Source organism: Nocardia mangyaensis, from assembly GCF_001886715.1.
Lineage (GTDB): Bacteria > Actinomycetota > Actinomycetes > Mycobacteriales > Mycobacteriaceae > Nocardia > Nocardia mangyaensis.
In genome coordinates this window covers 3,847,603-3,905,273 of the sequence record NZ_CP018082.1, presented here as the reverse complement: position 1 = coordinate 3,905,273, position 57,671 = coordinate 3,847,603, and the positions used below count along the sequence as shown (strand labels likewise).

Sequence of the window (57,671 nt, the reverse complement as noted above, 5' to 3'; positions counted from 1 at the left end):
CCCCGCCGCGAAGCGGTCTCGATGCTCGGGGGGATGGGTCAGCTGCGTTGACCCACGCCGTACCGACGGTCCGGCGCGGTGGCCCCGGTCGCTCGATCTGCCTTCCGGCACACCCTGAGGGGAGCATGCCGGAAGGACTCGATCAGTGGTGGAAAGTGACGATGTAGACAGCGGCGGCAGGCTGGAAGGGGTTGTCACAACTCGGCTCGACGCCGGTGCCCGCCACAGAGACGGTGGCGTCGGCGAAGCGAGTGCTGTCGGAGGTCACAGTGCCGGTGGCGACATGCTTCCGGTCGTCGGGGGAGATGTGGCCGGTGGTCTCGGTGACAGTCCGGGTGCCGTCGTCCCACCGCGTGGTGATCGTCGTCGTGCTGTCGCCACAGCTGGAACCGTCGATCGTCAAGTCCGAACGACCAGAGATCAGGGGGATTCCTGCGGCGTCGGTGCAGGTGATCGTGTCCTGTGCGGTGGCGCCACCACCGATGAGGTTCGGCACCTCGGTGGTCTGGGCGACGCAGATGGCCTCGACGGAGTCGTCGGGAATCGGTTGTGCCCAGGCCGTCGGCGCCCAGCCGGCGCTGACCGCGAGCGCGATCGCCGCGGCGGCAGCGAGTCGTGCCGCACCACGGCGGTAATTGGCGGTAACGGGGGTGATGATCACATCGTTCCTCTCGTCGTCTACTGGGATGGAACCGAACGTTGAACACTCAGGTGGGCCGAGAACGATTCCGGGCTGTACACCTCGGTCAGGTGCAGCTGGGGTGTGCCGTCTGTACAGATCAGATAGCACTTGCCGGCAGCGGGACCGGACCCGCCATCGGGCCATCGGTGATGTCCGGTGGACAGCACCCGCCGCCGATGCGAGATATCCGCCTCGGCCATCGCCGTCCCGAGTGGCCGGGTCCGATCGAAGCACAGCGGGTACAGCGGATTGCCGCCCGCGGCGACGACCACCGCATGGTTCCACGACACCGGCCGCCCACCGGGCGCGAGCAGGACCGATCTGCGCACCAGCACCCGGTGGCCGTCCGAAAGCCCGAGCACGCCACACAATTCAGGAGAGAGCGCGGTGGCTCGCTGCTCGAACTGTTGGCGCACATCGATGGTCACCGGCGTCCGCAGCACTGCTTCCAGCAGGACCGTGGTCGAGCCGTCACACGCCAGTAGCGCCCGGGTGGTGGGGTCGGCGAAATTCGACACCGGGATCGGCACCGAGCTGAGCGGCGACACCATGCGTCTCCTGGTCAGTAGGGGCTGCCGGGGATTCCGGCATCCCTGGGGCCGTAGGGAATTCGGTCCAGCCACGCACCGGCTCTCACCGAATGGCGGGCCGCGGCCGCCGCGATCCGCTGCCGCGCGCGGGTGGACATGTCCGTGGCGAGCAGCTGGTCCAGCGCCTGAGCCGTGGCCTCCCGATTTCGTAGTGCCGCCGCGCGCCGGACGGCGTCGTACCGGCCGACCGCGTCGTCCCGAGGGGCGGTGCCGGTGATGACACCGGCCACGGCTTCGGCGGCGGCGGCCGCGTCGGCGATGCCGGAGTTGAGCCCGCGAGCGCCGAAGGGCGCGAACAGATGCGCGGCCTCCCCGGCGAGCAGCACCCGTCGACCGGCGTCGATGAACGTGTCGGCGACCGACTGATGGAATCGGTAGTGCGACACCCAGGTGACCTCGACCGCTGCGCCGCCCGGCACGAGCGGGGCAACCCAGGACGCGGGGTCGGCGGTCAGTCCCGCGATGTCATCGGTACCGCGGCATTGCAGGTCCACGCGTAGTCCGCCCCGGAAAGGCGCGGTCAGCACGTGGCGGTTCCCGGCCGCGGGATGCCGGTAGTGGAACACGCGTTCGCCCGGCGGGCCGAGGGGATCGTCGGCGAGGTCGACAACGATGAACGAAGCGTCGCTGCGTGTTCCGGCCAGGCGGGCGCCGATGGCAGTGCGCACCGTGGACCGGGCACCATCGGCGCCGATCAGGAAGCTCGCCCGATGCCCACTGCCGACTTCGACATGCCCCGGGCGTACCGAGACGGTCTCGACCGGGGTACGCCAGGCCAGCCGGACCCCGGCGGCCAGACAGGAGCGCCGCAGCTCCGCCTCGATGTCGCGCTGCGAGAGGCTGCTGAATGGCGGCGTCATCCCGCTGCGCGGGCGCGGATAGCTTCGGCGATACACCGTCCGACCCGCCCAGAGAGTGTGCTTTCCGCCCCAGGTGAGACCGCGGTTCGCAAGACGTTGTGCCAGCTCGGGGTCGGCCCCGCCCAGTGTGCGCAGGGTGACGCCGTGCACGAAGATCGCCCGGCTCCCGGCCCGCACCGCGGTCTCGGATTCGGACTCGAGCACCGTCACCACCAAACCCCTCGCGGCACAGAGCAGAGCCGCCGCCAACCCCACCGGACCACCGCCCGCGACGAGCACATCACTGTGTTTCACGCCGGCGCTCCGGCTGCTGGCGGCGTCGGCAGGTCCCGCCGCAACAGCTTCCCGGTGGCGCTGAGCGGCAATTCGGGTAGCACGACGATCTGGCGCGGCATCTTGTAGGTGGCCAGGTGCGGTCGGCAGAATTCGACGATCCGCGCGACAGTGAGTCGCGCCCCGGCACGCGGCACGATCCAGGCGCAGGTGATCTCTCCACGCACGGGGTCGGGCAGCCCCGCGACAGCGACATCCTCGACATCCGGGTGCCGCGCGAGCACGCGCTCGACCTCGGCCGGGTAGATACTGAACCCGCCACTGAGCACGACATCCTTGGCGCGGCCCAGGATGCGCACGAGCCCGTCGGCGCCGATGCTGCCCAGGTCACCGGTCCGCAGCCATGCACCGTCCGCGATCGGGCGCGCGGCGTTGAGATGCCCCGGCGTCACCAGCGGTCCGGCCACGCACAACTCGCCTGTGCGCGCGTCGCCGAACGGCGCACCGGTATCCACCTGCACTCGTACACCGGACACGGCGGTGCCCACCGTCCCGTGTCGGCCCGGCAGATCCGGTGCCGCCAAGGCCGCGAACCCGGCCAGTTCGGTCATTCCCCAGCCCTCGACGAACGCGGTGCCCGTCGAACGCTCCCACTGGGTGGCCAGATCCGCCCCGGCGCTCTGCCCTGCCGACACCACACACCGCAGCCGGGGCAACGACACGTTCGGCTGGTCGAGCAGCCGCCGGTACATCGTCGGCACCCCGGCCAGCACCGTCGCACCGCATCGTCGAGCGGTCGCGACGAGGTGTGTTTCGTCGAACCGGGGCAGCACCACTGCTGTCGCGCCGGACCACACGGTGGCATTGAGCACGTTCGTCGCGTAGGAGTGGGCGAGCGGCAGCGCCGTGAGCACGACATCCCCGGAGTTCAAGGACAACCGATCCGCGATGTTTCGCCCACCCAGGGTGACTGCCCGCCGGGTCTGGAGGACGCCTTTCGGCCGTCCGGTGGTGCCGGAGGTGTAGGCGATCGTCATCACCTCGTCCGGGAGATTCGGTCCGGGCGACATCCGGGCGCCCGTCGCCACACCGTCCGGCCAGAACAGCCGATCCGGAAACCGATCGGCCAGTCCGGCGGCCATGGCCGCGGGGACCAGGGCCAGGCGAGCACCGGAGTCCTCGAGCACCTGCGCGATCTCGTTGATCGCCGATCCCGCGTTCAACGGCACGCTCACCGCCCCGATCCGGGCGAGTGCGAGGTAGGCCGCCACCCATCGCACCTCATTGGGCAGGCACAGCACCACCGGTGTGGTGCCGACGACCCCCGCGGCGGTGAGTTCTGCGACCGTGTTGTCCGTCAGCTGCTCGACGATCGTGCTGTCACGGTGGCCCGAGTCCGTCACCAACGCGAACAACCCCCTGGTGCCCCGTTCCTCGACAGTCGGGGTCATCACAGCACGTAGGCCAGGAAGGGGGCGCGTTCCGGGGTGGCCATGGCATCCCACAACCGCACCGTGCCGGAGTCGCCGCGAATCTCCCCGGCCCGGAAAAGACCGGCCGCCGACGTCCCACCCAGCACGATCGCGCCCATGGCCGACACCTCGAGTTCCAGGTCCGGCTCGGTCGTCGTGCGGTGGCACACGCCGACGCCCTTGTCGACCTCGAGGTGATAGGTGCCCGCGGCCCAGCCTCGCGCATCGTGCACGCCCACGGTCACGGTGCCGTCACCAGCCCAGGATCGGGCCGTCAGCATCGCCGGAATGTCCAACAGCCGCAACCACATTCCATCGCGACGGCGGCTGTGCAACCAGCGGGCATCGGTGACCCACCAGCGCAGCGGATCGTCCACGGGCAGCCGTGGTACCCGGATCTCGGCCACCATGTCGATCGAGAACAGGAAACGCCACAGCGCACCCGCCGCCTCCGGGTCCACCGCGAGGAAGTCCACCACGTGCACGACGCCGTCCGGGGCCTTCTCGGTGGACCAGCCCGGCGCGATGCGATACGAGACGAACCCGCGTCCGTCGAGTACGGCACACTGCCGCACCCCACCTCCGGGGTCGTCAAGCGTGCACAGCGCGTCCAGCGCCGACGAGGCGGGATCGGTGACGAACCGGTCCCAGAACCCGTCCGGCGGGATCAGTTCGCCCGGCGCCGTGTGCGACCGGCGGGTGAAGACATCACGGGCGGCATCGCGGGCATCGATGCCGCCGACCCGGCGAAGCCGGATTCCCGCTCCCGGTACCTCATCTCGAAGCCCGGCTCGGCGGACATCGATGCGGACCGCGTCATACCAGGCGGCCGGCCCGTGCCCGAACCGGCGATAGATCGGCCATTCCGACGGCCAGTCGGCGCAGGCCACCTTGCCCTCGTCGACGGCTCGCTCGTAGATCCGGTCCAGCAGCCGGCTCATCAGACCGCGTCGGGTCTGCGTCGGATGACAGAACCCGCCCGTTCCGATGACAGCCGGAACCCGGGCGCCGCCGGGCAGCACGAGCTGGGTGTCGAGTGAAATATTGGTCGCCACAATGCCGTCGGCATCCGCGATGGCCAGCCCGCGCTCCGCCGGGTAGGTCCGGCGGTAGAACTCGAGCACCGCCGGGTCCGTGCCGAGCGGTTCGGCGAGCGCGGTCAGCCAGCAATTCAGCCACTCGGCGTAACGGTCTTCGGGGATCGGCTCGAGCTGCTCGAATCCTGTCGGCAGCGCGTGCGTCACCAGCTGACCTCCATCGCTCGGGCGGACAGCACATGGTTCGGCAGTGGCGGATAGCCACAGAAGTCACTGGCGGTCGTGCTCGCGCAGTACGCGCCCGTCGAGCCGATCAGCACCCGGTCACCCGGTGCAAGAGCCACCGGCAGGCGATAGGGGGTCAGCACCCGGAGTTCGTCGAGCGGATCACAGGTCGGCCCGCACAATCGCACCGGACGCCTCGGCGCGTCCACAGCATGATCGAGGGCGTGGACGGGATACTCCACGTCGCTGAGCAGGCACTCGACCAACCCCGCATTCCAGATCCCGGCATCGAGCACGACAGCGACCTCGCCACCACGGTCGAGCACCGACTTCACTCGCGCCACCGTGATTCCGGCCTCGGCGACCAGACTGCGTCCCGGCTCGACCACCACATCCAGCTCGCCCGGGCCGAAGTTGTCATCGATCGCGGTGAGAATCGTCGCGGTACACGTTTCCATCGTCGGGACAGCGCGACGATAGCGCGCAGGCACTCCGCCGCCGACATTCAGCACGCGCACAGTGGTCACCCCGGTCCGGTGGATCGCCGACCACACCGATGCGGCCTGTTCGATCGCCGTTCGCCACCGCGTCGGATCGGTCTGCTGGGTACCCACATGCCAGGTCAGCCCCGCCACATCCAGCCCGATCGCCTCCGCCATCTGTGCCAGTGCCACGGCTTCGGTGGCGGGGCAGCCGAAGCGAGCGCTCGTCGGCAGCTCCGACCCGGCCCGTGCGCTGGTCAGTCGCAGGATCACCGACGCACCGGATGCCGAGTGACTCAACCGGGCGAGCTCGGCCGCCGAGTCGGCGCAGAACACCCGCACGCCGAGCTCGAATGCCTCGCCGATCTCACGTTCGGTCCGGAACACGTTGCTGTGCGAGAGGAGCTCCGGGGGACACCCCGCCGCCAGCGCCGTCCGTATTTCGCTGGTGGACGCGACATCCAGACCCGCTCCCCGCCGCACGAGCGCCTCGAGCAGCTGTGGTTCCGGTCGTGCCTTGACGGCGAACTGCACCCGACCCCGGCCTGCCAGTGCGGCCAGGTACCGGTCGTAGGCACGCACGGCCACATCGACATCGAAAGCCGCATAAGGTGTTTCACGTTCTACCCGGGCGAAGCGACACAATCGGTCACTCGGCATCCAGGGATCCCCTTCCGGTGAGCACAGCATCGGCAGGACAAACACGCTTCAGAAACCCCGACGCAGACTACACCGGGCTCCGGCGCCGTTCGGGGAGGTCAGTAGACGCGGCGAAGTCACCGCTGCGAGAGCCGATTTCCGCCGCGACTGATGCTGCGCGATTTGTCCTGTGATGCCGCCTCACGGGAGAAGGCGGTGTGGTCACTCGTTGTTCAGGTGCCGGTGACAGGTGCAGGCGGGGCTGCCTCGACCTCGTCGGCGTCCGCTGGATCGCCTTCCTCCGGTGGTGGTTCGGTGGCCGCGTCGATCTGTTCGCCGATGTAGCGGATGACCACCGCGACCATCGCGACCACCGGCACCGCAAGGAACGCGCCGGTGATGCCGTAGAGCGACGCACCACCGGTGACCGCGAGCAGGACGACGACGGCATGGAGTTCCATGCTGCGGCTCTGCAGGACCGGTTGCAGCACATTGCCTTCCAGCTGCTGCACCGCGATGACGACGCCGAGCACGATCAGCGCCGTGGTGAACCCGTTGCCGACCAGCGCGACGAGGACGGCGAGCGCACCGGCGACAAAAGCTCCGACGATCGGGACGAATCCGCCGATGAAGGTGATCACCGCCAGCACCAGCGCCAGCGGGACATCGAGGATGAACAGCGACGCGCCGATCAAGACGGCGTTGAACATGCTGACGATCGCCTGCGTGCGGATGAAGCCGCCCAGGGTGGCCCAGACCCGTTCCAGGACGGCTTCCACGTGGCGGCCGCTGCGGCTACCGAACACGGAGTGCATCCAGGGCAGCAGCCGGCGGCCGTCCTTGAGGTAGAAGAAGACCAGGACCAAGACCATGAAGATGGTGACCAGGACCGAGGTCGCCGCACTGACACCGGTGAAAACACCATCGGCGATCTGGGCGCTGCTGGACTGCAGGCGCCCTACGATCGCCTCGACCGCGGAATCGAGTTGCTCGTCGCGGATGCGCAACGGCGGTCCCTGGACCCAGTCGCGGACCTGGTTGATCCCGGCGGTGGCCTTGTCGGCGAGTTGCGGTGCCTGATCGGCCACCGAGGGCACGATCAACGCGACGACCCCGGTCAGCAGCGCGAGAAACCCGAGCAGCGTGACCGACGCGGCCAGTGCGGGCGGGAACCCGCGCTCGGTCAGCCAGCGGGCCGGTGGCCACAGGATGGTGGCCACCACTATCGCCAGGGCGACGGGCAGCAGCACCACCCACAGTGCCGCCGCGACATAGCCGAGTACCCACGCTCCCGCCGCGATCGCCACGAGGCACAGTGACCATTTGGCCAGCCACATCAGCCCGTGGCCGATCACCTCCCCGCGATCACGCCTCGGCTTCTCGTTCGGTTGCGCCCCACTGGGTTTCTTCGTCGACCCGCTCACGCTGCCAGTCTGGCACGGTCGGCGGGAGCTCGCTGCTGCGGTGCTGGGTCAGGCCGCGGGATATGCCACGGCGATGTCGAGGACCCAGGTGATGGCGAAGCGGTCGGTGAGCTGGCCGTAGAGCGGTGCCCATTGCGCGGGCCCGAGGGGCTGGTTCACCTCGGCGCCAACGACCAGCGTGTCCCAGTAGCTCTGGAGTTCGGCGGGGTCGGTGCCGCGGACCGAGACGAAGAACGGGTCACGCCCCCGATCCCACGGCAGATGGGGGTAGGTGTCGTAGGCCATGATGCGGAAGCCGCTCTCGGCGACGACCTGGCCGTAGGCGACATGGTCGGCGGTGGCGGGGTCGGTGTTGCCCATGTCGGCGTAGCTGGCGATGGTCAGTTCGCCGCCGAACACGGTTCGGTAGAACTCCAGTGCCCGGCGGGCATCGCCGCGGAGGTTCAGGTGCGGTGTGACGCTGACGGTCATGTCCATGACTCCTTGTTCTCTGTCGACCCGGTGACGTCCGAGCCGCGCGTTCAGCTTCACCGCAGTACCGGTCACCTGGCGTCCGCTTCTCGGCGCAGACCAGGCCGTTGCCCTGGCGCTCGCCTTGCGGGTCGCGGCGGTCTCGGGTGCGGCCGACGCCGAAGCGTCCCTGCGGGCGCTGGCGACGGTTCGGCAGGTGTTGCCGTCGCGATTGCGTCACCGAATCGACGGTGCGACGTTCACGACGCTGCCTGCCGATGCCGCAGTGGCGGCCGACTCCGGCGTCCTGATGGATGTCAATGCCGCGGTCAGGGCGCGTGAGGTCCTGCGATTCGACTACGTCTCGGTCGGACGTGATCCAGACGAGACTCCGTCGCAGCGCCGGGTCGAACCCCATCATGTCGTGTTCGGCAACGGACGCTGGTACCTCGCTGCCTGGGACCTCGACGTCGACGATTGGCGGATATACCGCCTCGACAGGCTGACACCACGCACCCCGACCGGACCCCGCTTCACCCCGCGCACGGTGCCCGGTGGGGACGTGAGCGATTTCCTCGCCGCGCGTTTCAAGGGCTCGGATCGGGGGAGCACGTGGCCCTGCACGGGCGAGGTCGTGGTGGTACTGCCTGCGCGAGAAGTGATCCCGTTCGTGCCTGAGGGAATCGTCGAGGAACTCGAGGATATCCGGTGCCGGATCGTCGTCGGTTCCTGGTCATGGGTGGCCTTGGCAGCATCGATCGGCCGCTTCGACGCGACCATCACCGATGTGCGGCCCCGCGAGCTCGCGGACGCTTGTGCCCTCCTCGCCCGCCGCTTCGCCGACATCGGCCGAATCGACAGCCTCTAGCGAACTGCCGGGCTGAATCCCGCTGAGCTGAACCGTCGACCGTCACGGTTGCGACACGAATACCGCTGGTGCGGGAGCGTGTCGTGCGCCGCTTCGCCCAATGTAAAAGATTCTTGACATATCCCGCCCGCTCGCCCTATGGTGATGATGTAAAGAATTATTGACATTTGGAGACGTCATGACTTTCACCGAGCGGTACACGTGGGCGGGCCTCGCCATCAGCATCGTGGTCTTCGTCGCGTACTGGACCGTCGTCATCGTGCGCGCCGTCACGGACGGTCTTCCGCTCGTTGACGTCGGCTGGCAAGGCCCGATGCTGTGGTCTCTGATCCTCGGCGGTGGCCTGTACGCGGTGGTGATGCTGGTGCTGTGGCTGCGTGTTCGCGGCGAGGCGCACACCGATGCGCGGGACCGCGAGATCGAGCGCTACGCCGAGACCACGGGCGCCGGGATCCTCGGGCTTGCCGTGCTGGCGACGCTCGTCATGTTGGCGCTCGACGCGCCGGTGTTCTGGACGGCGACGGTGCTCTTCGTTGGCGCGTTCCTCGGCTCGCTCGCGAGCATGGGCGTCGCCCTCGCCGCCTACCGCGAGGGGCTGTGATGGGCGGCCCCAAACCCACCCGGGTCTCCAACCGCATCCGGGACCTGCGCACGGAGCGCAAACTCACGCAGGCCGAGCTCGCGGCCACCCTCGACGTCACCCGCCAGACCATCATCGCCATCGAACACGGCCGCTACTCGCCCTCGCTCGAGATGGCCTTCCAGATCGCGCAGGTGCTCCGCGCCCCGCTCGAGGAGGTCTTCACCTACAAGGCGGACGAGACGAGCTGACATCACGCGGGCCTGGCACCACACCTCGACACCCACCACACCCAAGGCCCGTGCCCACAGCACCGGACCTCCGGTTTCCACGCTCTCCAGGAGATTTCATGCGCGCACTTCTCCAGCCCGTCTACGGCGAGGCCGACACTCTCACGGTGGGCGACGTGCCCATCCCCACTCCGGGAAAGGGTCAGGTACTGGTCCAGGTTGCCGCAGCGTCGGTCAATGCGGCCGACGTGTTCTTGATGCGCGGCGTGCCCCGCTCCGTGCGGCCGGGAAACGGACTACGGCGCCCGGCCCGGCGGCGGCTCGGCTTGGACCTGGCGGGCGTTGTTGCCGACGTCGGTCCTGGAGTGGCCCGCTGGCAGGTGGGTGACGCGGTCTTCGGACAAGGCATCGCCACGTTCGCCGAGTTCGCCCTTGCCCAGGAGGGCCACCTCGCGGCGCTTCCCCAGGGCGTCGGCCCCGAGCATGCCGCCACCCTTCCGATCGCCGGAACCACCGCCATGCGCGCGGTCGAGGTGGCGAAGGTGAGGCCAGGCCAACGGATTGTCGTCACCGGCGTCGCCGGCGGCGTCGGCCAGTTCGCGGCACAACTGGCGGCACTGCGCGGCGCCGAAGTCATCGGCGTGTGTTCGGGTCGCAACGTGGAACGCGTGCGGGCGCTGGGAATCGAGAACGTCCTCGACTACGAAACCCAGGACCCCCTGGACACCGCCACGCCCTACGACGCTGTCATCGACAACGTCGGCGCCGTGCGCATCCGAGACTGGCGCCGGGTAGTGGCGCGCGGCGGCGCCATTCTGCCGAACAGCGGGGTGCGGGGGCCCGACGGCGGTGCCCTCATGCGTGTCGTCAAGGCCCAGTGGCATGGGCTCGTCGCGCCGCAGCGCGTGCGCATCCTGTACACGACCTTCACCACGGAGCGGCTCACGGAGTTGGGGAAACTGCTCGCCACCGAACGTGTCCGGCCCCTCGTGGACACGGTGTTCACCCTGGGCGAAGCGCCGGAAGCGCTTGCGAGAGTGGGAACTCACCACGCCCGAGGCAAGGTGATCGTCACCGCCCCCTGAGGCGCCGCGCCGCAGGGTCCGGTATGGCCCCATGACGAGGATCCGCCGCGGCAGATGCGGCGAGCGGATCACCACGATCACTGGTCTGCCGGCGGTGATTTCGCTGACTGCGCTCGCCATCCTGCCGGTCAGATCACCGCGGTCGACTGTCCGAATTCGATACCCGTCGTCGACAGATCGTCGCGCAGGGTGGCGAGGTCGAGTAGTTCGTGGATCCAGGTCGGGGTGGTGATCTGTCGGCGGGCGAGTTCTCGGACCGTGGCGGCGGCGACCGTGGCCGTGGCCAGGGACTGGCCGCGGCCGGTTGCCCAGTGGTCCGAACCGTTGGCGGATCTGGCGAGGACCACCCAGCGGTCGCTGCCGGGCATGTGCCGTGGCGCCACCGCACGCAGCGCGGGTATCCAAGTGAGGGCGGCCAGTCCGGCGGTGGCCAAGCGGGAGTCCAGTCGCAGGTAGGACCGGACCGGAACGCCGAGTTCGTCGGTCAGGCGGTGTTGGTCGGCGAAGTCGGCGCGTACCGCGGGAAATGGCTTGTACCTGGCCTTTTCGGGAATTGTGAAGCGTGCGGGTCCGGTGAAGTTGCGGATGTCGGTGCCATCGGGGTCGGGGAAGCGCTGTCCCAGCAGCTGATAGGTCCAGGCTGTGGCGGCAGGGCCGTGGTGTTCGCCGGAACCGAGACCGATCATGATGTCGATCGGGCCCGGGTCGCTCGCGAACGCGTCGACGGCGAGCAGGGTGGTCAGGCCGGGCGCCAAGCCGACTCCCAGCAGGACCGGGCCTCGGACGCGCGCCAAGGCCCGCACGTAGTCGGAAGTCGCCGAGATCTCGACGAAGGCGATGCCGCGCCGGGCGCATTCCTCGGCGACCCGGAGGTCTTCGACGCCGGCGCAATTCACCACCGTCGTCACCCCGGACAACGCGGCTGCGAAGCCGTCCGTCGTGGTGACATCGACAACTCGGTCCGCGCGAGCCGGGTCGCGTCCGGCGGCGAGCGCCGAGATGCCTTGCGCCCGCAGTAGTTGGACGAGGTGCACGCCGACAGCCCCGTAGCCGCCCAGTATCAGGACATTCATCGGGTTTCCTCCGGTGTCGATGTTTCGAGCGGTCGCGGCGCGAGCAAGTGCAGGGTGAGAGCGTCGGTGGCCCAGGATTCCCACTCGGCGCCGGTCCAGCCGCGTTCGTGGACCAGGAGATGGAATGTCTCGGGAGCGAGGGTGGCGAGGGCGATGTCCGCGGCGCGGGCTGCGGTGATGCCTGCTCGCAGTGGAGTTTTGGTGGTGAGGGCCTCGGCCAGGCGGAGCTGGACGATGTGGCGCTGGGTGATGTTGGTCTGCCAGAGCTCGGCGAGTTCGGGGTCGGTCGCCGCGGCCGATCGGATCACCTCGAGAAGCGGGCCGACGCGGGCGTATATCGTCGCGGCCGCGGCGACTTGCCGTCGGATCTGTTCGACGGGATCAGGGGCGGTGGCGGCCGCGGTGAACCAGGGGCGGTCCATGGTGGCGATCGGCTCGGTGTCACCGGCGATCTCGACATCCAGGAGTTCGGACAGGATCGCGCGTTTGGTGGCGAAGGTGAAGTACAGCGTCTGCACCGCCATGCCCGCCTCGTCGGCGATGGCTCGCATCGTGGTCGGTGTGTAACCGCGGGTGGTGAACAGTTTCCGTGCCGCGGCCAGCATTTTCGCGCGGTTGGCCGTCGTCCGGGCCGCCCGCACGCCGGTGTTCTTGGCTGTCATGCCGTTGATCCTACTTGACTAGAGTAAGACTCTAGTTGGAACCGGCAGTGTGGCTCACCCGTGAAGTGACAGCCACGGTCACCGCCCGACCCCGCGGTTCCGACCGAAGTGGTAGGTCGACCAGATCCGGCGGTCGTTGTTGTCATCGACGTGAAGAGCCCGTTCTTGTCAGACTCCCTTTCGCGCTCTACAGTTTCGGCACTGATATTCGGATCATGGAAACCGAATATCTGCACTGGAGGGCCTGATGACGACACCGACCGTACACACCCCCGATTCGCTGGTCACCGAGTTCTGTGCGCGGTGGCGCCAAGGTACTGCCGACGAACTGACCGAGTACTTCACCGACGACGCGACCTATCACAACATCCCGATGCAGGCGGTCACCGGACGGGAAGCGATCCGGGACTTCCTGCGCGGTTTCCTCGGCACCTTCGGCGGCATCGACTTCCAGGTCCGGCACCAGGTGAGCGCCGGGAATCTGGTGATGAACGAACGCGTCGACAGCTTCACCATCAATGAGCAGCGGATCGACCTTCCGGTGACGGGCGTCTTCGAGATCGTGGACGGCCGGATCCACGCCTGGCGTGACTACTTCGACATGGCCACGGTGACCGCAGCGCTACAGGGTTGACGCCTATTCGACCGTGACGCTCTTGGCGAGGTTGCGTGGCTTGTCGATGTCGCGGCCGAGGGCGAGAGCGGTGTGATAGGCGAGCAACTGGAGCGGGATCGTCAGCAGCATGGCGTCGAGTTCCGTGGCAACCCTGGGGATTCGGATCACGTCGTCGGCCACGTTCGCCGGGAGGTCGGCGTTGGTGACGGCGATGACCGGGCCGCCGCGGGCCTTGATCTGTTCGATGGTGTTGATGTTCTTGGCCAGGAGTTCGTCGTCGGGGACGATCACCACGCTCGGCATCTCCGGGTCGATCAGGGCGAGGGGGCCGTGTTTGAGCTCGGAGGCCTGGTAGGCCTCGGCGTGGATGTAGCTGACCTCCTTGAGCTTCTGGGCCCCTTCGCGCGCGACCGGCCAGGCCCGGACCCGGCCGATGAAGAACATGCTGCGCGCCTCGGCGTAGCGCTGGGCGATCTCGGCGATGGCCGGTTCGTCGGTGAGAACCTTGTCGATGGCATCGGGCAGGGCGCGCAGGCCCTCGACGACGCGCTGGCCGTCGGCCGCGGAGAGGTCACGGACTCGGCCGAGCAGCAGGGCGAGCATGGTGAACGAGACCGACATGTTGGTCAGCGCCTTGGTCGAGGCGACCGAGATCTCCGGCCCGGCGTGCAGGAACACCCCGGCGCCGCACTGGCGGGCGATGGCGCTGCCCACCACATTGACGGCGCCGATGACGCGTCCGCCCTTGCGCTGCAGTTCCTGCACCGCGGCCAGGGTGTCCAGCGTCTCGCCGGACTGGCTGATGGCCACATAGAGCGCGTCCGGGTCCACCACCGGATTGCGGTAGCGGAACTCCGACGCGGGCTCGGCCGTGGCGGGGATGCGCGCGAGTTCCTCGACCACCTGCGCACCCAGCTGGCCCGCGTAGTAGGCCGAGCCGCAACCGAGGAACACGACCTTGCTGATCCCGCGCAGCTCCCGGGCGTCCATGTTCAATCCGCCGAGATGGGCGGTCGCGAAGCGATCGTCCAGGCGCCCACGCAGTGCTCGGCGCACCGCCTCGCCCTGTTCGGCGATCTCCTTGCGCATGAAGTCGGGGTGGCCGCCGAGGGCGTAGTCCTCGGCCGCCATGTCGATGGTGGTCGGGACCTTGTCGGTCTGCTCGGAGTCGGTGCCCAGTGTGCTGGTGCGGAACTCGTTCGCCCGCAGGGTGGCGATCTCGCCGTCGTCGAGGAACACCACGCGCTGGGTGTGGTGGACCAGGGCTGCGACATCGGAGGCCACGAACATCTCGCCGTCACCCACGCCGAGCACGATGGGGCTGCCGTTGCGCGCCACGACCAGCTCGGTGGGACGACGCGCGTCGAGCACCAGCAGGCCGTAGGTGCCCTGGATCCGGTGCAGCGCGGTGCGCACAGCGGTTTCCAGCGACTCGGCCTCGTCGAGCTCGCGGGCGATCAGGTGGGCGATGGCCTCGGTGTCGGTGTCGGAGACCAGCTCGACACCGCCTGCGGTCAGCTCGGCGCGCAACTGTTCGGCGTTCTCGACGATCCCGTTGTGCACCACGGCGATCCGGCCGGTCGCGTCGACGTGGGGGTGCGCGTTGGCGTCGCTGGGTTCGCCATGGGTGGCCCAGCGGGTGTGCGCGATGCCGACCGTCCCGCGCAGCGTGGCGGTGTCGGCCTTGTCCCGCAAGTCCTGCACCCGCCCCTGGGTCTTCGTGACCCGGAGCTTGCCGCGATGGGGCAGCGCGAGACCGGCCGAGTCGTAGCCGCGGTATTCGAGCCGGTGTAGTCCTTCGAGCAGGACCGGGACCGCCTGCCGGTGACCGATGTATCCGACGATTCCACACATGGCGCGAGGACTCCTTACCCGTAGACGATGCGACGCAGTTGCCGTTCGGTGAACCGGGGAGCCGCGACCGGCCGCTGGGCGAGTTCTTCGGCCAGTACCCGCCAGATCTCGGCATTGCGCACCTGCCGGGCCTGCAGCTCGGTGTGGCGACGCCGCACGAACTGCTCGGCCGTCTCGTCGAAGTAGCCGGCGATATCGGCGATCACCCGCGCGGCCAGCCGCTCCGGAAGGCCCGTGGACACCGCCACGTAGCGGACCAGATCAGCCGATGCCCCGTCTTTCACCCGGATGATCCTGCCTGGCGAATCCGATTTCACCAAGTTCCCTGCCCGAATTCGGGCAGAATAGACGATCTGCGTGGGCAGGTGGCCGCACAAGTGGCCGGAATTCGCCGCGATCGGCGGCGACTCGGGGCCGATGGCAGCCCGATCGGGGACGGTTGCGAGCAGCCGGCCGAGAGTCGGCCAGGTGATCACCTCGATCGGTTGCTGCATTCAGGTAGCGTCGATGCGGCGCGGCGCCGACTCCAGAGCGTCGGGTCAGTCCGCCGGCCCGAGTTCCTGTGCGAGATTGCGCAGGGTTCGGTGGATGTTCTTGCGCTGGAACTCCACGAACGTGTCGCCACCGGTGGCGATCCGGTCGAAGACCTGCACCGCCGCGTTCGGCCACCGTGCGCGATCGTCGTGCCAGGTCTCGGTGACCCTGGTCCCGCCGTCGACGGGCTCGAAGCGGTACTCCCAGGTGGCGATCCCGCCGCGCAGCCACGGCCGCCGGACGCCGATCGCCTCGACCCGGAAGGCGAATCGCTGTCCCGGATCCGCGGCGATCACCACGCAGCGGGTCACCCAGCGCGCGGCGCCGCGCTTGTTGAATCCGTCGAATTCCATGCCCACGTAGGTGGACTCGCGCGGCCGGGCGACCTCGGCGCCGCGGTTCTCCGGACTCCACCGGCCCATCAGGGTGGGATCGCTGACCTGCTGATAGACCGACAGTGGGTCGGCAGCGACAACGATGCTGTCGGTGACTGTCATGGTGCGACTCATAGGGTTGAACCTAACAGCGTTCGGAGGCCGGGCCCAGCGGTGTGCCGGAGGAAGTCGCAGTCGGCCAGTCGTTCGGCGGCGCCGAGGGCGAGCGTGAGGTCGACGGATTCGGTGATCCGGTACGGGCGGCTGGCCAGCACGGATCCGAGGACGCGTCGCAGGCGCGAAACCTCCGCCCGGACCGCGACCGCGTGGTCGGGATCGCCGTAGAGCGCATTGCTCAGCTGCAGCACCGTCATGCCGCGTCGGCCGGACAGGTGCAGCAGCACCAGGATCTCGGCATGGCGCGCCGATAGTGCGGTGCGCCACTCGGATTCGCCACCGAGTGCCCGCAGGATCGGCGGACCGGCAAGGTCGAGTTCCCACCGTGTGACGTGCGTGCGGGTGTCGGGCCGCAGGAGCCACCCTTCGCCGAGTCGCTCCGCGACACAGACGCCGAGGCCGGGGAGGGTGACCGCGCGACCGGCGTGCGGAACCGCGACCCGGCGGGTGGCGGTGACGCCCACCGTGTGCGCGACCCAGCCGTTCTCGTCGACCACGACGGCCGGGCCGGTCTGCGTCGCGAGCGCGGGTCCGGCCGCCGAGCGTAGGCGTTCGAGGCGCTGCTCGTGATGGCGCCACAGTTGTGCTTCGGCGAGCCGGACGCCGGTGGCCACCAGCGCGGTGACCGCGGGGTGCAGGGTCAGGGCGGGACCGCTGAGGTCGACGATCCCCAGCAGGTCACCGGTGCGCGGGTCGTGGATCGGTGCCGCGGTGCAGTACCACGGATGCTGGAACTGCTCGAAGTGCTCGCCGGAGAACAACTGCACCGGTGCGGCCTCGGTCAGTGCGGTGCCGATGGCGTTCGTGCCGACCGCGTCCTCGGTCCAGTGCGCGCCCTCGCGGAAGCCGAGCGAATCCGCCTTGTGGCGGACCTTCGCCGAACCGTACCGCCAGAGCACCACACCCTCGGCGTCGGCGACCACCAGCATGAGCTGGGAGGAGGTGTCGGCCAGGGAGACGACCGCCTGGGTCAGGTCCTCGATCACCGCGGCGAGCATCGATTCGCGGCGGCGGCGTTCGACTACGTCGACGGCGAGCATCGAGCGGGCTCTCGGCTGGTCGGGTACCAGGCCGGCCGCCAGCACCCGTGACCACGATCGGGCGACCAGCGGGCGTGGTCGCAGCGGCGAGTGCCCACCGGCGATCACGGCGCCGTGCATCCGAATCAACTCGCGTGCGTAACCCGAGAGGTCGGTGCCGGGTTCGACCGCGTTGAAGTCGGCCACGGTACGCCCTTCATCCGTTTCGTCCACAGTGCTCGGCGCGTTGCAACGCGCTGCAACGATTGTGCCACCGGCCACCATGACGTGTGCTCTTGGTCACAGATTGTGGAGGAGGATTCGATGACCCAGACACTGGATCCCGTCGTCGACGGATCGGATGCGGTCGGACCGCAACAGCGCGTGGACACCTGGCTGACGGCCTTCGAGGCGGCGCTGGTCGCGCGTGATGTCGAGGCCGCGGCCGGGCTGTTCGCCACCGACAGCTTCTGGCGCGACCTGATCGCGTTCACCTGGAACATCAAGACCGTCGAAGGTCGTAGCGGTGTCGCCGACATGCTGCGGGCCCAGCTCGCCGACACCGACCCGTCCGGCTTCCACACCACCGAACCACCGACCGAGGACGACGGCGTGATCAGCGCGTGGATCGGCTTCGAGACCGGTGCGGGCCGCGGCGTCGGCCACCTGCGGCTCACCGACGAAGGTGCCTGGACATTGCTGACGAGCATGCAGGAGCTCACAGGCCACGAGGAGAGCCTGGGCACGCGGCGGCCGAAGGGCGTGCGCCACGGCGCCGATCGTGCCCGGGTGACCTGGTCCGAACGGCGCCGGCTCGAGCAGAACGAGCTCGGCTACACCCGCCAGCCGTATGTGCTCGTCGTCGGCGGGGGACAGGGCGGAATCGCCCTCGGTGCGCGGATGCGCCAGCTCGGGGTGCCCGCACTGGTCGTCGACAAGCACGACCGGCCCGGTGACCAGTGGCGCAAGCGGTACAAGTCGCTGTGCCTGCACGACCCGGTCTGGTACGACCACCTGCCGTATCTGCCGTTTCCGGACAACTGGCCGGTGTTCGCACCCAAGGACAAGATCGGCGACTGGCTCGAGATGTACACCAAGGTCATGGAGGTGCCGTACTGGTCCTCGACCACGTGTACCTCGGCGCGCTACGACGAGACGGCCCAGGCCTGGACGGTCGAGGTCGAACGCGACGGTGCGCCGGTGGAGTTACGCCCCACGCACCTGGTGCTCGCGACCGGGATGTCGGGCAAGCCGAATGTCCCGGCTTTTCCTGGCATGGAACGTTTTCGGGGCGATCAGCACCACTCGAGCCTGCACCCGGGGCCGGACCGGTACGCGGGGCAGCGGGCGGTGGTGATCGGGGCGAACAACTCCGCGCACGACATCTGTGCGGCTCTGTGGGAGGTGGGCGCCCGGGTCACCATGGTGCAGCGGTCATCGACGCATATCGTGAAATCGGATTCGCTGATGGAGATCGGGCTCGGCGACCTGTATTCCGAGCGCGCCGTCGCTGCCGGAATCACCACGCACAAGGCTGATCTCACCTTCGCCTCGCTGCCGTACCGGATCATGCACCAGTTCCAGATCCCGGTCTACGACGCCATCCGGGAACGCGACGCCGACTTCTACGCCCGGCTCGAACGGGCCGGTTTCGATCTCGACTGGGGTGACAACGGATCCGGCCTGTTCATGAAGTACCTGCGCCGTGGCTCGGGCTACTACATCGATGTGGGCGCTGCCGAACTCGTCGCCAACGGCGACATCGCCCTGGCACACGGGCAGGTGCGCGAACTCACCGAGAACAGCGTGATTCTCGCCGACGGCACCGAGCTGCCCGCCGACCTCGTCGTCTACGCGACCGGATACGGCTCGATGAACGGCTGGGCCGCCGACCTCATCGGGCAGGAGGTCGCCGACACCGTGGGCAAGTGCTGGGGTTTCGGCTCCGGCACCACCAAGGACCCCGGCCCGTGGGAGGGCGAGCTGCGCAATATGTGGAAGCCGACCCAGCAGCCGGGCCTGTGGTTCCACGGCGGCAACCTGCACCAATCCCGGCACTATTCGCTGTATCTGGCATTGCAGCTGAAAGCCCGCTACGAGGGGATCCCGACCCCGGTCTATGGGAGGCAGGAGGTCCACCACCTGAGCTGACGGGTCGGTCAACCGGTACCGGGCCGGTCAGCTGGTGACGGCGCCGTGCGCGGCCGAGCTGACGAGCTTGCGGTACTTGGCCAGCACGCCCGAGGTGTACTTGGGTGGCAGCGGCTCCCAGCCGACCTTGCGCGCGGCGAGCTCGTCGGCATCGATCTCGACGTCGAGGCGGCGGTTGGCGACGTCGAGGGTGATCGGATCCCCGTCGGCGACGAAGGCGATGGGACCGCCGTCCACGGCCTCGGGCGCGACATGGCCCACGCACAAACCGGTGGTGCCGCCAGAGAATCGGCCGTCGGTGAGGAGCAGGACGTCCTTGCCGAGTCCCGCACCTTTGATCGCGCCGGTGATGGCGAGCATCTCGCGCATGCCGGGGCCGCCCTTGGGGCCCTCGTTGCGGATGACGACGACGTCACCGGCCACGATCGTGCCGTTCTCGAGGGCGTCCATCGCCCCACGCTCGCCGTCGAAGACCCGTGCCGTCCCACGGAAGACATCGGAGTCGAACCCGGCGCTCTTCACCACGGCGCCTTCGGGGGCGAGCGTGCCGTGCAGGATGGTGAGCCCGCCCGACTTGTGGATCGGCCGATCAAGTGTCCGGATGACATCGCCGTCGAGGCCGAGTTCGATCTCGGCCAGGTTCTCGGCCATGGTCGCGCCGGTGACGGTCATGACGTCGCCGTGCAGCAGACCCGCGTCGAGCAGGGCCTTCATCACGACGGGGATGCCGCCTACCCGGTCGACGTCGTTCATGACGTAGCGGCCGAACGGCTTGAGGTCGGCCAGGTGCGGCACCTTGTCACCGACCCGGTTGAAGTCGGCGAGGGTGAGCGCGACTCCGGCCTCCCTGGCGATGGCGAGCAGGTGGAGCACGGCATTGGTCGACCCGCCCAACGCCATGACCACCGTGATGGCGTTTTCGAACGCCTCCAGGGTCATGATGTCGCGCGCGGTGATTCCCCGGCGCAGCAATTCGACGACGGCTTCCCCGGACCTGCGGGCGTACTCGTCCCGGCGGCGGTCGGGTGCGGGCGGGGCGGCCGAGCCGGGCAGGCTCATCCCGAGCGCCTCGGCGGCCGAGGCCATGGTGTTGGCCGTGTACATCCCGCCACACGCGCCCTCGCCCGGACAGATCGCCCGCTCGATGCGGTCGACCTCCTCGCGGGTGATCAGTCCCTTGATGCAGGCGCCGACGGCCTCGAACGCGTCGATGATCGTGACGTCCTTGCCGTCGACATTGCCCGGCAGTGTCGAACCCGCGTAGAGGAACACACTTGCCAGGTCCAGGCGTGCCGCGGCCATCAGCATGCCCGGCAGGCTCTTGTCGCACCCCGCGAGCAGCACCGATCCGTCGAGGCGTTCGGCCATCATCACGGTTTCCACGGAATCGGCGATGATCTCCCGGCTGACCAGCGAGAAATGCATTCCCTCGTGGCCCATCGAGATCCCGTCGGACACCGAGATCGTGCCGAATTCGAGCGGATAGCCACCTCCCGCGTGCACGCCCTCCTTGACCGCCTTGGCGAGGCGGTCGAGCGAGAGATTGCAGGGGGTGATCTCGTTCCAGCTCGACGCGACACCGATCTGCGGCTTGACCCAGTCCTCGTCGCCCATGCCGACCGCGCGCAGCATGCCGCGAGCGGCGGTTTTCTCCAGCCCGTCGGTGACGTCGCGGGAGCGCGGCTTGATGTCGAACGGCTGATCGCTGTCGGGTGCCATGGGGCAAGCCTACGAGCCTGGTCGGCCGAGACGTGCCAACGCGTCGGAAAAGTCCCGGCGCCGGGTTCGGACGGCGATGGTGGGGTGTTCAGGACAGCGAGAGCTCGTAGACGGCTCGTGTGCGACCGGGTCCCTTGTAATCGGTGACCGCCGAGATGTCCCCGAAGGATCGATCGCCGACCACATTGGTGAACCCGAGCGCCGTCCAGGCCGCGTGCGCGGTCCGATTACCCGGTTCCGACGTCAGATACAGCCGCCGGCACCCCCACTCGCGCCCCCGCCCGGCCACGGTATCGAGCAGTGCCCGGGTGATGCCCTGACGTCGGTGCCCGGGATCGGTGACGACATCCTGCACATAGATGTCACCGGGTTGGTCCTGACTGCGAAACGCGACCACCGAACCCACCACCCGAGCACCGTCGACGGCCAGCGGGCAGGTCGAGGAGAACAACGTCGCATACGCCCAGTAGTCCGACCAGGTCCGCGCAGTCAGGTACGGCGCCCCGGTACTCACCAGATCGATGACCTCACCGATCCTGCCGATCGACAGCGGTTCGATGTCCATACCGGCACGGTAGCGCCGCCGCGCAGCCGAGGCGACCGTGCGGAGCACGTGCCGATCTAGAAGATGTGACTTGTTATTTCGGCCTACGTAGGCTGCTTCGATCCGCCGGCTGCGTCAATCTCGCATGACGGATGCGGACGGCGAAAGTCCCAAATTCTCGCCATTCTTCAGCTCTAAAAGAGCGAAAGTATCCTGCCCAGCGGGGGCCGGGCCGCAAGGCCATGCATGTCCGGAAAGCACGTGCATGCCGTCAGCGCTCTGCTAAGTTGCTATTCATTCTAGAGAATGAGGATGTGACAGTGCGTATCACCGGCCATCTCCTCGCCGCCTCGGTGGCGGTGGCATGTTTCGTCGGCACCGCGTCGACCGCCACGGCCGACACCGGCTCGTCAGCCCTCGGCGCCGGATCGGCGGCGACCCACTCGGGCGGGGTGTTCGCCGGGCACGCCGACATCATCGGCCTCGCCGTGCTACTCGGCGTTGCCCCGTTCCAGATCCTGACCAGCGGCATCTGCGATCTGGCGACGATGTCGTCGCTGTCGAATCCGTGTGCACCGGGGACCGCCCGGTACGAGGCCGCGACGGGGCGGTGATCCACGGATCTCACCCGATTCGGGTGACGCGGGCCCGGCGTCCGGCGTGGACACTCGGGGCATGCGGACATCATCGGCACTGGGACCCGTCGAGCTGATCGTGCTGACCTTTCCCGGCACGCGCGTCGACACCGCGGTCACCCGGGCACTGGCGGAGATCGTCGAGCGCGGCACGGTGACCGTGCTGGATCTGATCGTGCTGTCCATGGACGAATCCGGCACCATCGCCGAATTCGAAGTCGACGACGACATCGAGGAGCTGGGCGTGTCCGGGCTGACCGCCGCGGACCTCGATCTGGTCGCCGACGCCGACCTCGACATCGTGCGGGCGTCGATGGAGCCGAACTCCACTGCGGTGGTCCTGGCCTTCGAGGAGACCTGGGCCAAGCAACTCGCCGACGCCGTCCGAGTCGCCGACGGGGAAGTAGCACTGCACGTCCAGGTGCCGCGCGACGCAGTAGACGCCGCGGTGGCCGCCGCGTCGACCACCTAGGCAAAGGAGCAGATCATGCCACTGCGCAGAGGCCGCATCGGGCGGCCGGGCCTGCTGGGTACCGTCGCGCGGACCGCGGTCGTTGCGGGAACCGCGACCGCGACTTCCAATGCGGTCAACAATCGCGCTCGTCGCCGGGGCGCCGAGCAGCAGGCCTACGCCGAGCAGGAGCAGGCCTACGCGCAACAGCCCGCCGCACCCACTTATGCCGCGCAGGCGCCGATGCCGTCGGCGCCACCGGCCTCGCCCGAACCGGAGGACATGGTGTCCAAACTGGCGACGCTGAGTCAGCTGCACAGCTCGGGCGCGCTCTCGGACGCCGAGTTCGCCGCCGCCAAGGCGCAACTGCTCGGTTGACCGGATGACGATGACCCGGCCGAACCTCCTCGGGGCCCACCAGCACGCCGATCGCGGCTATTTCTAGAACACGTTATAGTCGGGCGATCGGCGACGATGCCGGTGGTACATCCGCCCGGAAGGTGGTCAGAGTGCGGGCCTGGGACAGTTCAGCCGATGTCGTGGTGGTCGGGTACGGCGGCGCGGGGGTGGCCGCGGCGCTGGCGGCGCGCGAAACCGGTGCCGACGTCCTCGCCATCGACCGCTATCTCGGCGGCGGCGCGACGGCACTGTCCGGCGGCATCGTGTACGCGGGCGGTGGGACCGCGGTGCAGCGCGCGGCGGGCATCGACGACGACGCCGAGAACATGCTCGCCTACCTGCGCGCGGAGGTCGGCGACGCGGTGAGCGAGCAGACGCTGCGCCGATTCTGCGAGGAATCCCCGGCGATGATCGACTGGCTGTGCGCGCACGGTGTGCCGTTCGAGCCGTCGGTGTGCCCCTACAAGACGTCCTATCCGACCGACGACTACTACCTCTATCACTCCGGCAGTGAGAACTCCGGCGGGTACCGGGATCTCGCGCGGCCGCGCCAGCGCGGTCATCGCACACACGGTCCTGGCGTGTCCGGCAAGGCGCTGTTCGGGCCGCTGGCCGCGTCCGCGGCCGAACACGGTGTCCGTGTCCGAACCGGCACCAGGGCAGAGCGTCTCGTGGTCGAGGACGGGTGGGTGACCGGCATCGAGGCCGTCTCGATCGCGCACGCGTCCGCCGCGGTTCGCCGCCGGTTCGCCGCGCTCGCCCGCATCTCCGCGAAACCGGGTGTTTACCACCCGGGCCTACGGCGGGCGATGCAGCTGCTGCTCGACCGCATCGAACGCACACACGGTGTGACGGTGCGGATTCGAGCGAAGTCCGGGGTGGTGCTCACCACGGGCGGGTTCATCGCCAATCAGCAGATGGTCGCCCGGCACGCCCCCGCGTACCCGTGGTCGCAGGGGCTGCCGCTGGGCACCGCGGGCGACGACGGCAGCGGCATCACCATGGCGCGCGACATCGGCGCGGCCAGCGGCAAGATGGACGCGATGTCGACCTGGCGTTTCATCGCACCGCCCAGTGCGCTGTTCGGGTCGATCGCCGTGAATGTGCGCGGTGAGCGCCTGATCGACGAATCCCGCTACGGCGCGGCGCTGGGCGCGGCGATCGCCGCCAGCCCCGGCCACCGGGCCTGGCTGCTCGTGGACGCGACAGTGGAAGCCGAGGCCCGCCGGCAGATCGGCACGCAGTCGGTGTGGTTCCAGCGCATGCAGACCGAGCGACTGCTGCGGTTCGGTCGCGTCGCCGGCCGGACTGTCGAGGAGGTCGCCACCCGTGCCGGTATCGACCCGGTCGCTCTGCGCGCCACCCTCGACGCGCACAACCAGGCCATCGAGCACGGCACCCCGGATCCGCAGGGCAAGCCCGACGACATCCGTCGCCCGCTTCGCACGGGGCCTTTCGCCCTGCTCGACATCTCGTTCTCGGCCAGGCTCACCTACCCGATGCCGATGCTCACCCTCGGCGGCCTGCTGGTGGACGAGGACACCGGCGCTGTCCGCGCCGAGGCCGGTGGGGTGGTCCCCGGTCTCTTCGCGGCGGGCCGCGCGGCGGTCGGTGTCTGCTCGAACTCCTATGTCAGTGGACTGTCGCTGGCCGATTGCGTGTTCTCCGGGCGCCGCGCGGGCACCTACGGTGCCAAACCATGACCATCGGAGTCGGCGTTGTCCCGCACGCCCACGAGACGAGCCGGTGGCCGGAATCAGGGATTGCCCTGATGTGCGTGCGGCCTCGAGTATTCCACCATTGAGAGACGGTGTTGCTGCTGGTCAGCGCGTTCTCCCCGGCGGGGGATCGCAAAACAGCAGCCGCGGCCACCGCCGAACTGCTCGACCAGACCGTGCTGGTGTACTCGGCCAACACCTCCGCCTTCACCGGACTGATCCTGGCGGCGGTCACCGCATGGGGCTACCTGCACTACTGGTGGGTGGGCCTGAGGTTCGTCCTCACGCTCGGCCAGCTGTATCTGGGCATCTTCGTTCTCTCCGCGGCGATGCGCGAGACCGTGGTGGCCGCCGAACAGGGCTCCGACGGGCCGGCCTCGCCGGTTCGTTCGGCAGCATTCTGCGCGCCGTTCTCAGCGAGACCCATCGTCGTCCCGCGCTGATGGTGGCTTTACACGAGTCGATTTTCGACCCGCGGGCCGCCGAACTGCGGACGATGCTGAGCGCGGCGGCCGCCGCGGGGGAGATCCGCGCCGACGTCGCCGACTCCCCGGTGCCACCCTCGGCCCGGAACTTGTGGTGTTCCGGTTCCTGACCGAAGGCGCGCCCGTCCCCGACGCGACGATCATCGTCCTGCCGCTGCTGTCCTGAGCAATGCCCTAGTCGTCGGGCTGCGCGAGGATTTCAACGTATCCGTCCGTGCCGTTGACCCGGATACGCTGCCCGTCGCGGATCAGGTCGGTGGCGTGCTCGACACCCACGACGGCGGGCAGACCGTATTCGCGAGCGATGACCGCGCCGTGTGTCATCAGACCGCCGACCTCGGTCACCAATCCCGCGATCGCGACGAAGAGCGGGGTCCAGCTCGGATCGGTGTAGGCGGTGACCAGGATGTCGCCCGCCGCGAGATCGGCTTTCGCGATATCGGCGACCACGCGAGCGCGCCCCTCGATGATCCCGGCCGACACGGCCATCCCGGGCAACGCACCCGCGGGCAGGTCCTCGCGTCGATACGCGCCGGTGACGGCCTCCCCGTCGGAGGTGAGCACCCGCGGCGCGGACATCGTTCGGTACGTGCGGAACGCTTCCTCGCGCTCGTCGATGAGCTGCGCGTCCGCCCGTTGTGTGCGGACGACCTCGTCGAGTTCGTCGAACCGGAGGTAGAAGATGTCCTCGGGATCGCGCAGGACCCCGGCCTCGACCAGCCGCGCGGCCTCGGCAGACAGGGCCTGCTTGTAGACGAAATAGCGGCTCACCATGGCGTACTTCGGATACTCCCGATACCCCGAGAACGTCCGGACCCGGTCGATCATCGCGGCGGTCTCCTCGGCCTTGCGTTCCCCGTCCGGCAGGGCGCGTAGCCGTTGCAGGAGTTGACGTCCGGCTTCCTCGGCACCGCGGAGGCCGTCCGCGAATCGCTGCCTCCCGGCGCCGGGCTCGAAGTTCTCGATATTGCCCAGGATCATCGGCACGAGGGTGGCGGGGCTTTCGCTCCAGCGTGGCCGGGTGATGTCGATTTCGCCGACACAGCGCATGCCGTAGGTGTCGAGAAAGTCCTCGATCGCGGCCCGTGCCTCGTCGCCTCCTGGGTATGCGGTCAGCTCGCCCAGGAAATCGGACCCTGTCGTCCCCGACTGCTCGACCTGCCGCAGAGCGGCCACCACCGCTGGGTGCGGGCGGAGGGCGTCGGCGACGTCCAGCAGTGCCAGACCCATCTCCGAGGTCACGTTTCCCGGCACCGACTGGGTGAGCGCGTCGGCGGCGTTGCGCTCACCCAACCATTCCCACAGCTGCGTGTTGAGCCACTGCGCGGCATCCATTCCGGCCGTGATCACCCGCAGACTCCGTGGCGCGAACAGGACCCGGCGCAGCTCCTGGATGTCGGCGCGCAGGAAATCGATCAGGGCCGGTCCGGATTGGGCGCGGATGTCTCGTTTCAAGGCCGCGAGGGAGGCCTCGCTGTCGGCGATGAGCTCGGTGACGATGCCGGGATCGGTCTCGATCGGCGCGGGTGCGCCCCCCTGCCGCGCGGTCGGTGTGTCAGCGGACTCCGCCTGCGGCACTGGGCGAACGAAGTCGCCGCGGTCGATGACGGTCTGCAGCGCGTCCCCGATGAGCGGATCGGATCTGCCCAGCGCATCGATGAGCCCGGCGCTGGTCGTCGGCGAGGACAGCGCCGGGGTGACGTCGACGAACAGGCGCCCGCCCGCGTCCCGCATGGGCGCGCTACTCGTCAACTGCCACAGCGAGATACCCAGCGGTTTCATCGCGTCGGTCATCATCTGCTGATGGCCGACCGACACGTACACGCGGTTCTGCTCGTCGGCGGCGACCGGAATCGGGAACAGCGTGGTGATCGGCCTGCTCTGCACGATGTGGATGTCGTCGCCGTCGAGGCACCATTCGATGTCCTGCGGGCTGCGGAAATGTGCCTCGATGCGGCGGCCCGCTCGGGCCAGCCGGAGCACCTCGGCCGCGGTCAGTACCGGCTGCTCGCGGCGGTCCCCGGCGATCTCGCACACCCGCGTTCCGCCGGTCGGCGCCGGCTCGATGGCGAGCTTCTTGGTGGCGATCGACGAACTGGTGATCACGCCGTCGCGCACCTGGTACACATCGGCGTTCACGAGGCCGGAAACGAGGGCCTCGCCGAGGCCGAAGCCCGCGTCGATGGACACCACCGTTCGGTCGGAGGTGACGGGGTCGGCGGTGACCAGGATGCCCGCGGCGCGCGGGAACACCATCCGCTGCACGACCACCGCCATCCGAATCGCCCGGTGGCCGAACCCATGTCGCAGACGGTAGGTGACCGCGCGCTCGGTGAACAGCGAGCCCCAACATCGACGGACGTGCTCGAGGATCGCCGCGGAGCCGGCGACGTTGAGAAAGGTGTCCTGCTGACCCGCGAAGGACGCGGTGGGTAGATCCTCGGCCGTGGCGCTGGATCGCACGGCGTAGGCGCCGTCGACACCGAGTCGGGTGTGCGCGTCGATGATCTCGGCCACCACGTCGTCGGGCATGGCGAGTTCTTCGACCGTGCGCCGGATCTGCGCGCTCAGCTCGGCGATCGCTGATCGATCGTCCGGCTCGAGGCGAGCGAGTTCGTCGAGCCGGTCGTCGATCGACGGGGCGCCGGCCAGCGTCCGCGCGTAGGCGTCGGTCGTCACGCAGAAGCCGTCCGGCACCTCGAGACCGTCGACGCGCGACAGCTCACCGAGGTTCGCGCCCTTGCCGCCCACGATCGCGACCTGTGTCCGATCAACATCCCCGAAGTTGAGCACATACGCCATCCGATACTCCTCACCTGGTGTTTTGGGTATATCGCCAGCGATTATGGACCACGGATCGGCGCCTCATGAGCGCCCGGAATCGTGTATACAGTGAAAGGGGAAGGGGTTGCGGCGGGGCGTGTCGGTTTCGTCCAAGACAGTGTCGGCGCAGGTTTCTAAGCTGACGAGCAACAGTGGATGCTCGTACTCAGGAGGAACTGATGGCCCGCGAACTCGTCTACACCGGATTCATGTCGCTGGACGGCGTCGTCGACTCACCCGGCGGCACCGTGGAGGGACACCGCAGCGGCGGTTGGGTGATGGACACCGAGTTCGTGCCCGAGGCCTTCGCGCTCAAAGGTGAGGAACTCGCCGACACCACGGCCCTGCTGTTCGGGCGCCGCAGCTACGAGGCGTTCGCGCCGATCTGGCGGGATTCCGAGGATCACGCCGCCTACAAGGACCTGCCGAAGTACGTCGTGTCCACCACCCTGGCCGCCGACGCGCTCCTCGACGGCTGGGGCGAGACCACGATTCTGCGCTCGGCCGACGACGTCGCGAAGCTGAAGCAGACCGAGGGCGGCGCCATCTTCGTGCACGGCAGCGCCGAACTGGCCAGGAACCTGGCAGCGGCGGACCTGATCGACCGGTACAACCTGCTGGTGTTCCCGGTCCTGCTCGGGGCGGGCAAGGGCTTGTTCGACCGGTCCGACCGTGACAAGCGGTCGCTGCGGCTGCGCGAGTCGGCGACCTATTCCAACGGCGTGGCCAAGCTCGTCTACGACGTCGTCGACTGAGCGGGATCGAGCGCGATCGCCCCGCCGTCCCCGGCCCGCAGCTGTCCGGCGGTCCGCCCCACGTAACGGCGCAGCGCGCGGGCGAGGTGAGGCTCGTCGTAGTATCCGAGCTTGTCGACCACCTCGCCCGGCATCGCGCCCGCTGTCAGCAGGAGCGCGGCGGTGCGAGCGCGCCCGATCTGGCGCACCGCGCCGTGGGTGAGTCCCGTGGCCGCGCGGAACCGCCGCTCGAGCGTCCGCTCCGCCACCGTCGGCGGCGAACCGCGCAGCGTGGCCGCGACCAGCGGATCACCGACCACAACCCCCTCCCTGACCAGTCGGTGGACCAGCGACTCGGCATCGTCGGGGCGCGGGATCTCCCGGTGAGCGCCGTCGAGCCAGAACGTCCGGTCGGTCACATCCGGCAGCACGACCCCACCGTCGACCAATGACGGCGTCGCCATCGCCCGCAGCGAAGTGCCGACGGCGAACTGGATTCCGACGAAGTCCGCATCCTCGGGCACCGGTGCGGTCCCGGTGCGCGTCTCCGGCCCGGTGATCGCCGCGAGTGTCCGACCCTGCTGTTCCCAGAACACCAGGCCCCACGTCTCGGTCGCGACCGAGGTCATCGTCGAGACCTCGTCGCTGCGACACGTCCACACGGACTCGACCCATGGCGAATCCGACTCCCGCGTGTCGAAGTGCAGTCCCACCACCGCATCCTAGAACGACCAAGCCTCCTGCGCCGTCGCCACAGGACTGTCATGTCGGTTGTCGCGGAAAGGGGGTATGTAGCTCGCTGAGGTGGTCGCTCGTCGAAACGGTAGGTGGCCCACAGAAATCGGAGATGGCGAGAGGAGCTCGATCTCGTGGAGGAACTGGTGCGGCCGTTGATCGTCGTGCTCGGCACGGTGGCGGTCACGGTGTCGGTGGGACTGGTGGTCGATCGGCTGCTGCGCTACAGCGCGCGACGGCGGCCGGGGTCCCACCTGCCGACGCTGCTGCGCCGGGTGCAGTTGCCGCTGCAGGTGATGCTCGGTGCGGTAGCCCTGCACGCCACCTATCCGCTGGCGCAGCTGGAGCTGCGCCACGACGCGGTCATCCGCAATGTTCTGGCCACGGCCGCGGTGATGGCCGCGGCGTGGCTGGCCATTCGGGCGGCCGACGCGGTGGCGGAGAACCTGCTGCGCCGTTATGCCGACCGCACCAGCGAGGTCGCGCGGGTGCGGCAGCTGCGCACGCAGCTGGGGCTGGTGCGGCGCATCGTCACCTCGGTGCTGGTGTTCACGACCGCGGCGGTGGCCATCCTGCTGCTGTTCCCGACGCTGCGCACTCTGGGGACCTCGATGCTGGCGTCCGCGGGGGTGATCGGCATCATCGCCGGTGTCGCCGCCCAGTCGACCTTGAGCAATCTGGTGGCGGGGCTGCAGATCGCCTTCGGCGATTCGGTGAAAATCGGTGACACCGTGGTCGTGGAAGGGGAGTGGGGGACGGTCGAGGAGATCACCCTGGCCTTTCTCACGGTCCGGATCTGGGACGACCGCCGGCTGACCATGCCGGTCTCCTACTTCAACAGCAAGCCCTACGAGAACTGGTCGCGGGGCGGTTCACAGGTGACCGGCACGGTCCTGCTGCACCTCGACCACAGCACGCCGGTCTCCGCGCTGCGCGACCATCTGCACGACTTCCTGCGCGACCGTCCGGAATGGGACGGCCGGAACTGGAATCTGCTCGTCACCGACAGCACGCCGACGAACATCGTGATCCGTGCGACGATGTCGGCGGCTGACGCCGACGACGTGTGGGATCTGCGCTGTGCGGTCCGCGAAGAACTTCTGGGCTGGGTGGGCAGGCACCATCCTGGCGCCCTGCCCAAGATTCCCACCACGATCACGACTGTCGACGCCGAGAGTCGTGCGATGGAGCCGGCTCGTCTGTGACGGTGCTAGCGGTGGGCGGAGTGGAGGCGCTGGTACCAGGGCCACACCACCCACACGCCCAGGAACAGCGTCCCGAACAGCACGCCCGCCGCCACGGCCGCCCACGGGCCAGCGACGACGTCGAAGATCAGGATCGCCACCCCGGTCAACGCCACCCCGAGCAGGAGGATCCCGGCGACCGCGATGCGGGACGACGAGGAGACCAGCCAGGCGAGTTCGTGTCGCCGGAACACCACGCGATGCGCGGCGACCGGGGCGACGAGCAGCACTGTCGCGCTGATCGAGGCGGTCACCACCACCAGGTAGAGCACTCGAGCCGGGGTGCCCATCGACTCGAACCGGGGCTGGAACGGCAGCACGATCAGAAAACCGGTCAGCAACTGGACGCCGGTCTGGACGACCCGTAATTCCTGCAGCAGCGACCCCCAGTTCCGATCGAGCCGTTGTGTCTCGGTCTCACCGCGGGCCTGCTCGTTCCAGTCGGCATCATCCATCAGGCGCATCTCCTCGTCTGGCGCTATACCCCACAAACGCCCGGTCAATCACCGAATTCGTGGGATGCCGGTCTTTCGCCAGTGAAAATCGGTTGGCCATCGTGGCCGTGCTGTGCACGATGGAATGGTGGAGCGAACCTTCGAGGAACTGGTGGACGAACTGCCGCCAGGCGACCGCCGACGGCCAAGCGCACCGCCGTGTCGTCGCGGCGGGCGAACTGCGTGATCTGCCCGATCGGGGCGGGCGGGGGTTGACGAGGGTGATGCCGACGTCGTCGCGCTGCAGGAGACGATTGGCGGCCACGGTGCCCGCGTATCCACCGCCGATGACGACAACTTTGGTGTTGGCAATTTCGGTCATGTTCTAGTGTTCCGCGCCTGAAATCCGTTGCAGATATCGTGCGAGGGAGTCGAGTATCTCGTCGGCGGTCTTGCGCCAGACGAATGGGCGTGGGTTGGTGTTCCACTGGTCGACCCAGTCTCGGACGTCTTTCTCGAGTGCAGCGACGCTTTTGTGGACGCTGCGGCGTAGTAGTTGCTGGGTGAGGAGCCCGAACCAGCGTTCGACCTGGTTGAGCCAGGAGGAGCCGGTCGGGGTGAAGTGCACGTGGAATCGTGGGTGGGCGGCGAGCCATTGCTGGACCATCGGGGTCTTGTGGGTGGCGTAGTTGTCGCAGACCACGTGCACGTCCAACTCGGCGGGCACGGTCTTGTCGATGCTGGTCAGGAACGTGCGGAACTCGGTGGCGCGGTGGCGGCGGTGCAGTTCGCCGATCACTGTGCCGTCGGCGATGTTGAACGCGGCGAACAGGCTGGTGGTGCCGTGACGGGCGTAGTCGTGGGTGCGGCGCTCGGGCATGCCGGGCATCATCGGCAAGACCGGCTGGGACCGGTCCAGAGCCTGCATCTGAGACTTCTCGTCGACACAGAGAACCACGGCTCGTTCGGGCGGATTGTGGTACAAGCCAACGACATCGACGACCTTCTCCACGAACAACGGGTCGGTGGAGATCTTGAATCCATCGGCCAGGTGGGGTTTCAAGTCGAACCGCCGCCAGATCCGCCCGACCGTCGATTTCGACAGCCCGGACCGCCCGGCCATCGCCGACCGCGACCAGTGCGTGGCATCGGCCGGGACCTGCTCGAGGGTCATCTCGACCACCTGCTGAACCTGATCGAGCAGGATGGACGGCGGCCGGCCCGGCCGCGGTTCATCGGCCAGACCGGCCAATCCGTACTCGATGAACCGGTTCCGCCACTTGCGCACCGTCATCGCCGACACACCCACCTCAGCGGCAACGTGGGTGTTGAACGCGCCCGGCTCGGCGCAGGCCAGCACGATCCGGCACCGCAACGCATACGCCTGCGTCGACGTCGCCGCTCGCGCACCACGCACCAACTCCCGACGCTGAGCGTCGGTCACTACCAAATCCGGACCCGATCTCGGCCGCCCCGTCCTAGCCACCACCGAATCCTACAATTAGACAACGGATTTCAGGCGCGGAACACTAGGTGACACCGTCGGTCGCCCTCGTGTGACACAACGTGGCGCAGGTCATGGATCCGCTGTGATCCCGCGGAACGGAACATGTCGGCGCATGGGCAGTTATCGGCTCGCCGCCACGAGTTCGGCGCAGCGTTCGCCGACCAGCATGACCGTGATGTTCGGGTTCACCGTGGTGTGTGCGGGAAACACCGAGGCATCCGCGACCCGAAGTCCGTCGACACCCTTGACCCGCAGTTGGGGATCGAGAGGGCTCATCGGGTCGTCGACCGGGCCCATCCGGACGGTCCCGACCGGGTGATAGACCGTGTTGTGGGTGCGCCGGATGTAGTCGGCCAGTTCGGCATCGGTCTGCACCTCGGGTCCCGGGTACAGCTCGCGTTTCACCCAGTCGGAAAGGGGTGCGGCGGCGGCGATCTCGCGGGCCTTGCGGATCCCGGCGATCATCACCCGCAGGTCGTGGCCCTCGGGATCGGTGAAGTAGCGGGGGTCCACCCGGGGCTTGTCGCGGAAATCGCGGGAGCGCAGGCGGACGGTGCCGCGTGAACGGGCCTGTGTCACATTCGGAGTGAGGCAGAAGGTGTTCTCGGCGGTGGGGTAGCCCTGGCGCAGGGTGTGCATGTCGAACGGGACACTGCCGTAGTGCATCATCAGGTCCGGCCGGTCGAGGCCGTCGACGGTCGGGGTGAAGATCCCGGCCTCCCACCACTGCGTGGAGGTGTCCACCATCGGTCGCGTCGTCTCGAAACCGATGACGCCCTCCGGGTGATCCTGCAGGTGCGCCCCGACCCCGGGGGAGTCGACGAGCACCTCGATGCCGTTCTCGCGCAGGTGATCCGCGGGGCCGATCCCCGAGAGCATGAGCAGTTTCGGCGAATCGATGGCGCCCGCGGACACGATCACCTCGCGCGCGGCCGTGATGCGGGTGGTGCGACCGAAAGCATTGTCGGTGATGTCGACACCGACCGCGCGCCCGTTCTCGATCACGATCTTCTTCACCCACGCCCCCGTGCGCACGGTGAGGTTCGGCCGGTCCAGATTCGGATGCAGGTAGCTCACCGACGACGACGAACGGGTGCCGTCGGGAAGGCGGTTGATCTGAAAGAAGTTGGCGCCGTTGACGACAGTCTCGCCGGAGTTGAACTCCGCACGCGGGATGCCGACGGTCTCGCAGGCATCGAGCACCGCGACGCCACACGGATCGTTCGGCGGCACGGTCATGATGTGTACCGGCCCGGTGCGACCGTGATGCGCACCGGGAGCGTCGTTGGTCTCGATGGCCGGATAGAGCCGGTAGACCGAATCCGCGTCCCACCCGGTGGCACCGTGCTCGTGTTCCCAGGCGTCGAGATCCTCGCGCGGCGCCCAGAACGCGATACAGCTGTTGTGCGAGGAGCATCCGCCGAGCACCTTGGCGCGGGCGTGGCGCATGAACGAATTGCCGTTCTCCTGCGGCTCGATGGGATAGTCCCAGTCGTAGCCCGACTCGAGCAACTCCATCCAGCGATCCAGCCGCAAGATGGCCGGATCGTCGACATCCGAGGGCCCCGCTTCGAGCAGACAGACCCGCACCGACGGGTCCTCCGAGAGCCGGGCGGCGACGGCCGCGCCCGCGGATCCACCGCCGACGATCAGGTAGTCGTAGTCGCTCACAGCTGCTCCCCTCGGTCGGCGAACCAGCCGGTGACGCCCGGCCGGAGGTTCTCGTAGACGTGCTTGGCCTCGCGGTACTCGTGCAACCCGGATGGTCCGAGTTCGCGGCCGACACCGGAGTGTCCGAAGCCACCCCACTCGGCCTGCGGCAGATACGGTCCGAAGTCGTTGACCCACACCGTGCCGTGGCGCAGCCGCGCAGCGATGCGCCGGGCTCGGGCGGCGTCACCGGACCACACGGCACCGGCCAGGCCGTACTCGGTGTCGTTGCCGATGGTGACGGCCTCGTCCTCGGTGCGGAACGTCTCCACGGTGACGGTCGGCCCGAACGCCTCATCGTGCACGCACGCCATGTCCCTGGTGGCACCGTCGATGACCGTGGGCAGATAGAACCAGCCCTGGTCGAGATCGCCCGAACCCTGGTCGCCATGGGCGAATTCGCCCCCGGTGCGAATGACGGCGCCCTCGGCGCGAGCCCGCTCGACATAGGCGTGCACCTTGTCGCGGTGCGCGGCCGAGATCAGCGGGCCGGTCTCGGTGCCCTCGGCGAACGGCAGACCGAGCCGGATCTGTTCGGCCCGCCGCACCAGCTCATCGACGAACCGATCGTGCGCCGACTCCTCGATCACCAGCCGCGCACCCGCCGAACACACCTGGCCGGAATGCAGGAACGCCGCGTTGAGCGCATTGTCGACGGCCGCGGCGAGCCGCTCGTCGGTGTCGCACGCGTCGGCGAAGATGACATTGGGGTTCTTGCCGCCCAGCTCCAGCGCCACCTTCTTGACCGTCGCGGCGGCCTCGCGCGCGATGACCTTGCCGGTGGCCAGCCCGCCGGTGAACGAGACCAGGTCCACATCGGGATGCGACGACAGCGGCGCGCCCGCGGTCGCGCCCGCGCCCAGCACCAGGTTCGCCACGCCCGGCGGCACGCCGATGTCGTCGAGGACCGACATCAGCAGGATCGCGGTGTGCGGGGTGAGCTCAGCGGGCTTGAGCACGAACGTGTTGCCCGCCGCCAAGGCGGGGGCGATCTTCCAGGCCGCCTGCAGCAACGGGTAGTTCCACGGTGTGATCAATCCGCACACGCCGACCGGCTCGTAGACGATCCGCGAGTCGACATCGGGGGAGCCCGCGTCGACCACGCGGCCCGCGTCCTCGGCGGCGAGCTTGCCGAAGTACCGGAAGCAGTTCGCGATATCGGACATGTCGATCTCGGATTCGTAGGGCCGCTTGCCGGTGTCGAGGGTCTCGGCGCGCACGAACTCCGCCCGCCGAGCATCGATGGCATCGGCCACGCGCAGCAGCAGATCACCGCGTTCGACGGCCGAGGTCGCGCGCCACGGGCCGCCATCGAAGGCCCGCCGGGCCGCGGCGATGGCGGCATCGGTATCGGCCGGGCCGGCCTCGGCCACCACACCGACCACGGAATCATCGGCCGGGCAGCGGATCTCGCGGGTCTCGCCGGAGATCGCCGGACGCCACGCGCCGTCGATGTAGAGGGTCTCGCTCATGACGTCGAAGTCCCTTCCTGATCGGTGTCGGTGCCGTCGGGTTCGGGCTCGTGGTGATCGCCCGCCGAGCGGCGCAGGTGCAGATAGCCGAGATGACGTTCGTACTGGTCGAGAATGTCGCCGATGACCTGTTCGCGGCTGTATCCGTTGAGCGAATAGCCCTGGGTGCCCTCGGACAGGTAGACCTCGCAGCGGAAGTACCGGTCGTCGGCCCGCTGCGCGAGCACCGCGTAGGTGGGCGCCGGGGCCGACACCGGCCACACGCCGTACTCGAAGCGGGGCTCGTTGGCCTGGTCCACGAGCAGTCGCGGCGATGGCAGGCCCTCGTTGCGCCCCGACTCGTCGATGGTGGCCGCCACGCCCATGCTTTCGAACTCGACCGCCACCTCGCGCATCGCCGGGACGACGGTGTTGGTGATGAACTTGCGGCTTGCCGTCGGCCCCGGATAGAGGATGGTCGCCAGCAGTCGGCGCCGCCAGCTGCCGGATTCGGCCGGTCCACGGCCGGCGGCGAAGGCCTTGGGCAGCGAGGTGCGGTAGCTGTCGAGTTTGAACGACTCGTTGCGCACCGAGCGCAGCAGCGAGATCCCGATGAGCGCCAGGATGAACGAGAACGGCAGGCCCATGATGATGGTCGCGTTCTGCAGCGTGGTGATGGACCCGCCGGCACCGGCGAACAGCATCGACAGGGTGAGCAGGCCGATCGCCATGGACCAGAAGATGCGGGTGCTGCGCGCGCAGTCGGCCATCGGGTCGGGCAACTTCGAGGTGAAGTTGCCCATGACCAGTGCCCCGGAGTCGGCGCTGGTCACATAGAACAGCAGACCGGTGATGGTCGCGATACCCAACAGCATCGGTGCGCCCGGGTAACGCTCGAGCAAGGAGTAGAAGCCGACCTCGGCTTGCGCGGCCGTCGTCTCGGCGAACCCGGCATCGGTGCGGGCCAGGTCGAGTGCGCTGTTACCGAAGATCGAGATCCACAGCAGAATGAAGCTGAACGGCACGACGAGCACCCCGAAGATGAACTGGCGCAAAGTGCGCCCACGGGAGATGCGCGCCAGGAACAGCCCGACGAACGGCGCCCACGCCACCCACCACGCCCAGAAGAACAGGGTCCAGCCGTCGAGCCACGCGCTGGGCTCGTTGGCTGTCTCCGGATTGCGGTCCCAGGCGAAGGTGTCGAGGGTGCGGTCGAAGAAGGTGGAGATGTAGTCGCCGACGTTCTGGGTGAGCCCGTTGAGCAGGAAGTCGGCCTTGCCGGTCACCAGGATGTAGACCAGCAGCGCGATCGAGAGAATGACATTGAGTTCGGACAGCCGGCGGATGCCGCGATCGACACCCGTGGTCGCCGAGATGGTCGCGATGATCACCGACAGCACGATCAGCCCGATCTGGGCGGCCTTGCCCTGCGAGACGCCGAACATCTCGTGCAGGCCGTAGTTGAGCTGCACGATGCCGATGCCGAGCGAGGTCGCGATACCGAAGATGGTGCCCAGCACCGCGGCCACATCGATGGCGTCGCCCCACCGTCCGTGCACGCGTTTGCCGAAGATCGGGTAGAGCGCGGCCCGGATGGTGAGCGGCAGATTGTGCCGGAAGGCGAAGTAGGCCAGCGCCCCGCCCATCAGGGCATACATCGCCCAGCCGGTGATGCCGTAGTGGAAGATCGTCCAGGTGACCGCCTCGCGGGCGGCGGCATTGGTCTCGGCCGGGCCGACGGGCGGGTTGAGGTAGTTGTAGACGGGCTCGGCGACCGAGAAGAACATCAGGTCGATGCCGATGCCCGCCGCGAACAGCATGGCCGTCCAGGAGAACAGGCTGTACTCGGGGCGGGACTGTTCCGGGCCGAGCCGATAGCGCCCGTATTTGCTCGCGCCCAGAAACACCACCAGCCCGACGATGGCGGTGGCGAGGAGGAAATACCACCAACCGAACCAGGTGACGATGAAGGTCTTCACCTCGACCACGACGGTCTCGGCGCTACCCGGTGCGGCCAGCGCCCAGATCGCGAAGGCGAGCACGATCGTCGCCGCGATCAGGAACACCGGCCGGTTGACCGAGCCGCGGCTCGCCTCGGGATGCGACGGCTGCACCGAATCCGCCGCACCATCCTCGGTGTCGCCCCGGCCGGAACTGTTGACACCACCCATGCGACGAAGGGTAGTTCCTGGTCAGTCCCAGGTCCGGGATCTCCGGCTCACCGGCCCGCCGCACCGGACCGGTGAACTCGCCCGTGGCTCAGAGATTGCCGACCTCGCGTTCGAGTCGACGGGCGACCAGATCACGCGCTTGCTCACGCAGGGCGGGCCGGAAACCACTGGGGTACACCGGATCACCAGGGGTGTACTGCGCGAGCACTTCTTTGGCGAGGGTGATCTTGTGCACTTCGGTCGGGCCGTCGGCGATGGCCATCACCTCGGCGTAGGTGGTCATGTCGAGGAACGGCAGGTCGTCGCTGACGCCCATCGCGCCGTGCAGATGCAACGCGCGCCGGGCGATGTCGTTCATCACCGTCGGCATCGCGACCTTGATCGCGGCGATGTCCTTGCGCACCGCGCGGTAGTCCTGTGCCCGATCGATGCGCCACGCGGTGCGCAACACCAGTAGCCGGAACTGCTCCATCTGGATCCAGCTGTCGGCGATGCGTTCCTGGGTCATCTGGAAACCGCCGAGCACCCCCTTGCGGGCCGGACGCGACACCGCGCGCTCGCACATCATGTCGAACGCCTTGCCGACCAGGGCCACCGTGCGCATCGCGTGGTGCACGCGGCCACCGCCGAGCCGGGTCTGGGCGACGATGAAACCGGCGCCCTGCGCGCCGAGCAGGTGATCGGCGGGCACGCGGACATCGGTGAACCGCAGATGACCCTCGTGCTCGCTGAATCCTGGCACGGTGAAGTTGCGGACCAGCTCGAGGCCGGGCGCGTCGGCGGGCACGATGAACATCGACAGCCGCTGATGCGGTGCGGCCTCCGGATCGGTCACCACCATCACGATGTGGAAGGTGGCGAACTCGGCGGCGGAGTTGAACCACTTCTCGCCGTTGATGACCCACTCGTCGCCGTCACGCACCGCGGTCGTCTGGAAGGCGGTCGGATCGGAGCCACCGGTGGGCTCGGTCATCGCGTAACAGGAGCCGATCTCGCCGTCGAGCAGTGGGCGTAGATATTTCGCCTTCTGCTCCTCGGTGCCGAAGTGGGCCAGGATCTCGGCGTTGCCGGAGTCCGGTGCCTGGCAACCGAACACCAGCGGCGCCCACATCGAGGTCCCGAGCACCTCGTTGAGCAGTGCGAGTTTCAGCTGGCCGTAGCCGGGACCACCCAGTTCCGGGCCGAGGTGGCAGGCCCACAGGCCCCTGTCCTTGACCTGCTGCTGCAGCGGTCGCATCAGTGTGCGGATCTCGGGATCGGCCCGGTCGTAGGGGTTGGGGTAGAGCAGATCCAGGGGCTCGACTTCGGTGCGGACGAACTCCGCGACCCAGTCGAGCTCGAGCTGGTACTCCGGATCGGTCTCGAAATCCCACGCCATGGTCAGCCTTTCGTGTTGTCGCCCGGCGCGATGAGCCCGGACAGGACGGTTTCGGTGAGGATCTCGGCGATCTCGGCCGGCGAGTGCGCGCCGCGTTCGCGATACCAGAAGCTGAGGGAATTGAGCATGCCGAGCAGCCCGTTGGTGACGACGTGATCGGCGCTGCGCAACAGCCCGGCGGTGTACCCGGCGTCGATGGCGTCCTGCCAGAGCCGCTGGATGCGGTCGCGCAACCGCTGCAGGTCGGTGGCCCGCTCGGCGGTGAGCGCGTCGGCGTCGCGCAGGTGTACCGCCACCGTGCGCCGGTGCGCGACGATCAACTCCACGTGACTGCGGATCAGCTCGCGCAAGGTCCGAATCGGGTCGGCGTCGGCCGCGACGATGCGTTCGGCGTCGTCGAGCAGCAGGCGGGTGTAGTCGCGCAGGATCTCCCACAGCAGCTCCTGCTTGGAACCGATGTGGTAGTAGAGCGCGCCGCGCTGCACGTCGGCCTTCGCGCCGATCTCGGCGACACCGGTGGCGTGGAAACCCTGGTCGGCGAACAGTGCGATCGCGGCGGCGCGGATGCGCGCACTGGTCTGCGCCGCGCCGCGATCGGTGCCGGGCGGGCGGCCGCGGCGACGCACCGGAGCGACCGGATCGGTGGGTTGGGTGACGCTCACCGTGCCTCCGCTCGACCGGGCGAGTCCGGCTCGCCGCCACTTAATGTTCCGGTCAGTACATTAATTGCCCGCGGGCCTACAATCAAGGGGTGATCCGCCGCGCCCACCTCGTCGACCCGGCGTCTCGGCGTGGCGGAATGGACCGGCCGCCGTTGGCGTTCCAACCCACACGAGATGTCGCATCTACCCACGGGTAACATGACATCGACTTATCCCACCCGGTTTCCACCAAAGTGAGGCAGTAGATGACAGAGCGGATTCAGGTCGGCGGGCTCCAGGTGGCGAGCGTTCTCCACGATTTCATCGAGAACGAGGCGCTCCCCGGTACCGGCGTGGATTCCGCCGCGTTCTGGGCCGGCGCCGAGCAGGTCGTCAACGACCTCGCCCCGCGCAACCGCGCCCTGCTGGCCGAACGCGACGAGATCCAGGGCAAGCTCGACGCCTGGCACCAGGAGAGCCCGGGCGCCGGTTACGACAAGGCCACCTACAAGCAGTTCCTGGCCGAGATCGGTTACCTGCGTCCCGAGCCCGCGCCGTTCCAGATCGGCACCGGCAACGTCGACGCCGAGATCGCCACCACCGCGGGGCCGCAGCTCGTGGTGCCGGTGATGAACGCGCGCTTCGCGATCAACGCCGCCAACGCGCGCTGGGGGTCGCTCTACGACGCGCTCTACGGCACCGACGCCATCTCCGAGGCCAACGGCGCCGAGAAGGGTAGCGGCTACAACCGCGTGCGCGGCGACAAGGTCATCGAGTGGGGCCGCAACTTCCTCGACGATGCCGTCACCCTGATCACCGGCAGCCACATCGGTTCGTCGTACTACAAGATCGTCGACGGCGAGCTCGAGGTCGGCCTGGAAGACGGCACCGACATCGGCCTGGCCGACCCGTCGCAGCTCGTCGGCTACCTGGGCGACCCGGCGAACCCGACCTCGGTGCTGCTGAAGCACAACGGCCTGCACATCGAGATCCAGATCGATCCCTCCTCGCCGATCGGTTCCACCGACACCGCGGGCGTCAAGGACATCGTGCTCGAGTCCGCGCTCACCACGATCATGGACTTCGAGGACTCGGTCGCCGCGGTCGACGCCGAGGACAAGGTCGTCTGTTACCGCAACTGGCTCGGCCTGAACAAGGGCGACCTGGCCGAAGAGGTCACCAAGGGCGGCAAGACCTTCACCCGCACCATGAACCCCGACCGCGTCTACACCGCGCTCGACGGTTCCGAGCTGGTGCTGCACGGCCGCTCGCTGCTGTTCGTGCGCAACGTGGGCCACCTGATGACCTCCGACGCGATCATCGACGCCGAGGGCAACGAGGTCCCCGAGGGCATCCTCGACGGCCTGATCACCTCGCTGATCGCCGTGCACTCGCTCAACGGCACCGCGAAGCTGGCCAACACCCGCACCGGCTCGGTCTACATCGTGAAGCCGAAGATGCACGGCCCCGACGAGGCGGCGTTCACCAACGAGCTGTTCGGCCGGATCGAGGACGTCCTCGGCCTGACCCGCAACACGCTCAAGGTCGGCATCATGGACGAGGAGCGTCGCACCACGGTCAACCTCGCCGCCTCCATCGAGGCCGCCAAGGACCGCGTGGTGTTCATCAACACCGGCTTCCTCGACCGCACCGGCGACGAGATCCACACCTCCATGGAGGCCGGGCCGATGGTCCGCAAGGCCGAGATGAAGACCCAGACCTGGATCACCTCCTACGAGGACTGGAACGTCGACACCGGCCTGGCCAAGGGTCTGCCCGGCAAGGCCCAGATCGGCAAGGGCATGTGGGCCATGCCCGACCTGATGGCAGGCATGCTCGAGCAGAAGATCGGCCACCCCAAGGCCGGCGCCAACACCGCATGGGTGCCCTCGCCGACCGCCGCCACCCTGCACGCCACCCACTACCACCAGGTGGACGTGTTCAAGCGGCAGTCCGAGATCGCCAAGGGTGGTCCGCGCGCCACCGTCGACCAGATCCTGGAGATCCCCCTGGCCCAGTCCACCGACTGGACCGACGAGGAGAAGCGTCAGGAACTGGACAACAACTCCCAGGGCATCCTGGGCTACGTGGTCCGCTGGATCGATCACGGTGTCGGCTGCTCGAAGGTGCCCGACATCAACGACATCGGCCTGATGGAAGACCGTGCCACCCTGCGCATCTCGAGCCAACTGGTCGCCAACTGGCTGCGCCACGGCATCGTCTCCGAGGCCGACGTGATCGCCAGCCTCGAGCGGATGGCCCCGGTCGTCGACCGCCAGAACGCCGGCGACAAGACCTACACCCCGATGGCCCCGAACTTCGATGCCAGCATCGCGTTCCAGGCCGCCAAGGAACTGGTTCTGGAAGGCACCAAGCAGCCCAACGGCTACACCGAGCCGATCCTGCACCGGCGCCGCCGCGAGTTCAAGGCCGCGCAGAAGTAGTGCTGTCGAGTCCTTGAAAAGTAGCTGTTAGCAGCTCTTTCGTTCGAGGCCCCGCATCGGAGACATCCGACGCGGGGCCTCTGCCGTCACCGGAGATCACCCCGGATACCGGCTCGTCACCCTCAAACGGTCACAAGCGGAACGGGCTGACACCGTCTACAGGAAGTGGTCTACCAGCGGATTCGCGTCTCTCCTTCGGGCGGACCTTGCGGCGAAGCGACGTGGCCTTGTGGGGAATTTCGAACCGCAGCTAATGTCCAGCAACCGCTTGTAGCTGCGTCCGTATCCTCGCTGGCTTATGAACGGGGCGGACCCACTTGCGCAGGGTCTCCGCGGTCATCCCTAACCTCGCGGAGACCGCTTTCATCGCGGCCCACTCGCTGTCGTAGTCGTCACGGTGATCGACGACCAGCCGGACAGCCTTGGCCTAGGTCGCTTCGTCGTACTTCGCGGGCATGATCTGCCCATCCTTCCGAAGAAAGAAGGTGGGCACCAAGCTCGGGGTGGTTCACCCTGTCCCATCCAGGATAGGGTCTCAGGCGGTTTGGCGCGGGATCACAGAGCGGTTTGGCGCGCGAAACGGGTCGGGCGTTGGGCACCCATGCCGGCTGTTCATTGGTCCCGGACCGGCGTCAGCGCTGATGCTGAAGGTTTGGTCTTGATGAGAGCTGCGGGGTTTACCGTCGGAACGCACAACGGCACCGGAAAGTTTGACTGAGGTCCACGACGATGCCTCTGTCGCACAACCGGCCGCGGCGTGAACCCCCGAGCTACTTCTGGGCGGGACAACATGGCTTCCGTCACTCGCCTATCTGGGCTGTGTTGATGCTCTCGTCCAGTCCTCGGGCTCGAGGGAAGTCGCCGCAGTGCCCTTCCGAGAACTCAACGCTTGAAAAGCGCCGACATTGACGTCCGCGGGTGCGGGATCGGAGCAATACGATGGACTTTGTCACGACACCCTATTCGACGAGTGGATGCCGACCGGGATCCGCTCCCCGCACAGGGAGTGCTCTGATCGTCGAGATGTTGGAACAGGCCGGGGTCGAGGTGGTGTTCGGATTGCCCGGAGGGCCGATCCTGCCGTTGTTCGAGGCATTGGACTCCAGCCCACGAATTCGTCTGGTGCTGGCCAAGCATGAGGAGGGCGCGGTCTTCATGGCTGAGGGCTATGCCCAGGCCGGCGGGCGGTTGGGCGTGGCGGTGGTGACCTCCGGCCCCGGTGCCACCCACGCTGTGACCGCTACCGGCAGCGCCGATAGCGACCATGTGCCAGTGCTGGTGTTGTCCGGACAGGTGGCCACGAACTCATTCGGTCGCGGCCCTGTCCAGGATTCGAGCGGCGCTGGCGCATGCATCGACACGGTCGCGGTATTCCGCTCCGCGACAAAGCTGTCGACGGCGGTCACCACCATCGACCAGTTGCCGCATCTGCTGCAATTGGCCATTCGATCGGCTACCGCGCCGGTGCCCGGCGCCGTTCACCTCAGCGTGACCGCCGATGTCCTGCGGGAACGGACGGCCGCACCGACCGCCCCTCCGGTCCAGCCGGTCCTGCCCCCGCGGCCCGCGAGTATCGCCCTCGCCCGAGCCGTTGCTGCCCTGGGCGACGCTCGCCACCCTGCCGTGCTGGCGGGTCAGGGCGCGAAGCTCAGCGGCTGCGGCCCCGAGTTGGTTGCCCTGGCCGACCAGCTCTCGGCGCCAGTGGCGACGACATTCAAAGGCAAGAGTGTCTTTCCGGAAGATCATCCGGCGGCGTTGGGCGTGTTCGGTACGGCCGGAGGATGCGTTCGCGCTCACGAACTCCTGCTGGGTGACGGCATCGACCTCTTGCTCGTGGTCGGCAGCAGCATGGGCGAATTCTCGACCTACGGATGGGATCCGCGCCTCGTACGCGATCGCGTCGTGATCCAAATCGACTCCGACCCTGTGCAATTGGGCAGAAACTTCCCGATCCAATTCCCGATCTGGTCCGACGCGCGAACCACGCTGCAAGAGCTACTGTCGCAGCTGCCCAAGAACCATGTTCGGGATTCACTGTGGCCGCAGGGGCACGTGCCATCGACTGCGAGGCAATGGCAGGGGACCTCTGGGCTGCTGAAGGCTTCTGCAGTGGTCGCGCAACTGAGCGAACGCTGCCCAGACGTCACCGATCTGTTCGTAGACAACGGTAACTGCTTCGGATTCGCCGGACCGGGCTACCGGTCCGGACCCGATCGGCGGGTGCATTGCTCTCTCAACCTGGCATCGATGGGATACAGCGTCCCGGCCGCGATCGGTGGCAAGCTGGCCACCCCGACGCGGTCGGTCTTGGCGCTCGTCGGCGATGCGGCATTCGCTATGACCGCCATGGAGATCCACACTGCCGTTGAAATCGGGGCCGCCGTCATATGGGTGGTACTCAACAATGGCGGCAACGCCATGGTCGCCAACGTTCAACAGCTCATAGGATTGTCGATCACCGGGTCGATGTACCGCTGCCCGCTGGATGTGGCGGCTGTCGCTACTGCGCTAGGCGCCACAGCGAGGGTCGTCACCAGCCTCGATCAACTTGGTCGAGCTCTCGATGAGGCGTTCGCACTGTCGGTGCCTTACGTCATAGACGCCCGCGTCGATGCGGACGAGGTGCCATGGGCGGTGCATGGCCGCGTCCGCGTCCTGGCCGGATCCTCCGATGCGCCGGAGACTGCGCCGTGATCGAGAAGAGTCCCGAATCAGGCTTCCATGCAACCGAACTTGCCTTCGGATACAGCGCGGAAGGACTTGCCATAGCCGCGTTCGGTGAGATGGAGGTGCTGGTGCGTGACGTCACCATCATGCCGGGCGAGGGCACCGGATGGCACTACCACCCCGGACCGGTCATCGTGATCGTCCTCGAAGGCGAGGTGACGCAATGTCGACCGGATGGTGGGTCGCGCAAGTATCGTGCCGGTGAGGCCTTGGTCGAACCTGGGGATCCGGAATGGATCCATGACGGCCGCAACCTGGGCGACCGGCCTGTCCGCATGATCGCGACGTATCTTTTGCCCGCCGGTGCCCCGCCCGCCGTGCAAGTGTTGCCACCGAGCCGACCTGCACCAAGGGATGTCTCGTAAGTCGTTGAGCAGAAACAGGTACCGCTCACCGGTGGTGATCTCAGCAGCTGACCCGGTGATGGTGGAGTTGTTCTCCGGGCTGCGGCCAGCCACGTTCGCTCGCCTGATCACACAGTTGCGGCCGCGAGGGCGCTGACCGCCCGCGCGGCCGACCGGGGGCTTGTGCTTCGGAGACCGGGTGCTGCTGGTGGCCGCCTACTGGCGAACAAACTCACAATGCGGCAAATCGCGGCCGTGTTCGGCGTCTCGAAATCAGCCGCCGCCCCGGTGATCGAGGACCTCGGACCAGCGTTGGCGCTACGGCCCCGCACCCGGTTCCCGCGTGGTGCGGTGCTGATCGTGGACGGGACAGGTGGGGCGAACTAAAAGGTCACTTGTGAGCAGTGGCGCGCCGCTGGTGGACGGAAGGGGAGGCGCAGGTAGTCGTCTACTCAGTATCGGCCTGCTGATGTGATTCAGGCTGTCGACGCGTACGGCGGACCGGGGGAGCCGACCACCCGTCACCGAGTTCCATGGTCGGAATTGTCGACCAGACTAGTCTGTTTTATCGGGTCCGAATCAGGCGAAGGTTGTGTTCCTGACCGGCGATAACCCCTTCCGTTTCGGCCTGTCAGCGGATATAGTGGATGCAGGACCAATGGCGGTCAAATCGGTGTTCATGCAAATGTTGAGATCATCACCTGCTGACCCTTCTGCGCCTATCGGCTCGTCGGCAATTCTTCGCTTTCCGTGTGCAAATCTGCGTCACCGAATATTTACGCTGCGAAACAGCTGCAATCGTAATAGGAGCTGGAGGCTGGGCTTTGGATATATCCATTCTCGATAAGGCATTTACCGAACTGATCGCAGGTCAGGTGGTCGACCCGCTCGATCGGGTTCGTGATTGGCTCAGGGATCAGCGGCGTTTCCTCACGCCTGCCGACTGGTATAGGGTACGGGTGCTGACCTCATCCCATGCATTGTCGGAACTATTACGCCAGGACCCGCTCATCGGACGGAGTTTCCGCAAGCCTCGCGGCTATCCAGGCGATGCGGTGACAATGGACATGATTTACGGCATCGGGAGCGACCTGCCGAGCCTCGAAGGATTTAGTGCTGAGCTCTTCACCTACGGCTGCGATATCCCACCATTTCGGGCAGTTCGATATCGGAGACAACTTTTCAGTTCGGCGGTAGATGCGGTGTCGGCACGGAGAACTGATGCTCGGGTGGCATCGGTAGGCGCGGGGCACGCGCGGGAGGCCCACGGTAGTACCGCGGTCCGGAGCGGCACCTTGAAAAGTTACTTCGCGGTGGACCAGGACTTGGATTCACTCCACGTGGCCGAGAAGGACTACGGGGTGATCCCTGTCCATAGTTCGGTGCGAGGGATCTGCGAGCAGGGATCCATCGCTGAGCAGGTAGATCTGATACTTGCCGGCGGTCTGTACGACTATCTGACCGAGCGCACCGCGATCCCGTTGACGCGATGCCTGATCGACTCTCTCGCACCTGGCGGGGTTCTGCACATCGCCAACATCGTGCGGGGGTTCGGCGATGCCGCCCTACTCGAGGCGGTGATGGATTGGCCGCTCGTGCACAGGGACGAGCAGGACATGCGCGCACTGTTGAGCGAGGTTGCGACCGACCGTATCGACACGATCACCCTCCATCGGGACCCAGACGATGTCATGACCTTCATGGAAGTTCACCTACGCTGACGGCTTCGAGTGATCGGCGGCAGCGGTTGTCGAAGCGAGAACTTCGCAGACAGCCATTGTGACGGAAGCTCGATTCCGCAGTGATGGATTCGGTCCGATCGAACAGGCTCGTCACCATCCTGATTTCGTAGCGAAGCGACGATGTCTCCCGAAGGCGAGATTGCCCTATGTGTGTGACAGAAGAAGGACTCTCCCGGCAACCAACGGTGTGGGAAAGATTGCCTAGCCCTAACAATCTGCGTGCGGCGCGACAAATTACAGAAACTTCGGCAGTCACCGTCAACTATGGACGCACTGCGATACGGCAAATTTTGTGCGGCAATGACAAGAGGTTGCTCGTTATAGTCGGACCTTGCTCGGTGCATGACAGTGAAGCCATTATCGAGTTCGCTGAACGGCTCGCCTTGGTTTCTCGGGAACTCTCCGACGACCTGGCCGTAGTGATGCGAACCTATTTCGAGAAATCGCGGACCGCATCGGGATGGCCGGGGATGGCGATAGTTCCGGATGTTTTCGGTCACGCCGATCCGGCGCGTGGGTTCGCATTGGCACGATCTATTTCCATGAAGATTACGGACCTGGGTTTGCCGATCGCTATGGAATGGGTGAGCGCGGTCGGGCCGGCGTATCTGGACGACTTGGTCTCATGGGGATGCATTGGTGCCCGAACTGTGGAATCGCAGATTCATCGGCAACTCGCCAGCGGTTTGCCGATGCCTGTCGGAATGAAGAACGCAACTGATGGCTCGATAGCCGCCGCCGTCAACGCGATCCTCACGGCTTCGCACCCACAACCATGGATCGGCATGGCCCCCGAGGGTACTGTGGCGTTCAGGCATACTGCGGGAAATCCTGATTGCCATCTGGTACTGCGCGGCGGCAGGAGCGGCACGAATTATCACCTCGAAGCCGAACGAGAGGCGTATCGGATTCTTGCAGCGTCCGGTCTGCCTGAGCGGCTGATTATCGATGCGAGCCATGCCAACAGCGACAAAAGCCATGAACGCCAGCGTGTGGTCGCCCATGACATCGCCGACCGAATCGCCACTGGTGATACCGCGGTCTGCGGGATCATGTTGGAGAGTTTTCTGTCGCCCGGCACCCAGAACGCGGTGGCTACACAACCGCTGATACGTGGTCAGAGCATCACCGATCAGTGCATGAGCTGGTCGACGACCGCCGAAGTACTGACCGAACTCGCCGCCGCGGCACGATCGAGAACCCGAACAATCCCGCGCCGGTCCAAACGTCAGCGTTGACCGAGCGCTGTTGACAAGTGGTCTCACACGAGTTGTTGGAGTCGGGTCTATGTATCTACGTGTCGAAGGCAAGCCTCATCGCCTGACGGGCGAGGCCCTCGTTCCCCGATCGAAATATCATGTCCACCGCGCATTGATCCTTGCCTCCTTGGCGCCGGGCATCAGCAGAATCACCGGGCTGTCGAAAGCGCGCCACGTGCAGTACACCCTCGCCCTGCTCCGCAACCTGGGCACCGAAATCGAGATCGACGGCGATACCTACCTCGTTCATGGGGGCCCCTACCGGCCCCTGCGTGAGACCGTCTCTGCAGGCAGCTCCGGAACGACTCTCTACTTCATGATCGGCCTGGCCTCGTTGGCCCAGGGCCCGGTGGTAGTCGACGCGCACAAGGCTTTCCGGCGGCGGCCGGTCGAGCCGCTGTTGCGCGCGTTGGGGCAGATGGGTGTGCTGGTCGAGTCCAGTGATGGGTGCCCGCCGATCCGGGTGGCCGCCCAGCGCCCTACGGGGGGACGGGTGCAGATCGCGGGAACCCTCTCGCAATGGATCTCGGGTCTGATCCTGCTGGCGCCGTTCGCCACTGGCCCCACTGTGATCGAGGTACAGGGTGAGCTGAACGAGCAGCCCTATATGTTGTGGGTCATGAGGTTGTTGACGCCCGGACAGGGGTGAGCTGAGGGGACGGATCTCCCGGCGGCAGGATGGAAAACACCACATCCTCCGTCCGCTCGACCGGGAAGACCCGTCCGTGACCCACCGTAACGCCCCACTGTCCATCGAAGGTCGTCGCCGCCTGGTGCAGCGCTGCCAGACCCGCCCGATCGCTCACGTCGCTGCCGAGATGGGCATTTCACGTCAAACCGCCTCGAAATGGGTCAACCGGCACCGCCGGTTCGGTGCGTTGGGCCTGGCCGAGCGTTCCAGCACGCCGCATCATCAACCGAGGGCCACATCAGTCGAGGTGACCCGCCGGATCGAGAAGATGCGCCGCGACAAGAAGTGGCCGGCCAGACGAATCGCGCACGAACTACGTAGTGACAGTGTCGATATCGCGGTCAGGACCGTGACCAGGCAGTTGCTCAACCTGGGCTTGAACCGACGCCGGTTCATCGACCCGACCGGTGAGAACAATCGCTCACCACGCCGGATCGTGGCCAAGCGGCCAGGGCACATGGTCCATGTCGACGTGAAGAAGGTCGGGCGCATTCCCGACGGTGGCGGCTGGCGGGCTCACGGCCGCGACTCCGCCCAGGCCAAGGCCGCCGCAGCTGCCAAGAAGCGAGGAGCCAAAGCCGGATACGTCTATCTGCACTCCGCGGTCGACGGGTTCTCGCGGCTGGCCTACACCGAAGCCCTCGACGACGAAAAATCCGCGACCGCACAGGGATTCATGGACCGGGCGCGAGCGTTCTTCTGTGCACACGGCATCGTCTTCCTCGAGCGGATCGTGACCGACAACGGCTCTTGCTACCGCGCCGCAGACTTCGCCAAGGCGTTGCGTGGCGCTCGCCACCAACGCATCAGGCCATACACGCCGCGTCACAACGGCAAGGTCGAGCGCTACAACCGGATCCTGGCCGAGGAGTTCCTCTACGCCCGCGAATGGACATCCGAACACCAACGAGCCCACGCCCTCGGCATCTGGAACATCCACTACAACTACCATCGACCACATTCGGCTGCCGGGAACCGGCCACCAGCCAGCCGCCTCCGCAGAGGCGTCACCAACGTCATGGCCTCATACACCTATATCGAACTGACCATCGCGATGATGCAGAATTTCGGGCTTACGGTGCATGCCACCCCGAACTGGGGTCGGTTCGAGATCGAACCCGATCAGTTACCGATCCCGTGTGATCTGGTGATGCCCCCCGACATCGGATCGGCCGCCTTCGGCGTTGCGGCTGCTGCCCTGCACCCAGGCGATGTCGTGCTGCGTGGATTGACCCAGCTCGCTGGTTCTGCGGTGGACCACCCGGAGATGAGGTTCCTCGAGATCGCCCGAGAAATGGGTGTGCCCATGGAACCCACCGTCGGGGGCGTGCGGATCGCTCATAGCGGAATCCGGCTCAGGCCCACCGATGTCGACTGTCGCACAATCCCGGACATGCTCCCGATTCTGTCGGTGATGAGCACCTTCGCCGACGGTGAAAGCACCTTCTCCAATATCGGGCACGTCCGGCTCAAGGAGTCGGATCGGGTCTCGGCCATGCTCCAGCTCAACAAGATGGGCGCCGACCTCACCCTGGACCGAAACGTGCTGCGCGTGCGCGGAGTGGGTGGGTTGGTGGGGGCCAGACTGTCCTCGTTCAACGATCATCGGGTTCTCATGTCACTGGCGATCGCCGCCTCGGCGAGTCGAGGCGAGTCGAGGCTGACCTATCCGAACGCGTACAGAATTTCCTACCCGACGTACTTGGAGACAATGAACGGCTTCGGAATCGCAATGAGCGTCGAGCGAGAACAACCACTCCAAGCCGAACCGCACACGCAACCCCGCCAGGACGCCCGCGCGAGGATCGGCGCGCAGTGCACGCTGCCGGATCGGGTGAGTCAATGGGCTAAGCAGCGACCGAACGATGTCGCGGTGGTCGATACTGGCCCAGCAGGAAGGGTCACGACCTGGGCTGAACTCGACTCCCTGATCAACGCGCTAGCCAGCGCGTTGATCAAGCTCGGTGTGCAGCCCGGTGAGCCGGTGGCGCTGCAACTGCCGAACCGGACCGAATTCGTGATCATCGCCGCGGCCACCATGCGCATCGGGGCGATCTGCACTCCGCTGATGCCGATTCTTGGCGAACGCGAAATCGGATTCATGCTCCGGCGCACCCAGGCGCGGGTACTGTTCGTCCCCCACCGCTTCCGTAGCCGCGACTACACCACCGCGATCGCCCACATGCTCACCAACCCGCGGCGTGGCACACCACAGGATCTGCGGCATGTGATCGTGCTCCCCGCGATACCCCTTGATAGCCGAGCCCCGATGCCGAACACCGTCGCCTGGCACGACTGGAACGAACTTCTGCGGGGCCGAATCGATCATGCGCCGCTCCCACACCGCACCTGCGACCCGGACAGCATCGCCCAGCTGCTGTTCACCTCCGGGACCACCGGCGAGCCGAAAGGCTCACTGATGACCGGCCGTACACTGGCGCGTGCGGCATCGATGGAGATCGAACACCTCGGACTCAACAGCACCGACGTCATCCACATCCCCAGCCCATTGGCGCACCAGACCGGGTTCCTCTACGGAATGTGCGTTGCTGTGGAACTCGGGGTGCCGCAGATCCTTCAGGCCCGATGGGATCCGCACCGCGCACTCGAGGCGTTGTCCGCGTACAGGGGCAGTTTCGTCCAAGCAGCGACACCGTTCTTGTCTGACCTTGTCAAGGCGGTAGAGGCCGGTGCACCCGCACCCGCCTCGCTGCGGATCTTCGTCGTCACCGGGGCCGCCGTCCCCCGAGGGCTCACCCAGCGCGCTAGCCAAGTGCTCGGCGCCGCGGTATGCGGTGCGTTCGGTACCACCGAAACCTGTCTGGCTGCGTTGAGCGCACCCGGCGATCCACCGAGCCACGCCTGGGGAACCGATGGGCGAGCCCTCAACGGGGTCCAGCTACGGATCACCGACGACGAAGGGACCATGCTGGAACCCGGCACCGAGGGAAACCTCGAAATCGATTCCCCCACCTGCTTCCAGGGCTATCTCGGGCGGGCGGACCTGACACGGCAAGCATTCACGACCGACGGCTGGTATCGGACCGAGGACCTGGCGGTCATCGACGAGGCAGGCTTCGTCCACCTCACCGGCCGGGTCAAAGACGTCATCAACCGAGGCGGGGAGAAGGTCCCGGTCGTAGAGATCGAGAACCTCCTCCATGAGCACCCCAGCATCGACGACGTCGCGATCGTCGCGATGCCCGATCAGCGACTGGGCGAACGGGCCTGCGCCTTCGCCGTCCTTAACCCCGGCACCGACCTCACCTTCCACGACATGGTCAGCTACCTCCGCGAACACCAGGTCGCGCAACACTACTGGCCCGAGCACCTCGAGTTGATCGACCTCCTGCCACGCAATGCCGCAGGGAAAACCCAGAAGCATGTGCTCCGAGAAATGGCCAAGCACTGTGCCCGAACCGACGCGAACGACGAACAGGTGTCCACGATGTCAGCAACGTCAGATTCGGCGAACCCCGCTGGTGAATACAACACACTCTTCACCGAGATCACCGAATGGGTGCGGGGCCCCGGTGAGGAATGGGCCGAGCGCATCGAGGCGACCGGGACGGTCGATGACGGACTGTGGACTGAACTGCGCGAACGCGGGTACCTGTCCTTGGCCGCACCCAAACGCCTGGGCGGCAAAGGATTGAGCTTCGAGCAATGGGTTTGCCTGATGGAGGTCTTCTCCCGCTCGCACGCCTCGGTCCGAATGATCGTGCACGTGGTCAACGGCACCTGGCGGGCGATGGACCCGTTCGCCACCGAACACCAGCGCGATCTGTTCGTCCGGCCGACGGTCGCGGGCACGAGCAGAGTCGCGTTCGCGTTGACCGAACCGGGCAACGGCACCGGTGCCGACATCACCTGCTGCGCGACCAGAGACGGTGACACCTACTACCTTTCCGGGGAGAAACACCTGATCACCTTCGGTGTGCGGTGCGACTACTGGCTACTGACCGCCCGACTCGCCGGCTCCTCCGGTCACGAGGGCACCATCGCGCTGATGGTCCCTCGCGACGTACCCGGGGTCAATGTCCTGGACACCTCGCAAACGATGGGTGTGACAGGGACCGATCACGCCCGCATGCTCTTCACCGCGGCACCGGTGCCCATGGCCAATCGCCTCGGCGCCGAAGGCGATGGGTTGGCCGTGGCTCTGGGCGGATTCCTGACACCGTCGCGGATCTCGGTGGCCATGAGTTGCGTCGGATTGGCGTGCCGCGCGCAAGAGTTGGCCCATGAGTACGCCAGCCACCGCGTCACCTTCGGCAAGACGCTCACTACCCGGCAGGCGATTCAGTTCATGCTCGCGGAAAACGAAACCGATATCGAGGCGGCCAGACAGTTGACTTTGCATGCCGCCCGCGAATGGGACGCCGGAAGCACGCGAGCGGCCCAGCTTTCCTCCATGGCCAAGCTCAACGCGGTCGAAATGCTCACCCGTGTCACCGACCGAGCACTTCAGGTACACGGCGGTATCGGCTACTGGAAAACCAGCGCGATCGAGCGTGTGTACCGCGACGCCCGCGCGCAACGGTTCGAGGAGGGAACCAACGAGATTCAGAAGATGATCGTCTTTCGAGAACTGCAGAAATTCGCGCAGGCACATCCGCCCTGAAGGAGTTCGACACATGTCCCACGAAAACAAGATCGCCCTGATCACCGGTTCCTCGCGAGGCATCGGCAGAACCCTTGCCCTGACATTGGCCGCACAAGGCGGCACCGTCGTAGTCAACTACAAGAAGAACACCGGCCTCGCCGAGAACGTCGTCACCGATATTGCCGAGCTCGGCGGACAGGGATTCGCGGTCCAGGCCGACATCGAAACCGAGCAGGGAATCACCGACCTATTCGGCACTGTCACAGCGGAATACGGACGCTTGGACTACTTCGTAGCCAATGCTGCCGCGAGCGCCTTCAAGAACATCGTGGACTTGAAACCACATCACCTGGACCGCTCATACGCCATGAACATGCGGTCCTTCGTGCTCGGCGCCCAGCAAGCGGTCAAGCTCATGGACCGCGGGGGAAGAATCCTCACACTGACCTCCTACGGCAGCACCCGCGCCTACCCGACATACTCGACACTGGGTGCGATGAAAGCCGCAGTCGAGGCGTGGGTGCGCTACATGGCCGTCGAGTTCGCGCCATACGGCATCAACGTGAACGCGATCAGCGGCGGGCTCATCGAGTCGGACTCCCTGAAGTTCTTCTACGACGTGCCAGGAATGGCACCCATGCAGACGGTGCTGGATCGGATTCCGAAACGTAGAGCGGGCACGGTTCAGGAGGTCGCCGACGCCTGTGCGTTCCTGCTGTCCTCCGGCTCGGAATACATCACCGGCCAGACGATTGTCGTCGATGGCGGCCTGAGCATCGCCGCTCCGCCGTTCTTCGACGACGTCGAGCCCCCTCTCAACCTTCCCGATCGTCCCACTCCCTGACCGGTGCTCGAGGGATCGCTCGGGGGACGTGAATGACGCCTATATATCATGTTTGGCAACCAGGCCGGATCGGGTCGCTTGAACTCGACCACCGGCTGATCATGGGATCGATGCACCTCAATCTCGAGGCGCGAGACGACCAGGGCGCCTCCCTCGCGGCCTTCTACGCCGAACGCGCCCACGCGGGCGCGTCTTTGATCATCACTGGCGGGATCGCAGTGAACACAGTCGGTGCGGGCGGACGAATGTACGCCGTGATCACCGAGCACCCACACCAACAGGCGCTGTCACGAGCAGTCACGGCCGTGCACCAGGGCGGCGCGCGGATCGCCGCCCAACTCTTCCACGCCGGCCGCTACGGGTTCGAATCCGCCTTCGGTCTGACACCGGTGGCGCCTTCGGCACAATACAGCGGGTTCTCGCGGTGCATGCCGGAGGCGATGTCCGAGAAACAGATTCAGCAGACATTGACCGATTTCGCACACGCCGCCGACATCGTGTCAACCTTGGGATTCGACGCGATCGAGGTCATGGGATCGGAAGGATATCTGATCAATCAGTTCCTGTCCCCGATCACCAACCAGCGAGACGACGGATGGGGCGGCGACGCACAACGCAGACTACGCTTCCCGCTAGAACTGTTGCGCAGGATCAAGGAGACGACGGGCTTACCGGTGATCTTTCGAATCTCCGGGAATGATTTGATGCCGGGCTCGAGCACCAGCAACGAGATCGCCGATTTCGCTGTCGCATTGGCGCGCGCGGGCGTTGACGCGATCAATGTCGGCGTGGGTTGGCACGAAGCCAAAGTGCCGACAGTGCAGGCACTGGTACCGCCCGGGGTATGGGTACCTTATGCCAGGATGATTAACAACGCCGTCCGAACTGCCGGCGTCGACGTGCCGGTGATCGCGTCCAATCGGATAAACCGCGTGGAGCACGCCGAGCAAATCCTGACCGACGGGCGGATCGCCTTCGTCTCGATGGCTCGGCCGTTCCTGGCTGATCCGCAGATCGTGCGCAAATCACGTTCCGGCCAAGCCGATGCGGTCAACATCTGCATCGCCTGCAACGAATGCATCGACCGCTCAATCGGGGACACTGCAGTCTCGTGCCTGGTCAATCCCCGTGCCGGGCGTGAACTCGATTTCCCCCATCCCGCCACGGCGCAGACCGGGCAGCCCGCTGAGCCGAGCGAGCGTAGTCTTTCGGCAGCCCGAGGGGGCACCCACAAAAGGCGCATCGCCGTGGTCGGCGGCGGACCCGCGGGGCTGGTCGCAGCGCTGTCGCTAGTGCCTCGTCAAGCAACCTTCGGTAGGTAATCCGGTCGCCGGATCTTGGAGTTGACGGCGAAGTCCCGCTTGGGTCGGGCGTGCTGGTTGTACCAGCGGATGTAGGCACCGATCGCGGCGTCCTGTTCACCATGGCTGCGGTGATCGGTGCCGTTGAGCGCGAAGTAGCGCAGCGCCGCGAACTCGGACTCGATCCAGTTCAACCACGATGAATACGTCGGCAAGAACACCAACTCCACATCATGATCGGCGGCCCAGTCCCGGACCTCGGCCCGCTTGTGCGGGGAGAAGTTGTCGGCGATGACGTAGAGCCTCTCACCTGGCCACCGGGCTCGCAGCGACTTCAGCAACCCGAGAAACTCCTGCCACCGCTTCCGGTCCCGGATCCGGTAATGGATCTTCCCCGTCGCCAGATCCAGGGCACCGAGCAGGTGCCGAACACCCTGAGTGCGGTGATATGTCGCCCGCAACCGTCTCGGCTTACGCCGCGGAAACCAGCCTCGACCAGCACGAGGTTGCAGGTTCAACGGCCCGAACTCATCGACACAGACCACCCGCCCGTCAGCAGGCCGGTGGTCGTAGAGGTCGAGGATGCGGTCCATCTTGGTGGCGAACTCGGGATCGGTGCCGGCTTTCCAGGTCTTGACCGCCTGCCACGACACACCCTCGGCCTTCAAGAGCTTGCGCAGAGTCTCACGACTGATCTCAGCGATGTTGTTGGTGGCCAACACTTCTCGGAGTTTCGACAAGCTCCAGGCCGAGAACGGCCAGCCGAGGTCTCGCGGGCAGCACCGGGCGATACAGGCAATGCGTTCACGCGTTGCCCGGTCCACCTTGCTCGGTCTGCCCGCGCTCCATTTTGGGTCCAACGCGTCGAACCCCCGCTCGTTGAAGTCGTGGATCACTTGCCGCACATAGGCTTCGCTGACCTGCATCAACCTCGCGATCGCGGGGACCGGCTGGCGGTGCGCCGAGGCCATCACCACGATCGCACGCCGCATCCTGATCGGTTGTTTGCTCGTCTTCGTGATCTTCTGCAGTCGGCGGCCCTCGTCCGGGGTCACTTCTCGCACAAACACTTCCGGTTTCCTGGCCACCGGCACCACCTCCACCGGGGAGCATCTCCGGTCGCGGGCGCGCGATCAACTCGACACCCGGTTACCAGGGCAACCTTCCTGGACGAGGCACTAGCAAACATGGGCCATCGAATCACGTTGCACGAAGCCGGAAACGAGCTCGGCGGCCAGTTCCGGATGGCCAGGACGGTGCCGGGCAAAGAGGATTTCGGTGAGACGATCCGCTACTTCGCCACCATGCTGCACGAGGCCGAAGTCGATGTCCGCCTCGGCGCCCCGATCGTTGATGCCGGGCAACTGACCGACAACGACGCCGTGGTGCTCGCTACCGGCGTGCTGCCCCGCACACCGGATCTGCCCGGCATCGAGAGCCCAGGAGTGCTCGACTATCGTCGGGCATTCAGCGATCCCGCGGCTATAGGGCGGCGCGTGGTGATCATCGGTGCAGGAGGTATCGCTGTCGACCTCGCACATCTGCTGCTGGACAACGCCACTAAGGGGGTCGGGGCA

51 protein-coding genes and 3 pseudogenes (2 of these 54 only partly in view) are annotated in these 57,671 nt (G+C 67.0%); 27 read left to right on the top strand and 27 right to left on the bottom strand.

Annotation, left to right across the window (positions count from 1 at the left end; all coding sequences use genetic code 11):
- Positions 1 to 51 carry the final stretch of an SAM-dependent methyltransferase gene (locus BOX37_RS17565; protein WP_240504913.1) on the top strand. The gene continues 762 nt to the left of window position 1, outside the view, so only the last 51 of its 813 coding nucleotides appear in the window; its start codon lies off the left edge, out of view; the stop codon is at positions 49 to 51.
- A 91-nt stretch (positions 52 to 142) separates the two neighbouring features.
- Here the strand turns inward: BOX37_RS17565 and BOX37_RS17560 are convergent, their stop codons facing one another.
- The 8 genes from BOX37_RS17560 to BOX37_RS17525 form a co-directional block, all read right to left on the bottom strand.
- Positions 143 to 661 (bottom strand): hypothetical protein, encoded by a 519-nt coding sequence (locus BOX37_RS17560; RefSeq protein WP_071928602.1) that lies wholly within the window; start codon positions 659 to 661, stop codon positions 143 to 145.
- Positions 662 to 678: 17 nt separating this feature from the next.
- Positions 679 to 1,233, bottom strand: coding sequence for a chorismate--pyruvate lyase family protein (locus tag BOX37_RS17555; RefSeq protein ID WP_071928601.1), 555 nt, complete (start codon positions 1,231 to 1,233; stop codon positions 679 to 681).
- Positions 1,234 to 1,244: 11 nt separating this feature from the next.
- Entirely contained in the window at positions 1,245 to 2,426 is a 1,182-nt protein-coding gene (locus BOX37_RS17550) for an FAD-dependent monooxygenase (protein WP_071928600.1), read from the bottom strand.
- Positions 2,423 to 3,856, bottom strand: a complete 1,434-nt coding sequence (locus BOX37_RS17545; protein ID WP_071928599.1) for a class I adenylate-forming enzyme family protein — start codon at positions 3,854 to 3,856, stop codon at positions 2,423 to 2,425. The genes BOX37_RS17550 and BOX37_RS17545 overlap by 4 nt, the downstream gene beginning before the upstream one ends.
- The gene (locus BOX37_RS17540; RefSeq protein WP_071928598.1) at positions 3,856 to 5,121 is read right to left on the bottom strand and encodes a GNAT family N-acetyltransferase; all 1,266 of its coding nucleotides are present in this window, start codon (positions 5,119 to 5,121) and stop codon (positions 3,856 to 3,858) included. The genes BOX37_RS17545 and BOX37_RS17540 overlap by 1 nt, the downstream gene beginning before the upstream one ends.
- The gene (locus BOX37_RS17535; RefSeq protein WP_167659957.1) at positions 5,118 to 6,209 is read right to left on the bottom strand and encodes a type III PLP-dependent enzyme domain-containing protein; all 1,092 of its coding nucleotides are present in this window, start codon (positions 6,207 to 6,209) and stop codon (positions 5,118 to 5,120) included. The genes BOX37_RS17540 and BOX37_RS17535 overlap by 4 nt, the downstream gene beginning before the upstream one ends.
- A 284-nt stretch (positions 6,210 to 6,493) precedes the next feature.
- Entirely contained in the window at positions 6,494 to 7,597 is a 1,104-nt protein-coding gene (locus BOX37_RS17530; RefSeq protein WP_156910747.1) for an AI-2E family transporter, read from the bottom strand.
- A gap of 135 nt (positions 7,598 to 7,732) precedes the next feature.
- A complete protein-coding gene (locus tag BOX37_RS17525; protein WP_071931606.1) occupies positions 7,733 to 8,155 on the bottom strand; it encodes a VOC family protein in 423 nt (140 codons plus the stop codon).
- Between the two features lie 124 nt (positions 8,156 to 8,279).
- Between BOX37_RS17525 and BOX37_RS17520 the strand changes: the two genes are divergently transcribed.
- The 4 genes from BOX37_RS17520 to BOX37_RS17505 all read left to right on the top strand — a co-directional run bounded on the left by BOX37_RS17520 (position 8,280) and on the right by BOX37_RS17505 (position 10,897).
- Positions 8,280 to 9,002, top strand: coding sequence for a helix-turn-helix transcriptional regulator (locus tag BOX37_RS17520; RefSeq protein ID WP_206045672.1), 723 nt, complete (start codon positions 8,280 to 8,282; stop codon positions 9,000 to 9,002).
- A gap of 178 nt (positions 9,003 to 9,180) precedes the next feature.
- Positions 9,181 to 9,603, top strand: coding sequence for a hypothetical protein (locus BOX37_RS17515; protein ID WP_071928595.1), 423 nt, complete (start codon positions 9,181 to 9,183; stop codon positions 9,601 to 9,603).
- Positions 9,603 to 9,833 (top strand): helix-turn-helix transcriptional regulator, encoded by a 231-nt coding sequence (locus BOX37_RS17510; RefSeq protein ID WP_071928594.1) that lies wholly within the window; start codon positions 9,603 to 9,605, stop codon positions 9,831 to 9,833. The genes BOX37_RS17515 and BOX37_RS17510 overlap by 1 nt, the downstream gene beginning before the upstream one ends.
- A gap of 98 nt (positions 9,834 to 9,931) precedes the next feature.
- Entirely contained in the window at positions 9,932 to 10,897 is a 966-nt protein-coding gene (locus BOX37_RS17505; protein WP_071928593.1) for an NAD(P)-dependent alcohol dehydrogenase, read from the top strand.
- 128 nt (positions 10,898 to 11,025) lie between these two features.
- Here the strand turns inward: BOX37_RS17505 and BOX37_RS17500 are convergent, their stop codons facing one another.
- Together BOX37_RS17500 and BOX37_RS17495 are read right to left on the bottom strand one after the other, a co-directional pair.
- A complete protein-coding gene (locus BOX37_RS17500; protein WP_071928592.1) occupies positions 11,026 to 11,970 on the bottom strand; it encodes an NAD-dependent epimerase/dehydratase family protein in 945 nt (314 codons plus the stop codon).
- Positions 11,967 to 12,632: a TetR/AcrR family transcriptional regulator gene (locus tag BOX37_RS17495; protein WP_071928591.1), complete on the bottom strand. Its 666-nt coding sequence runs from the start codon at positions 12,630 to 12,632 to the stop codon at positions 11,967 to 11,969. Before BOX37_RS17495 ends, BOX37_RS17500 begins: the two co-directional genes overlap by 4 nt.
- A 247-nt stretch (positions 12,633 to 12,879) precedes the next feature.
- Between BOX37_RS17495 and BOX37_RS17490 the strand changes: the two genes are divergently transcribed.
- Positions 12,880 to 13,266, top strand: a complete 387-nt coding sequence (locus BOX37_RS17490) for a limonene-1,2-epoxide hydrolase family protein (RefSeq protein WP_071928590.1) — start codon at positions 12,880 to 12,882, stop codon at positions 13,264 to 13,266.
- 3 nt (positions 13,267 to 13,269) lie between these two features.
- Here BOX37_RS17490 and glmS read toward each other — a convergent pair whose 3' ends face one another.
- Genes glmS through BOX37_RS17470 form a run of 4 tightly spaced genes read right to left on the bottom strand, consistent with a single transcriptional unit; the run spans position 13,270 to position 17,413 of the window.
- Positions 13,270 to 15,102, bottom strand: coding sequence for a glutamine--fructose-6-phosphate transaminase (isomerizing) (gene glmS / locus BOX37_RS17485; protein WP_071928589.1), 1,833 nt, complete (start codon positions 15,100 to 15,102; stop codon positions 13,270 to 13,272).
- A gap of 14 nt (positions 15,103 to 15,116) precedes the next feature.
- Positions 15,117 to 15,596, bottom strand: a complete 480-nt coding sequence (locus BOX37_RS35380; RefSeq protein WP_240504912.1) for a hypothetical protein — start codon at positions 15,594 to 15,596, stop codon at positions 15,117 to 15,119.
- A gap of 45 nt (positions 15,597 to 15,641) precedes the next feature.
- A complete protein-coding gene (locus tag BOX37_RS17475; RefSeq protein ID WP_240504911.1) occupies positions 15,642 to 16,133 on the bottom strand; it encodes an SRPBCC family protein in 492 nt (163 codons plus the stop codon).
- Positions 16,134 to 16,141: 8 nt separating this feature from the next.
- On the bottom strand, positions 16,142 to 17,413 hold the full coding sequence (locus BOX37_RS17470) for a sigma-54-dependent transcriptional regulator family protein (RefSeq protein ID WP_071931604.1): 1,272 nt from the start codon (positions 17,411 to 17,413) through the stop codon (positions 16,142 to 16,144).
- A 117-nt stretch (positions 17,414 to 17,530) separates the two neighbouring features.
- Between BOX37_RS17470 and BOX37_RS17465 the strand changes: the two genes are divergently transcribed.
- Positions 17,531 to 19,357 carry an NAD(P)/FAD-dependent oxidoreductase gene (locus tag BOX37_RS17465; RefSeq protein WP_071931603.1) on the top strand — a complete coding sequence of 609 codons (1,827 nt, stop codon included), beginning with the start codon at positions 17,531 to 17,533 and terminating at the stop codon, positions 19,355 to 19,357.
- A gap of 27 nt (positions 19,358 to 19,384) precedes the next feature.
- On the opposite strand, the gene ilvD is transcribed toward BOX37_RS17465, so the two are convergent.
- Together ilvD and BOX37_RS17455 are read right to left on the bottom strand one after the other, a co-directional pair.
- Positions 19,385 to 21,076: a dihydroxy-acid dehydratase gene (ilvD, locus tag BOX37_RS17460; RefSeq protein WP_071928587.1), complete on the bottom strand. Its 1,692-nt coding sequence runs from the start codon at positions 21,074 to 21,076 to the stop codon at positions 19,385 to 19,387.
- Positions 21,077 to 21,164: 88 nt separating this feature from the next.
- Complete coding sequence (locus BOX37_RS17455; protein ID WP_071931602.1) at positions 21,165 to 21,641, bottom strand: GNAT family N-acetyltransferase; 477 nt, start codon at positions 21,639 to 21,641, stop codon at positions 21,165 to 21,167.
- A 293-nt stretch (positions 21,642 to 21,934) separates the two neighbouring features.
- On the opposite strand from BOX37_RS17455, the gene BOX37_RS17450 reads away from it, so the two are divergent.
- The 6 genes from BOX37_RS17450 (at position 21,935) to BOX37_RS36170 (ending at position 25,418) form a co-directional block, all read left to right on the top strand.
- Positions 21,935 to 22,234: a hypothetical protein gene (locus tag BOX37_RS17450; protein WP_156910439.1), complete on the top strand. Its 300-nt coding sequence runs from the start codon at positions 21,935 to 21,937 to the stop codon at positions 22,232 to 22,234.
- 61 nt (positions 22,235 to 22,295) lie between these two features.
- Positions 22,296 to 22,727, top strand: coding sequence for a DUF6325 family protein (locus tag BOX37_RS17445; protein ID WP_071928585.1), 432 nt, complete (start codon positions 22,296 to 22,298; stop codon positions 22,725 to 22,727).
- A gap of 15 nt (positions 22,728 to 22,742) precedes the next feature.
- Entirely contained in the window at positions 22,743 to 23,084 is a 342-nt protein-coding gene (locus BOX37_RS17440; RefSeq protein WP_071928584.1) for an SHOCT domain-containing protein, read from the top strand.
- Between the two features lie 131 nt (positions 23,085 to 23,215).
- Entirely contained in the window at positions 23,216 to 24,808 is a 1,593-nt protein-coding gene (locus BOX37_RS17435; protein WP_071928583.1) for an FAD-binding protein, read from the top strand.
- Between the two features lie 107 nt (positions 24,809 to 24,915).
- Positions 24,916 to 25,266: a hypothetical protein gene (locus tag BOX37_RS35375; protein ID WP_240504910.1), complete on the top strand. Its 351-nt coding sequence runs from the start codon at positions 24,916 to 24,918 to the stop codon at positions 25,264 to 25,266.
- Positions 25,221 to 25,418, top strand: coding sequence for a TetR/AcrR family transcriptional regulator C-terminal ligand-binding domain-containing protein (locus BOX37_RS36170; RefSeq protein ID WP_420811628.1), 198 nt, complete (start codon positions 25,221 to 25,223; stop codon positions 25,416 to 25,418). Before BOX37_RS35375 ends, BOX37_RS36170 begins: the two co-directional genes overlap by 46 nt.
- A gap of 64 nt (positions 25,419 to 25,482) precedes the next feature.
- Here BOX37_RS36170 and rph read toward each other — a convergent pair whose 3' ends face one another.
- A complete protein-coding gene (gene rph, locus BOX37_RS17425; RefSeq protein ID WP_071928581.1) occupies positions 25,483 to 28,110 on the bottom strand; it encodes a rifamycin-inactivating phosphotransferase in 2,628 nt (875 codons plus the stop codon).
- Positions 28,111 to 28,310: 200 nt separating this feature from the next.
- On the opposite strand from rph, the gene BOX37_RS17420 reads away from it, so the two are divergent.
- Positions 28,311 to 28,886, top strand: coding sequence for a dihydrofolate reductase family protein (locus BOX37_RS17420; protein ID WP_071928580.1), 576 nt, complete (start codon positions 28,311 to 28,313; stop codon positions 28,884 to 28,886).
- Here BOX37_RS17420 and BOX37_RS17415 read toward each other — a convergent pair.
- Positions 28,868 to 29,494 (bottom strand): helix-turn-helix domain-containing protein, encoded by a 627-nt coding sequence (locus BOX37_RS17415; RefSeq protein WP_206045671.1) that lies wholly within the window; start codon positions 29,492 to 29,494, stop codon positions 28,868 to 28,870. The genes BOX37_RS17420 and BOX37_RS17415 overlap by 19 nt on opposite strands.
- Before the next feature lie 240 nt (positions 29,495 to 29,734).
- Here BOX37_RS17415 and BOX37_RS17410 point away from each other — a divergent pair, with 240 nt between their 5' ends.
- Positions 29,735 to 30,805: a mechanosensitive ion channel family protein gene (locus tag BOX37_RS17410; RefSeq protein WP_071928579.1), complete on the top strand. Its 1,071-nt coding sequence runs from the start codon at positions 29,735 to 29,737 to the stop codon at positions 30,803 to 30,805.
- 5 nt (positions 30,806 to 30,810) lie between these two features.
- On the opposite strand, the gene BOX37_RS17405 is transcribed toward BOX37_RS17410, so the two are convergent.
- From BOX37_RS17405 to BOX37_RS17370, 8 genes and pseudogenes are all read right to left on the bottom strand, one after another.
- Entirely contained in the window at positions 30,811 to 31,299 is a 489-nt protein-coding gene (locus BOX37_RS17405; protein WP_071931600.1) for a DUF6328 family protein, read from the bottom strand.
- Positions 31,300 to 31,540: 241 nt separating this feature from the next.
- Positions 31,541 to 31,660 (bottom strand): annotated as a pseudogene (locus tag BOX37_RS34075) (FAD-dependent oxidoreductase); the annotation flags it as partial.
- Between the two features lie 3 nt (positions 31,661 to 31,663).
- A complete protein-coding gene (locus BOX37_RS17395; RefSeq protein WP_071927096.1) occupies positions 31,664 to 32,764 on the bottom strand; it encodes an IS630 family transposase in 1,101 nt (366 codons plus the stop codon).
- A gap of 141 nt (positions 32,765 to 32,905) precedes the next feature.
- Complete coding sequence (locus BOX37_RS17390) at positions 32,906 to 34,456, bottom strand: GMC family oxidoreductase (protein WP_071928577.1); 1,551 nt, start codon at positions 34,454 to 34,456, stop codon at positions 32,906 to 32,908.
- Entirely contained in the window at positions 34,453 to 35,967 is a 1,515-nt protein-coding gene (locus tag BOX37_RS17385; RefSeq protein ID WP_071928576.1) for an aldehyde dehydrogenase family protein, read from the bottom strand. The genes BOX37_RS17390 and BOX37_RS17385 overlap by 4 nt, the downstream gene beginning before the upstream one ends.
- A complete protein-coding gene (betT, locus tag BOX37_RS17380) occupies positions 35,964 to 38,117 on the bottom strand; it encodes a choline BCCT transporter BetT (RefSeq protein ID WP_084759773.1) in 2,154 nt (717 codons plus the stop codon). The genes BOX37_RS17385 and betT overlap by 4 nt, the downstream gene beginning before the upstream one ends.
- Positions 38,118 to 38,205: 88 nt before the next feature.
- On the bottom strand, positions 38,206 to 39,495 hold the full coding sequence (locus BOX37_RS17375; RefSeq protein ID WP_071928575.1) for an acyl-CoA dehydrogenase family protein: 1,290 nt from the start codon (positions 39,493 to 39,495) through the stop codon (positions 38,206 to 38,208).
- Between the two features lie 2 nt (positions 39,496 to 39,497).
- Positions 39,498 to 40,157, bottom strand: a complete 660-nt coding sequence (locus BOX37_RS17370) for a TetR/AcrR family transcriptional regulator (RefSeq protein ID WP_084759771.1) — start codon at positions 40,155 to 40,157, stop codon at positions 39,498 to 39,500.
- A gap of 245 nt (positions 40,158 to 40,402) precedes the next feature.
- Here BOX37_RS17370 and BOX37_RS17365 point away from each other — a divergent pair, with 245 nt between their 5' ends.
- From BOX37_RS17365 to BOX37_RS17320, 11 genes and pseudogenes are all read left to right on the top strand, one after another.
- Positions 40,403 to 42,580: a malate synthase G gene (locus BOX37_RS17365; protein ID WP_071928574.1), complete on the top strand. Its 2,178-nt coding sequence runs from the start codon at positions 40,403 to 40,405 to the stop codon at positions 42,578 to 42,580.
- Between the two features lie 939 nt (positions 42,581 to 43,519).
- On the top strand, positions 43,520 to 45,274 hold the full coding sequence (locus tag BOX37_RS17360) for a thiamine pyrophosphate-binding protein (protein WP_084759769.1): 1,755 nt from the start codon (positions 43,520 to 43,522) through the stop codon (positions 45,272 to 45,274).
- Positions 45,271 to 45,672 carry a cupin domain-containing protein gene (locus BOX37_RS17355; protein WP_167659956.1) on the top strand — a complete coding sequence of 134 codons (402 nt, stop codon included), beginning with the start codon at positions 45,271 to 45,273 and terminating at the stop codon, positions 45,670 to 45,672. The genes BOX37_RS17360 and BOX37_RS17355 overlap by 4 nt, the downstream gene beginning before the upstream one ends.
- Positions 45,662 to 46,023: pseudogene (locus tag BOX37_RS36165) on the top strand (helix-turn-helix domain-containing protein); the annotation flags it as partial. The gene BOX37_RS17355 and the pseudogene BOX37_RS36165, both read left to right, overlap by 11 nt.
- A 452-nt stretch (positions 46,024 to 46,475) precedes the next feature.
- The gene (locus BOX37_RS34060; protein ID WP_156910436.1) at positions 46,476 to 47,372 is read left to right on the top strand and encodes a hypothetical protein; all 897 of its coding nucleotides are present in this window, start codon (positions 46,476 to 46,478) and stop codon (positions 47,370 to 47,372) included.
- A 167-nt stretch (positions 47,373 to 47,539) separates the two neighbouring features.
- A complete protein-coding gene (locus tag BOX37_RS17340) occupies positions 47,540 to 48,631 on the top strand; it encodes a 3-deoxy-7-phosphoheptulonate synthase (RefSeq protein WP_084759766.1) in 1,092 nt (363 codons plus the stop codon).
- A gap of 49 nt (positions 48,632 to 48,680) precedes the next feature.
- On the top strand, positions 48,681 to 49,301 hold the full coding sequence (locus BOX37_RS17335; protein WP_071928570.1) for a 3-phosphoshikimate 1-carboxyvinyltransferase: 621 nt from the start codon (positions 48,681 to 48,683) through the stop codon (positions 49,299 to 49,301).
- Between the two features lie 76 nt (positions 49,302 to 49,377).
- Positions 49,378 to 51,045 (top strand): annotated as a pseudogene (locus BOX37_RS36160) (IS481 family transposase); the annotation flags it as partial.
- Positions 51,046 to 51,054: 9 nt separating this feature from the next.
- On the top strand, positions 51,055 to 53,967 hold the full coding sequence (locus BOX37_RS34940; RefSeq protein WP_420811627.1) for an AMP-binding protein: 2,913 nt from the start codon (positions 51,055 to 51,057) through the stop codon (positions 53,965 to 53,967).
- Between the two features lie 13 nt (positions 53,968 to 53,980).
- A complete protein-coding gene (locus BOX37_RS17325; protein WP_071928568.1) occupies positions 53,981 to 54,793 on the top strand; it encodes an SDR family oxidoreductase in 813 nt (270 codons plus the stop codon).
- 32 nt (positions 54,794 to 54,825) lie between these two features.
- On the top strand, positions 54,826 to 56,115 hold the full coding sequence (locus BOX37_RS17320; RefSeq protein ID WP_071928567.1) for an oxidoreductase: 1,290 nt from the start codon (positions 54,826 to 54,828) through the stop codon (positions 56,113 to 56,115).
- On the opposite strand, the gene BOX37_RS17315 is transcribed toward BOX37_RS17320, so the two are convergent.
- Positions 56,094 to 57,158 carry an IS630 family transposase gene (locus BOX37_RS17315; RefSeq protein ID WP_240504908.1) on the bottom strand — a complete coding sequence of 355 codons (1,065 nt, stop codon included), beginning with the start codon at positions 57,156 to 57,158 and terminating at the stop codon, positions 56,094 to 56,096. The two genes, BOX37_RS17320 and BOX37_RS17315, sit on opposite strands and share 22 nt — an antisense overlap.
- A gap of 123 nt (positions 57,159 to 57,281) precedes the next feature.
- Here BOX37_RS17315 and BOX37_RS17310 point away from each other — a divergent pair, with 123 nt between their 5' ends.
- Positions 57,282 to 57,671, top strand: the 5' portion of a protein-coding gene (locus BOX37_RS17310) for an FAD-dependent oxidoreductase (protein WP_071928566.1). The gene runs 450 nt beyond the window's last position; 390 of the gene's 840 nt are visible here — the first part of the coding sequence; it begins with the start codon at positions 57,282 to 57,284; its stop codon lies beyond the right edge, outside the window.

What these genes read in the sequence shown, in the direction of transcription:
- BOX37_RS17555 (WP_071928601.1), bottom strand. Translation starts at nt 1,233, where the DNA reads ATGGTGTCGCCGCTCAGCTCGGTGCCGATCCCGGTGTCGAATTTCGCC.
- BOX37_RS17545 (WP_071928599.1), bottom strand. Translation starts at nt 3,856, where the DNA reads ATGACCCCGACTGTCGAGGAACGGGGCACCAGGGGGTTGTTCGCGTTG.
- BOX37_RS17530 (WP_156910747.1), bottom strand. Translation starts at nt 7,597, where the DNA reads ATGTGGCTGGCCAAATGGTCACTGTGCCTCGTGGCGATCGCGGCGGGA.
- BOX37_RS17525 (WP_071931606.1), bottom strand. Translation starts at nt 8,155, where the DNA reads ATGACCGTCAGCGTCACACCGCACCTGAACCTCCGCGGCGATGCCCGC.
- BOX37_RS17515 (WP_071928595.1), top strand. Translation starts at nt 9,181, where the DNA reads ATGACTTTCACCGAGCGGTACACGTGGGCGGGCCTCGCCATCAGCATC.
- BOX37_RS17510 (WP_071928594.1), top strand. Translation starts at nt 9,603, where the DNA reads ATGGGCGGCCCCAAACCCACCCGGGTCTCCAACCGCATCCGGGACCTG.
- BOX37_RS17505 (WP_071928593.1), top strand. Translation starts at nt 9,932, where the DNA reads ATGCGCGCACTTCTCCAGCCCGTCTACGGCGAGGCCGACACTCTCACG.
- BOX37_RS17500 (WP_071928592.1), bottom strand. Translation starts at nt 11,970, where the DNA reads ATGAATGTCCTGATACTGGGCGGCTACGGGGCTGTCGGCGTGCACCTC.
- BOX37_RS17495 (WP_071928591.1), bottom strand. Translation starts at nt 12,632, where the DNA reads ATGACAGCCAAGAACACCGGCGTGCGGGCGGCCCGGACGACGGCCAAC.
- BOX37_RS17490 (WP_071928590.1), top strand. Translation starts at nt 12,880, where the DNA reads ATGACGACACCGACCGTACACACCCCCGATTCGCTGGTCACCGAGTTC.
- glmS (WP_071928589.1), bottom strand. Translation starts at nt 15,102, where the DNA reads ATGTGTGGAATCGTCGGATACATCGGTCACCGGCAGGCGGTCCCGGTC.
- BOX37_RS35380 (WP_240504912.1), bottom strand. Translation starts at nt 15,596, where the DNA reads ATGCAGCAACCGATCGAGGTGATCACCTGGCCGACTCTCGGCCGGCTG.
- BOX37_RS17475 (WP_240504911.1), bottom strand. Translation starts at nt 16,133, where the DNA reads ATGACAGTCACCGACAGCATCGTTGTCGCTGCCGACCCACTGTCGGTC.
- BOX37_RS17465 (WP_071931603.1), top strand. Translation starts at nt 17,531, where the DNA reads ATGACCCAGACACTGGATCCCGTCGTCGACGGATCGGATGCGGTCGGA.
- ilvD (WP_071928587.1), bottom strand. Translation starts at nt 21,076, where the DNA reads ATGGCACCCGACAGCGATCAGCCGTTCGACATCAAGCCGCGCTCCCGC.
- BOX37_RS17455 (WP_071931602.1), bottom strand. Translation starts at nt 21,641, where the DNA reads ATGGACATCGAACCGCTGTCGATCGGCAGGATCGGTGAGGTCATCGAT.
- BOX37_RS17445 (WP_071928585.1), top strand. Translation starts at nt 22,296, where the DNA reads ATGCGGACATCATCGGCACTGGGACCCGTCGAGCTGATCGTGCTGACC.
- BOX37_RS17440 (WP_071928584.1), top strand. Translation starts at nt 22,743, where the DNA reads ATGCCACTGCGCAGAGGCCGCATCGGGCGGCCGGGCCTGCTGGGTACC.
- rph (WP_071928581.1), bottom strand. Translation starts at nt 28,110, where the DNA reads ATGGCGTATGTGCTCAACTTCGGGGATGTTGATCGGACACAGGTCGCG.
- BOX37_RS17420 (WP_071928580.1), top strand. Translation starts at nt 28,311, where the DNA reads ATGGCCCGCGAACTCGTCTACACCGGATTCATGTCGCTGGACGGCGTC.
- BOX37_RS17415 (WP_206045671.1), bottom strand. Translation starts at nt 29,494, where the DNA reads ATGACCTCGGTCGCGACCGAGACGTGGGGCCTGGTGTTCTGGGAACAG.
- BOX37_RS17405 (WP_071931600.1), bottom strand. Translation starts at nt 31,299, where the DNA reads ATGGATGATGCCGACTGGAACGAGCAGGCCCGCGGTGAGACCGAGACA.
- BOX37_RS17385 (WP_071928576.1), bottom strand. Translation starts at nt 35,967, where the DNA reads ATGAGCGAGACCCTCTACATCGACGGCGCGTGGCGTCCGGCGATCTCC.
- betT (WP_084759773.1), bottom strand. Translation starts at nt 38,117, where the DNA reads ATGGGTGGTGTCAACAGTTCCGGCCGGGGCGACACCGAGGATGGTGCG.
- BOX37_RS17375 (WP_071928575.1), bottom strand. Translation starts at nt 39,495, where the DNA reads ATGGCGTGGGATTTCGAGACCGATCCGGAGTACCAGCTCGAGCTCGAC.
- BOX37_RS17365 (WP_071928574.1), top strand. Translation starts at nt 40,403, where the DNA reads ATGACAGAGCGGATTCAGGTCGGCGGGCTCCAGGTGGCGAGCGTTCTC.
- BOX37_RS17360 (WP_084759769.1), top strand. Translation starts at nt 43,520, where the DNA reads ATGGACTTTGTCACGACACCCTATTCGACGAGTGGATGCCGACCGGGA.
- BOX37_RS17340 (WP_084759766.1), top strand. Translation starts at nt 47,540, where the DNA reads ATGTGTGTGACAGAAGAAGGACTCTCCCGGCAACCAACGGTGTGGGAA.
- BOX37_RS17335 (WP_071928570.1), top strand. Translation starts at nt 48,681, where the DNA reads ATGTATCTACGTGTCGAAGGCAAGCCTCATCGCCTGACGGGCGAGGCC.
- BOX37_RS34940 (WP_420811627.1), top strand. Translation starts at nt 51,055, where the DNA reads ATGAACGGCTTCGGAATCGCAATGAGCGTCGAGCGAGAACAACCACTC.
- BOX37_RS17325 (WP_071928568.1), top strand. Translation starts at nt 53,981, where the DNA reads ATGTCCCACGAAAACAAGATCGCCCTGATCACCGGTTCCTCGCGAGGC.
- BOX37_RS17320 (WP_071928567.1), top strand. Translation starts at nt 54,826, where the DNA reads ATGACGCCTATATATCATGTTTGGCAACCAGGCCGGATCGGGTCGCTT.